At 64.9% G+C, this 57,671-nt stretch carries 51 protein-coding genes and 1 pseudogene (1 of these 52 running past the window's edge); 22 read left to right on the top strand and 30 right to left on the bottom strand.

What is annotated here, in order from left to right; translation table 11 throughout:
- The 3 genes in view from ACZY1I_RS30840 to ACZY1I_RS30830 are tightly spaced (at most 35 nt apart) and all read left to right on the top strand, a layout consistent with a single transcriptional unit that may run on beyond the window.
- On the top strand, positions 1–233 hold the 3' end of the coding sequence (locus tag ACZY1I_RS30840) for a DUF5666 domain-containing protein (protein WP_463761323.1). Its footprint begins 508 nt before the window's first position; only the last 233 of its 741 coding nucleotides appear in the window; its start codon lies beyond the left edge, outside the window; the stop codon is at positions 231–233.
- Between the two features lie 35 nt (positions 234–268).
- Positions 269–1,072 carry an alpha/beta fold hydrolase gene (locus tag ACZY1I_RS30835; RefSeq protein WP_463761322.1) on the top strand — a complete coding sequence of 268 codons (804 nt, stop codon included), beginning with the start codon at positions 269–271 and terminating at the stop codon, positions 1,070–1,072.
- Positions 1,069–2,220, top strand: a complete 1,152-nt coding sequence (locus ACZY1I_RS30830) for a PP2C family protein-serine/threonine phosphatase (protein ID WP_463761320.1) — start codon at positions 1,069–1,071, stop codon at positions 2,218–2,220. Before ACZY1I_RS30835 ends, ACZY1I_RS30830 begins: the two co-directional genes overlap by 4 nt.
- Here ACZY1I_RS30830 and ACZY1I_RS30825 read toward each other — a convergent pair.
- From ACZY1I_RS30825 to ACZY1I_RS30795, 7 genes are read right to left on the bottom strand one after another with little or no spacing between them, the layout of a single operon-like run.
- Positions 2,217–2,588, bottom strand: a complete 372-nt coding sequence (locus tag ACZY1I_RS30825) for a metal-sulfur cluster assembly factor (protein WP_463761318.1) — start codon at positions 2,586–2,588, stop codon at positions 2,217–2,219. The two genes, ACZY1I_RS30830 and ACZY1I_RS30825, sit on opposite strands and share 4 nt — an antisense overlap.
- On the bottom strand, positions 2,585–3,031 hold the full coding sequence (gene sufU / locus ACZY1I_RS30820; protein WP_463761412.1) for a Fe-S cluster assembly sulfur transfer protein SufU: 447 nt from the start codon (positions 3,029–3,031) through the stop codon (positions 2,585–2,587). Before sufU ends, ACZY1I_RS30825 begins: the two co-directional genes overlap by 4 nt.
- Positions 3,032–3,047: 16 nt before the next feature.
- Positions 3,048–4,313, bottom strand: coding sequence for a cysteine desulfurase (locus tag ACZY1I_RS30815; protein ID WP_463761316.1), 1,266 nt, complete (start codon positions 4,311–4,313; stop codon positions 3,048–3,050).
- A 2-nt stretch (positions 4,314–4,315) separates the two neighbouring features.
- A complete protein-coding gene (gene sufC, locus ACZY1I_RS30810) occupies positions 4,316–5,095 on the bottom strand; it encodes a Fe-S cluster assembly ATPase SufC (RefSeq protein WP_463761314.1) in 780 nt (259 codons plus the stop codon).
- Positions 5,092–6,276, bottom strand: a complete 1,185-nt coding sequence (gene sufD, locus ACZY1I_RS30805; protein WP_463761312.1) for a Fe-S cluster assembly protein SufD — start codon at positions 6,274–6,276, stop codon at positions 5,092–5,094. Before sufD ends, sufC begins: the two co-directional genes overlap by 4 nt.
- Positions 6,273–7,712 (bottom strand): Fe-S cluster assembly protein SufB, encoded by a 1,440-nt coding sequence (gene sufB, locus ACZY1I_RS30800; protein ID WP_463761311.1) that lies wholly within the window; start codon positions 7,710–7,712, stop codon positions 6,273–6,275. Before sufB ends, sufD begins: the two co-directional genes overlap by 4 nt.
- Entirely contained in the window at positions 7,709–8,488 is a 780-nt protein-coding gene (locus tag ACZY1I_RS30795; RefSeq protein WP_463761411.1) for a helix-turn-helix transcriptional regulator, read from the bottom strand. Before ACZY1I_RS30795 ends, sufB begins: the two co-directional genes overlap by 4 nt.
- 72 nt (positions 8,489–8,560) lie before the next feature.
- Between ACZY1I_RS30795 and mptB the strand changes: the two genes are divergently transcribed.
- From mptB to ACZY1I_RS30770, 5 genes are all read left to right on the top strand, one after another.
- On the top strand, positions 8,561–10,285 hold the full coding sequence (gene mptB / locus ACZY1I_RS30790; RefSeq protein WP_463761309.1) for a polyprenol phosphomannose-dependent alpha 1,6 mannosyltransferase MptB: 1,725 nt from the start codon (positions 8,561–8,563) through the stop codon (positions 10,283–10,285).
- Positions 10,282–11,223 carry an ABC transporter ATP-binding protein gene (locus ACZY1I_RS30785; RefSeq protein WP_463761307.1) on the top strand — a complete coding sequence of 314 codons (942 nt, stop codon included), beginning with the start codon at positions 10,282–10,284 and terminating at the stop codon, positions 11,221–11,223. The genes mptB and ACZY1I_RS30785 overlap by 4 nt, the downstream gene beginning before the upstream one ends.
- Positions 11,223–12,005, top strand: coding sequence for an ABC transporter permease (locus ACZY1I_RS30780; RefSeq protein WP_463761306.1), 783 nt, complete (start codon positions 11,223–11,225; stop codon positions 12,003–12,005). The genes ACZY1I_RS30785 and ACZY1I_RS30780 overlap by 1 nt, the downstream gene beginning before the upstream one ends.
- A 138-nt stretch (positions 12,006–12,143) precedes the next feature.
- Complete coding sequence (locus ACZY1I_RS30775; RefSeq protein WP_463761410.1) at positions 12,144–13,112, top strand: COX15/CtaA family protein; 969 nt, start codon at positions 12,144–12,146, stop codon at positions 13,110–13,112.
- A 15-nt stretch (positions 13,113–13,127) separates the two neighbouring features.
- The gene (locus ACZY1I_RS30770; protein WP_463761305.1) at positions 13,128–13,343 is read left to right on the top strand and encodes an MbtH family NRPS accessory protein; all 216 of its coding nucleotides are present in this window, start codon (positions 13,128–13,130) and stop codon (positions 13,341–13,343) included.
- Here the strand turns inward: ACZY1I_RS30770 and ACZY1I_RS30765 are convergent, their stop codons facing one another.
- The 4 genes from ACZY1I_RS30765 to ACZY1I_RS30750 all read right to left on the bottom strand — a co-directional run bounded on the left by ACZY1I_RS30765 (position 13,344) and on the right by ACZY1I_RS30750 (position 16,213).
- Positions 13,344–13,625, bottom strand: coding sequence for a thiocyanate hydrolase (locus ACZY1I_RS30765; RefSeq protein WP_463761409.1), 282 nt, complete (start codon positions 13,623–13,625; stop codon positions 13,344–13,346).
- Positions 13,626–13,725: 100 nt separating this feature from the next.
- On the bottom strand, positions 13,726–14,436 hold the full coding sequence (gene scnC, locus ACZY1I_RS30760) for a thiocyanate hydrolase subunit gamma (RefSeq protein ID WP_463761303.1): 711 nt from the start codon (positions 14,434–14,436) through the stop codon (positions 13,726–13,728).
- Between the two features lie 15 nt (positions 14,437–14,451).
- Positions 14,452–15,291 carry a nitrile hydratase subunit beta gene (locus ACZY1I_RS30755; RefSeq protein ID WP_463761302.1) on the bottom strand — a complete coding sequence of 280 codons (840 nt, stop codon included), beginning with the start codon at positions 15,289–15,291 and terminating at the stop codon, positions 14,452–14,454.
- Positions 15,292–15,379: 88 nt separating this feature from the next.
- The gene (locus tag ACZY1I_RS30750) at positions 15,380–16,213 is read right to left on the bottom strand and encodes an ATP-grasp domain-containing protein (protein ID WP_463761300.1); all 834 of its coding nucleotides are present in this window, start codon (positions 16,211–16,213) and stop codon (positions 15,380–15,382) included.
- Between the two features lie 20 nt (positions 16,214–16,233).
- On the opposite strand from ACZY1I_RS30750, the gene ACZY1I_RS30745 reads away from it, so the two are divergent.
- On the top strand, positions 16,234–17,214 hold the full coding sequence (locus tag ACZY1I_RS30745) for a quinone oxidoreductase family protein (protein ID WP_463761406.1): 981 nt from the start codon (positions 16,234–16,236) through the stop codon (positions 17,212–17,214).
- On the opposite strand, the gene ACZY1I_RS30740 is transcribed toward ACZY1I_RS30745, so the two are convergent.
- On the bottom strand, positions 17,211–18,809 hold the full coding sequence (locus ACZY1I_RS30740; RefSeq protein WP_463761299.1) for a PPE domain-containing protein: 1,599 nt from the start codon (positions 18,807–18,809) through the stop codon (positions 17,211–17,213). The two genes, ACZY1I_RS30745 and ACZY1I_RS30740, sit on opposite strands and share 4 nt — an antisense overlap.
- 401 nt (positions 18,810–19,210) lie before the next feature.
- Positions 19,211–20,149, bottom strand: coding sequence for a heme o synthase (locus ACZY1I_RS30735; protein ID WP_463761297.1), 939 nt, complete (start codon positions 20,147–20,149; stop codon positions 19,211–19,213).
- Positions 20,150–20,424: 275 nt separating this feature from the next.
- Between ACZY1I_RS30735 and tkt the strand changes: the two genes are divergently transcribed.
- From tkt to ACZY1I_RS30705, 6 genes are read left to right on the top strand one after another with little or no spacing between them, the layout of a single operon-like run.
- Positions 20,425–22,518, top strand: coding sequence for a transketolase (gene tkt / locus ACZY1I_RS30730; protein WP_463761296.1), 2,094 nt, complete (start codon positions 20,425–20,427; stop codon positions 22,516–22,518).
- Positions 22,519–22,533: 15 nt separating this feature from the next.
- Entirely contained in the window at positions 22,534–23,652 is a 1,119-nt protein-coding gene (tal, locus tag ACZY1I_RS30725) for a transaldolase (protein WP_463761295.1), read from the top strand.
- Positions 23,649–25,220 carry a glucose-6-phosphate dehydrogenase gene (zwf, locus tag ACZY1I_RS30720; RefSeq protein WP_463761293.1) on the top strand — a complete coding sequence of 524 codons (1,572 nt, stop codon included), beginning with the start codon at positions 23,649–23,651 and terminating at the stop codon, positions 25,218–25,220. The genes tal and zwf overlap by 4 nt, the downstream gene beginning before the upstream one ends.
- Positions 25,217–26,128: a glucose-6-phosphate dehydrogenase assembly protein OpcA gene (opcA, locus tag ACZY1I_RS30715; RefSeq protein ID WP_463761291.1), complete on the top strand. Its 912-nt coding sequence runs from the start codon at positions 25,217–25,219 to the stop codon at positions 26,126–26,128. Before zwf ends, opcA begins: the two co-directional genes overlap by 4 nt.
- Positions 26,125–26,871 carry a 6-phosphogluconolactonase gene (gene pgl, locus ACZY1I_RS30710; protein ID WP_463761290.1) on the top strand — a complete coding sequence of 249 codons (747 nt, stop codon included), beginning with the start codon at positions 26,125–26,127 and terminating at the stop codon, positions 26,869–26,871. The genes opcA and pgl overlap by 4 nt, the downstream gene beginning before the upstream one ends.
- 12 nt (positions 26,872–26,883) lie before the next feature.
- Positions 26,884–28,197 (top strand): cytochrome P450, encoded by a 1,314-nt coding sequence (locus ACZY1I_RS30705; RefSeq protein ID WP_463761289.1) that lies wholly within the window; start codon positions 26,884–26,886, stop codon positions 28,195–28,197.
- A gap of 9 nt (positions 28,198–28,206) precedes the next feature.
- On the opposite strand, the gene ACZY1I_RS30700 is transcribed toward ACZY1I_RS30705, so the two are convergent.
- A complete protein-coding gene (locus ACZY1I_RS30700; protein WP_463761288.1) occupies positions 28,207–28,992 on the bottom strand; it encodes a DUF1206 domain-containing protein in 786 nt (261 codons plus the stop codon).
- A gap of 16 nt (positions 28,993–29,008) precedes the next feature.
- Positions 29,009–31,828, bottom strand: coding sequence for a phosphoenolpyruvate carboxylase (ppc, locus tag ACZY1I_RS30695; RefSeq protein ID WP_463761287.1), 2,820 nt, complete (start codon positions 31,826–31,828; stop codon positions 29,009–29,011).
- Between the two features lie 87 nt (positions 31,829–31,915).
- On the opposite strand from ppc, the gene secG reads away from it, so the two are divergent.
- A complete protein-coding gene (gene secG, locus ACZY1I_RS30690; RefSeq protein ID WP_463761286.1) occupies positions 31,916–32,149 on the top strand; it encodes a preprotein translocase subunit SecG in 234 nt (77 codons plus the stop codon).
- Positions 32,150–32,156: 7 nt separating this feature from the next.
- Here secG and ACZY1I_RS30685 read toward each other — a convergent pair whose 3' ends face one another.
- Entirely contained in the window at positions 32,157–33,458 is a 1,302-nt protein-coding gene (locus tag ACZY1I_RS30685; RefSeq protein ID WP_463761405.1) for a putative bifunctional diguanylate cyclase/phosphodiesterase, read from the bottom strand.
- Positions 33,438–33,866 (bottom strand): annotated as a pseudogene (locus ACZY1I_RS30680) (PAS domain-containing protein); the annotation flags it as partial. The pseudogene ACZY1I_RS30680 and the gene ACZY1I_RS30685, both read right to left, overlap by 21 nt.
- Positions 33,867–34,286: 420 nt before the next feature.
- Between ACZY1I_RS30680 and ACZY1I_RS30675 the strand changes: the two are divergent.
- Positions 34,287–35,642 carry a hypothetical protein gene (locus tag ACZY1I_RS30675; RefSeq protein ID WP_463761284.1) on the top strand — a complete coding sequence of 452 codons (1,356 nt, stop codon included), beginning with the start codon at positions 34,287–34,289 and terminating at the stop codon, positions 35,640–35,642.
- A gap of 19 nt (positions 35,643–35,661) precedes the next feature.
- Here ACZY1I_RS30675 and ACZY1I_RS30670 read toward each other — a convergent pair whose 3' ends face one another.
- From ACZY1I_RS30670 to gap, 4 genes are all read right to left on the bottom strand, one after another.
- On the bottom strand, positions 35,662–36,387 hold the full coding sequence (locus ACZY1I_RS30670) for an alpha/beta hydrolase family protein (RefSeq protein ID WP_463761282.1): 726 nt from the start codon (positions 36,385–36,387) through the stop codon (positions 35,662–35,664).
- A 143-nt stretch (positions 36,388–36,530) separates the two neighbouring features.
- Positions 36,531–37,316 carry a triose-phosphate isomerase gene (tpiA, locus tag ACZY1I_RS30665; RefSeq protein WP_463761281.1) on the bottom strand — a complete coding sequence of 262 codons (786 nt, stop codon included), beginning with the start codon at positions 37,314–37,316 and terminating at the stop codon, positions 36,531–36,533.
- A 14-nt stretch (positions 37,317–37,330) separates the two neighbouring features.
- Entirely contained in the window at positions 37,331–38,563 is a 1,233-nt protein-coding gene (locus ACZY1I_RS30660) for a phosphoglycerate kinase (protein ID WP_463761280.1), read from the bottom strand.
- Between the two features lie 2 nt (positions 38,564–38,565).
- Positions 38,566–39,585: a type I glyceraldehyde-3-phosphate dehydrogenase gene (gene gap, locus ACZY1I_RS30655; RefSeq protein WP_463761279.1), complete on the bottom strand. Its 1,020-nt coding sequence runs from the start codon at positions 39,583–39,585 to the stop codon at positions 38,566–38,568.
- A gap of 943 nt (positions 39,586–40,528) precedes the next feature.
- Between gap and ACZY1I_RS30650 the strand changes: the two genes are divergently transcribed.
- Positions 40,529–41,053 (top strand): hypothetical protein, encoded by a 525-nt coding sequence (locus ACZY1I_RS30650; protein ID WP_463761404.1) that lies wholly within the window; start codon positions 40,529–40,531, stop codon positions 41,051–41,053.
- A 362-nt stretch (positions 41,054–41,415) separates the two neighbouring features.
- Here ACZY1I_RS30650 and ACZY1I_RS30645 read toward each other — a convergent pair whose 3' ends face one another.
- The 4 genes from ACZY1I_RS30645 to ACZY1I_RS30630 form a co-directional block, all read right to left on the bottom strand.
- On the bottom strand, positions 41,416–42,837 hold the full coding sequence (locus ACZY1I_RS30645; protein ID WP_463761277.1) for a phytoene desaturase family protein: 1,422 nt from the start codon (positions 42,835–42,837) through the stop codon (positions 41,416–41,418).
- Positions 42,834–44,591 carry a DUF3556 domain-containing protein gene (locus ACZY1I_RS30640; RefSeq protein ID WP_463761276.1) on the bottom strand — a complete coding sequence of 586 codons (1,758 nt, stop codon included), beginning with the start codon at positions 44,589–44,591 and terminating at the stop codon, positions 42,834–42,836. The genes ACZY1I_RS30645 and ACZY1I_RS30640 overlap by 4 nt, the downstream gene beginning before the upstream one ends.
- A gap of 43 nt (positions 44,592–44,634) precedes the next feature.
- The gene (locus ACZY1I_RS30635; RefSeq protein WP_463761275.1) at positions 44,635–44,985 is read right to left on the bottom strand and encodes a hypothetical protein; all 351 of its coding nucleotides are present in this window, start codon (positions 44,983–44,985) and stop codon (positions 44,635–44,637) included.
- Positions 44,986–45,229: 244 nt separating this feature from the next.
- Complete coding sequence (locus ACZY1I_RS30630; protein ID WP_463761274.1) at positions 45,230–46,492, bottom strand: PucR family transcriptional regulator; 1,263 nt, start codon at positions 46,490–46,492, stop codon at positions 45,230–45,232.
- A gap of 194 nt (positions 46,493–46,686) precedes the next feature.
- On the opposite strand from ACZY1I_RS30630, the gene ACZY1I_RS30625 reads away from it, so the two are divergent.
- From ACZY1I_RS30625 to ACZY1I_RS30615, 3 genes are read left to right on the top strand one after another with little or no spacing between them, the layout of a single operon-like run.
- Positions 46,687–47,430, top strand: a complete 744-nt coding sequence (locus ACZY1I_RS30625) for a lysophospholipid acyltransferase family protein (RefSeq protein WP_463761403.1) — start codon at positions 46,687–46,689, stop codon at positions 47,428–47,430.
- Between the two features lie 3 nt (positions 47,431–47,433).
- Entirely contained in the window at positions 47,434–49,056 is a 1,623-nt protein-coding gene (fadD12, locus tag ACZY1I_RS30620; protein ID WP_463761271.1) for an acyl-CoA ligase FadD12, read from the top strand.
- Positions 49,053–50,348 (top strand): alpha/beta hydrolase fold domain-containing protein, encoded by a 1,296-nt coding sequence (locus tag ACZY1I_RS30615; RefSeq protein ID WP_463761269.1) that lies wholly within the window; start codon positions 49,053–49,055, stop codon positions 50,346–50,348. The genes fadD12 and ACZY1I_RS30615 overlap by 4 nt, the downstream gene beginning before the upstream one ends.
- Here the strand turns inward: ACZY1I_RS30615 and ACZY1I_RS30610 are convergent.
- The 5 genes from ACZY1I_RS30610 to uvrC form a co-directional block, all read right to left on the bottom strand.
- Complete coding sequence (locus ACZY1I_RS30610) at positions 50,314–51,729, bottom strand: WS/DGAT/MGAT family O-acyltransferase (protein WP_463761268.1); 1,416 nt, start codon at positions 51,727–51,729, stop codon at positions 50,314–50,316. The two genes, ACZY1I_RS30615 and ACZY1I_RS30610, sit on opposite strands and share 35 nt — an antisense overlap.
- Before the next feature lie 64 nt (positions 51,730–51,793).
- The gene (whiA, locus tag ACZY1I_RS30605; RefSeq protein ID WP_463761267.1) at positions 51,794–52,771 is read right to left on the bottom strand and encodes a DNA-binding protein WhiA; all 978 of its coding nucleotides are present in this window, start codon (positions 52,769–52,771) and stop codon (positions 51,794–51,796) included.
- Positions 52,768–53,856 (bottom strand): YvcK family protein, encoded by a 1,089-nt coding sequence (locus ACZY1I_RS30600; RefSeq protein ID WP_463761266.1) that lies wholly within the window; start codon positions 53,854–53,856, stop codon positions 52,768–52,770. Before ACZY1I_RS30600 ends, whiA begins: the two co-directional genes overlap by 4 nt.
- Positions 53,853–54,743, bottom strand: a complete 891-nt coding sequence (gene rapZ / locus ACZY1I_RS30595; protein WP_463761264.1) for an RNase adapter RapZ — start codon at positions 54,741–54,743, stop codon at positions 53,853–53,855. Before rapZ ends, ACZY1I_RS30600 begins: the two co-directional genes overlap by 4 nt.
- Positions 54,740–56,695: an excinuclease ABC subunit UvrC gene (gene uvrC, locus ACZY1I_RS30590; RefSeq protein WP_463761262.1), complete on the bottom strand. Its 1,956-nt coding sequence runs from the start codon at positions 56,693–56,695 to the stop codon at positions 54,740–54,742. The genes rapZ and uvrC overlap by 4 nt, the downstream gene beginning before the upstream one ends.
- Positions 56,696–56,780: 85 nt before the next feature.
- Here uvrC and ACZY1I_RS30585 point away from each other — a divergent pair.
- A partial coding sequence (locus tag ACZY1I_RS30585) for a DUF222 domain-containing protein (RefSeq protein ID WP_463761260.1) occupies positions 56,781–57,671 on the top strand: 891 nt, incomplete at its 3' end.

Genomic DNA, 57,671 nt, shown 5'->3' with positions numbered 1-57,671 from the left:
TCGCCGGTAACACCATCACGATCAATACCTCCGGCGCGACGCAGACGGTGACCGTCACCGACAAGACGAAGTACACCAAGGAAACCGCCTCAACCTCGCAGGCGATCGCTCAAGGCAAGTGCGTCGCCGCGCAGGGCAGTCAGAATGGCGGCGCACTGCAGGCAACGACGATCAGCCTGCGAACCGCCACAAACGGCAAGTGCTTCGAAGGCGGCGGCCCGCACCGCCGCTGAGCGCGGCGCGGGCGGCACCCGTGTAAGGATGTGTCATGGATGTCCGCGTCCGCAACAATGTGCATCTCCTCGGGGTCGACGACGCCCCGACCGTGGTGCTAGCCCACGGCTTCGGCTGCGACCAGGAGATGTGGCGACGCGTTACGGCGCCCCTGAGCGAGCGTTTTCGGATCGTGCTGTTCGATCACGTTGGCTCGGGTAGCGCCGACCCGTCAGCGTGGGACCCGGAGCGGTACGCCAGCCTCGACGGCTACGCCGAGGACATCCTGGATCTGGCTGCCGCCTTGGAGCTGAAAGATGCTGTGTTCGTTGGACATTCGGTGGCGGCGATGATGGGAGTGCTGGCCGCCGCCGCTCGTCCCGACGTCTTTGCCAAGTTGGTGCTGGTTACCCCTTCACCGTGCTACATCGACGACGCCGACTACCACGGCGGCTTCTCCCGCGCCGACATCGACGATCTGCTCGATTCGCTGGAAAGCAACTACCTGGGCTGGTCGCGTGCCATCGCCTCAACCATCGCGGGCAACCCGGAACGTCCCGAACTGTCCGCCGAACTCGCCGAGACCTTCTGCCGAACCGACCCGGCCTGCGCAAAAGTTTTCGCGCGCACGACATTTCTAGGCGACAATCGCGCGGACTTATCGAAGGTCTCGGTGCCCACCCTGATCCTCGAGTGCGCTGACGACGTCATCGCCCCGAGTGGGGTCGGCGCCTACGTTGCCCAACAGATCTCCGACAGCAAGCTGGTCACCCTGCCGACGTCCGGCCACTGCCCGCAACTCAGCGCTCCCGAAGCTACCGCGACCGAGATCGCCTCGTTCGTCGCCGGCAGCCCATGACCGGCTACGAGCCGGAGGAATTCTTCGACAACGCTCCGTGCGGGCTGCTGTGCGCGGCGCATGACCGACGCATAATCGCGGTCAACCGGACTCTGGCCGAGTGGCTGGGATCGCCGGCTGAGGACCTCATCGGCCGACGATTCACCGAGTTGTTCAGCGCCGGCGCGCGCATCCATTACGAGACCCACTTCGCGCCGTTACTCGAGGTCAACGGCGCAGTCGCGGAGATGGCGATCGATTTGCTGACGACCGACGCAACTCGACTGCCGGTGCTGATCACCGCAAACATAGAGGGTGCCCCAGCCGGCTCAGACCGGGTCATCCGGATGGCAATCCACGATGCCCGCAAACGCCGCTCCTATGAACGCGAGTTGCTCGACGAACGGCGTCGCGCCGAAGCTGAGCAGGCCCGCGCAGAACTGCTGTCCGCTACCTTGCAGCGGTCGCTACTTCCGCCATTGCTAACCCCGCCCCCGATGCTGGAGGCAGCGGCGCACTATCACGCAGCAACTGACGATGTGGGCGGCGACTTCTACGACCTGTTCCCGTTGTCCACCGACACCTGGGGGTTTTTCCTCGGCGACGTCGCGGGCAAGGGTGCCCCCGCGGCGGTCGTGACCTCCCTGACCCGCTACACGCTGCGGGCGGCCGCGGTTATCAATGCCGATCCCATCTCGGTTCTACATACCCTGAACAGCGTGCTGATGCAGAATCTGCCCGGCGCCGCGACAGCATTCGCCACCGTCATATTCGGCACGTTGACACCAACCCGCGACGGTGTCGACGTCCGCCTCGCCGCCGGTGGGCACCCACCCGCGTTGCTGCTTCGATCAGACGGTGAAGTCAGCGAGATAAGCACCGCCGGCGGCCAAGCAGTGGGAATGCTGCGCAAACCGACTTTCGTCGAGGCCAGGATAACGCTCGGTGCCGGCGACACCTTGGTGTTCTACTCCGACGGACTGACGGAGGCGCGCACCGGAAAAGGACCGCACCGCTACGACGACGAGGGCGCCCTGCTGCTTTTCGCACGCGCGCACGCGCCGTCCACCGCTCCAGGAATCACAGCGGCCTTGCGCGTACTACTCGACGAACTCGGCCCCGGAGTGGAGGATGACGTCGCCTTGCTGGCGCTCGGGGTTCCCAGCTAGACAGTGAACCCGAGTGCGCGCAATTGCTCCCGCCCGTCCTCGGTGATCTTGTCGGGACCCCACGGCGGGTTCCAGACCCAATTGATCTTGATCTCGTCGGCCAGGCCGCTGCCCACCAGCGCCGAGCGCGATTGGTCCTCGATGACGTCGGTCAACGGACACGCCGCCGAGGTCAGAGTCATGTCGATCAAAGCGATGGTTCCCTCGTCGCCTTTTTCCAGATTCAGGCCGTAGACCAGGCCCAAGTCGACGACGTTGATCCCGAGTTCCGGGTCGACGACGTCGCGCATTGCCTCTTCCATGTCGGCGAGCAGCAATTCCTCGTCCTGCCCACCTTTTTCAGCTTCGGGCGCCGTGGTCTCGCTCATCTATTAACCTCCTCGAACGCCGCGTGGGCCTGGGCAAGTGCATCCTTGAACGCCATCCACCCGAGCAGCGCGCATTTCACCCGCGCCGGATATTTGGATACTCCTGCGAACGCTACTCCGTCGCCGATGACGTCCTCGTCGCCCTGCACATTTCCGCGGGAAGAAACCATCTCGGTGAACGCGTCGATTGTCTTGAGTGCCTCGGGGACGCTTTGCCCGATCACCTGGTCGGTCAGCACGGATGTCGATGCCTGGCTGATCGAACAGCCTTGTCCGTCATACGAGATGTCCTCGATGCTCGCACCGTCAGCGGAAAGCGCGACCCGCAGCGTGACCTCGTCCCCGCAGACCGGGTTCACGTGAAAAACCTCGGCACCGAACGGTTCTCGCAACCCGCGGTGATGCGGGTGCTTGTAATGGTCCAGGATCACGTCCTGATACATCTGCTCGAGACGCAACTCAGTCGCTCCCAAAGAATTCCAGGGCCCGACGCACACCGGCTACCAGGCGGTCGACCTCTTCAGCCGTGTTGTATGCCGCAAAGGACGCGCGCGCGGTGGCAGCCAACCCGAACCGCCGGTGCAGTGGCAATGCGCAGTGGTGTCCGACGCGAACTGCGACGCCTTCGTCGTCGAGCACCTGCCCGACGTCGTGGGCATGGACTCCGTCCACGATGAACGACACCGGCGATCCGCGATCCACCATCGAGGTGGGCCCAACGATGCGCACGCCCTCGATGCCGGATAAGCCATCAATCGCTTTGGCCACCAAATCACGCTCGTGGGCCTCGACGGATTCCATCCCGATCGCACCCAGGTACCTTGCGGCGGCGGCAAGTCCGACCACCTGAGAGGTCATCGGCGTGCCGGCTTCAAAGCGTTGCGGGGCGGTCGCGTAGGTAGAGCTCTGCATCGTGACCGTCTCGATCATCGATCCGCCGGTGAGAAATGGCGGCATCGCGTTGAGCAGGTCGCGACGGCCGTAAAGTACGCCGATTCCGTTGGGGCCCAACATCTTGTGTCCGGAGAACGCGGCGAAATCGACGTCGAGCGCATGAAAATCAACCGGCTGGTGCGGCACCGACTGGCAGGCGTCCAGTACCGTCAGCGCGCCAACGGCTTTCGCGCGGGACACCAGCTCAGCGACCGGCGCCAGCGCACCGGTCACATTGGAATGGTGAGTGAAGGCAACGACTTTGACATTCTCGTCGAGTTGCAGGGAGTCCAGGTCGATGCGGCCATCATCCCCGTCTCCGGAGGTCACGCCGTACCAGCGCAGGGTGGCCCCGGTACGCCGGGCCAACTCCTGCCAGGGGATCAGGTTGGCGTGGTGTTCCAGCTCCGTCGTGACAATCACGTCACCGGGTCCGACGGCATGCTCGAAGCGACTGTCGCCCAGCACATATGACACCAGGTTGAGCGATTCGGTCGCGTTCTTGGTGAAGACAAGTTCGTCGGAGTCGGCTCCGACGAAAGCCGCGATGTCGGCACGCCCCTGCTCGTAGGCGTCGGTGGCCTCCTCCATCAGCTGGTGCGCACCACGATGCACCCCGCCATTGGAGGTGAGGAGAAACTCGCGCTCGGCATCCAGAACCTGCAGTGGTCGCTGGGATGTCGCCCCGGAATCCAAGTACGCCAACTGGTTTCCGCCGCGCATGATGCGCTTCAGAATTGGGAAGTCAGCACGAATCGCCGCCAGGTCCAGCGGAGTCACGGGGGCAACCACTGCTACGCCCCCGCGGCCGCTTGAGTGAAGCGTTCGTAGCCGTTCTGCTCGAGTTCGTCGGCCAGTTCCGGCCCACCCGATTGGGCGATCCGACCACCGACGAACACATGCACGTATTCCGGGCGGATGTAGCGCAGGATGCGGGTGTAGTGGGTGATCAGCAGGACGCCGGCATTCTCGGCCTTGGCAAAGCGGTTCACGCCGTCGCTGACCACCCGCAACGCGTCGACGTCCAGCCCGGAGTCGGTTTCGTCGAGAATGGCGATCTTGGGCTTGAGCAGCTCGAGTTGCAGGATCTCGTGCCGCTTCTTCTCGCCACCGGAGAAGCCCTCATTGACGTTGCGCTCGGCGAAGGCCGGGTCGACATCGAGCGCGGCCATCGCGGCCTTGACCTCTTTGACCCAGTGCCGCAGTTTGGGCGCCTCGCCTCGGATGGCAGTGGCGGCCGTGCGCAGGAAATTCGACACCGACACGCCGGGCACCTCGACCGGGTACTGCATGGCCAGGAACAGTCCGGCCCTGGCCCGCTCGTCGACGCTCATCGCGAGCACGTCTTCGCCGTCCAACGTGATGGATCCCGATGTCACCACATACTTGGGGTGCCCAGCAATCGCGTAGGACAGCGTGGACTTGCCGGAGCCGTTGGGCCCCATCAGAGCGTGTGTCTCGCCGGATTTCACCGTCAGGTCGACGCCCTTGAGGATGGGAATCTCGCGCTCTCCATCGGTGGCGTTCGGGTTGTTGACGCTGACGTGCAGGTCTTTGACTTCCAGAGTCGTCATGAGGCTGTAGATCTCGATTCCGTGATTTCCAGTTCGTGTTCGATTGCTGCGGTGAGTCGCTCCCGTATGTCGGGCACCGCGATCTTGGAGATGATCTCGCCGAAGAAGCCGCGGATCACCAACCGTCGGGCCTGCTCTTCGGGAATCCCGCGAGAGCGTAGGTAGAACAGTTGCTCGTCGTCGAAACGCCCGGTGGCACTGGCGTGTCCGGCGCCTGCGATCTCGCCGGTTTCGATCTCCAGGTTGGGCACCGAGTCTGCTCGTGCACCGTCGGTCAAAACCAGGTTGCGGTTCATCTCGAAGGTGTCGGTGCCGGTAGCTTCGGCGCGAATCAGTACGTCGCCAATCCAGACCGTGTGCGCATCGGGCAGTTTGGAGGACGGATCCCCTTGCAGCGCACCCTTGTACAGCACGTTGGACTTGCAATGGGGCTGGGCGTGGTCGACCAGCAGTCGCGATTCGAGGTGCTGACCGTCGTCGGCGAAGTACAGACCCAGCAACTCCGCATCGCCGCCGGGTCCGTCAAAGCGCGCGGTGGCGGTTATCCGCACCACCTCGCCGCCGAGCGTGACGGTGACGTGGCGTAACACCGCGTCTTTGCCGAGTCGGGCATGCTGCGCGCTGAGGTGCACAGTGTCGTCCGCCCAGTCGGCGATCCAGATCACGGTGAGCCGGGCGGCATCGCCGACCACGAATTCCACGTTGTCCGCGTACGTTCCGCTGCCCCGGTGGTCGATGACGACGACCGCCTCGCTGAGTTCCTCGGCCCGGATCTGCAGATGGCCGTAAGCCACCGCGCCTTCGCCCGGTCCGGTGACGGTGATGTTGATCGGGTCGGGGACCCGCGTATCGCGCCCCACCGTGACCAGTGTCGCGGCGTTGAACGCCGAGAATGCCTGTGCGGCAACACGATCAGCGGGAACGCCGGCCTGCCCCAGCCGCTCGTCGCCGCGGCGAACCGTCTCGATTCGGACCCCGTCCTGCTCGGCAACGGTGACTTTGGCGCTACCGGTTGCAACCGCGGAGCCGTCGTGCAAGCCACGCAACCGCTTCAGCGGGGTGAACCGCCAGAGTTCGTCGCGACCGTGCGGCACCTCGAATGCGTCGACATCGAACGACGCAAACAATTCCCCTTTATTCAGCGCAGCGCCGGTGGATGTCGGATTGTCAGCGCGGGTCATCCGACCGCGCCCTCCATCTGCAACTCGATCAGCCGGTTGAGCTCCAGTGCGTACTCCATCGGCAGTTCCTTGGCGATCGGCTCGACGAATCCGCGCACCACCATCGCCATGGCCTCGTCCTCGGTCATCCCGCGGCTCATCAGGTAGAACAACTGGTTCTCGCTGACCTTCGAAACCGTGGCCTCGTGACCCATCGTGACGTCGTCCTCACGGATGTCGACGTAAGGGTAGGTGTCGCTGCGGCTGATCGTATCGACCAGCAGCGCATCACATTTGACAGAGGAGCGCGACCCATGTGCTCCTTTGTTCACCTGAACCAGACCGCGGTAAGAGGTGCGGCCACCGCCGCGCGCCACCGACTTGGACACGATGTTGCTCGACGTGTTGGGCGCCAGGTGCAGCATCTTGGCACCGGTGTCCTGGTGCTGGTCCTCGCCGGCGAACGCGATCGACAGCACCTCACCTTTTGCGTGCTCGCCGGTCATCCAGACCGCCGGGTACTTCATGGTGACCTTCGAGCCGATGTTGCCGTCGACCCACTCCATCGTCGCGCCCGCTTCAGCGCGAGCCCGCTTGGTGACCAGGTTGTAGACGTTGTTCGACCAGTTCTGGATGGTCGTGTAACGGCAACGGCCACCGGGCTTCACGATGATCTCGACCACCGCCGAGTGCAGCGAGTCCGACTTGTAGATGGGCGCGGTACACCCTTCGATGTAGTGCACATAGGCGTTCTCATCGACGATGATCAGCGTGCGCTCGAACTGGCCCATGTTCTCGGTGTTGATCCGGAAGTAGGCCTGCAACGGAATGTCGACGTGCACGCCCGGCGGCACGTAGATGAAGCTGCCGCCCGACCATACGGCCGTGTTCAGCGCGGAGAACTTGTTGTCGCCGGCCGGGATGACGGTGCCGAAGTACTTCTTGAAGACGTCCGGGTGCTCGCGCAGCGCCGTGTCGGTGTCCAGGAAGATGACGCCCAGCTTCTCCAGGTCCTCACGGATGGAGTGGTAGACGACCTCGGACTCGTACTGGGCAGCGACACCGGAGACCAACCGCTGCTTCTCGGCTTCCGGGATGCCCAGCCTGTCGTAGGTGTTCTTGATGTCCGCGGGCAGATCGTCCCAGGTCGCGGCCTGCTTCTCGCTGGAACGCACGAAGTACTTGATGTTGTCGAAGTGAATACCTTCGAGGTCGGAACCCCAGTTCGGCATCGGCTTCTTGTCGAAGATGCCCAGCGCCTTGAGTCGGATGTTGAGCATCCACTCCGGCTCGCTCTTCTTTGCGGAGATGTCACGCACCACCGCCTCGGACAACCCGCGCTGCGCGCTGGCGCCCGCGACATCGGAGTCAGACCAGCCGTAGCCGTACCTACCCAGGGAATCAATGGTCTGTTCCTGGGTGAGCGGCTCAGCGGTCCGTGCAGCCTCGAGTGTCATTGGGACGCTCCTTCGGTTTTTGTATTGGCTGGGCGCGGGCTGGGCGCCTGAGTAAGCGGTACATGGGTGGTACAGGCACAGTCGCCGTTGACGATGGTCGCCAACAACTGCACGTGGGTGCCGAGCACGTCGGACATGGCCTGCTGCTCGGCTTCGCACAACTCCGGGAATTCCTCGGCTACGTGGGACACCGGGCAGTGATGCTGGCAGATTTGCACACCTTTGATCGGCCCGCCCACCCGGGTAGTGGTGGCGACATAGCCGGCCTTGCTGAAAGCTCCGGCGATTCGCTCGGCGGCGGCCTCGAGCGCGGAGTCGTCGGGGCCCTCCACGCCAGCGACATCGGCGAGGATCGCGTCGATACGGCGCCGGGCGAAAGTCTTCACCGCATCGTTGCCGCCGATTTCACGCAGTTGCCGGATCGCGGCAGCAGCCAAGTCGTCGTATGAGTGGTCGAGTTTTGCCCGGCCCGCCGCCGTCAGCCGGTAGCGCTTCGCCGGTCGTCCACGTCCCACCTGCTGCCATGCTGCGGCGGCCACGGATTCGGCGTCACCGGCCTCGATCAGTGCGTCGAGGTGACGTCGCACCCCGGCGGCCGTGAGGCTCAGTCGGTCGCCGATCTCGCTGGCCGTGATGCTTCCGGACTCGAGCAGCAGGCGCACGATGGCCCGTCGGGTGTGTCCATCCGAGCCTGCACCAGCGGCCGGAACGGCAGCATCAAGCTCGGTTCGGATTTTCACAACACCAGTGTGACGCAATTCCAGCAGGACTTCCAGGAAGGGTGCCCTACATAGGGGGTTGGGTTGGTCACAGCACAAGCCGCTGGCGATCGCCGTTAGGCTCCACTGATGGCAGCCCGCCACCACACATTGAGCTCGTCGATCGCCAGTCTGCATGGCGACGAGCAGGCGGTGGGCAAGCCACTCAACGCCGCCGAATTCACCGCGATGAAGCGCACCCGGCTTTTCGGTGCCACCGGAACCGTGCTGATGGCAATCGGCGCGCTGGGCGACGGGGCCAGGCCGGTCGTGCAAGACCCCACTTTCGGGGTGCGGTTGCTGAATCTGCCGTCGCGCATCCAGACGGTGTCGTTGACCATGACCACCACCGGTGCGGTGATGATGGCGCTGGCCTGGTTGATGCTAGGCCGATTCGCGTCGGGTAAGCGCCGGATGTCGCGCGGCGAACTGGATCGCACGCTGGTGTTATGGATGCTGCCACTGCTGATCGCCCCGCCGATGTACAGCAAGGACGTCTACTCCTACCTGGCCCAGAGCCAGATATCGCTGGAAGGGCTCGACCCCTACCGGGTCGGCCCGGCCTCCGGCCTGGGCCTGGGGCACGTGTTCACGCTCTCGGTGCCCAGCTTGTGGCGCGAGACGCCGGCGCCCTATGGACCGCTGTTCTTATGGATCGGGCGGGGCATTTCGGCGTTGACCGGGGAGAACATCGTCGCCGCGGTGCTATGCCACCGACTGGTGGTGCTGTTCGGTGTGGCGCTGATCGTGTGGGCGACCCCACGACTGGCGCGGCGCTGCGGTGTCGCCGAGGTCAGCGCGTTGTGGCTGGGCGCCGCCAATCCGCTGCTGTTCATGCACCTGGTCGCCGGCATTCACAACGAGGCGCTGATGCTCGGACTGATGCTCACCGGCGCTGAGTTCGCGCTGCGCGGTCTGGACTCTGACGACCCGCTGAAGCCCAAGTCGTGGCGAATCGGCCCGGACTGGCGGCCGTTGGGGCTGCTGCTGGCGGGCTCGGTCCTGATCGCGCTGTCGTCGCAGGTGAAACTGCCGTCTTTGCTGGCGCTCGGCTTTGTGACGATGGCGCTGGCCTACCGCTGCGGCAGCACCTTCAAAGCCTTCCTGCTGTGCGGATTCAGCATGGCGGGGCTGTCGCTGGCCGTCATGGGCATCGTCGGCTGGGCCAGTGGGCTCGGGTTCGGCTGGATCTACACACTCGGTACCGCCAACGTGGTGCGTAGCTGGATGTCACCGCCGACGCTGCTGGCCCTGGGGACCGGGCAGGTGGGCATATTGCTGGGCCTGGGCGACCACACCACCGCCGTGTTGTCGCTGACCCGTGCCATCGGCGTGCTGATCATCATGGTGATGGTCTGCTGGCTGTTGTTCGCCGTCTTCCGCGGGCGTCTGCACCCGATCGGCGGCCTCGGTGTCGCACTGGGCCTGACGGTGCTGCTGTTCCCCGTCGTGCAGCCCTGGTATCTGCTCTGGGCCATCATCCCGCTGGCGGCCTGGGCGACGCGCACCGGATTCCGGGCCGCAGCTATCGCCGTCACCCTCATCGTCGGAATCTTCGGGCCGACCGCCAACGGTGACCGCTTCGCGTTGTTCCAGATCGTCGATGCCACCCTGGCCAGCGCTTTTATCGTGGTGGTGCTGATCGCGATGACCTACCACCAGCTGCCGTGGCGACCGCTGCCGGAAGAGGACGTCACGCCCGCGCCCAAGCCGGAAGCCCCCGCGATACCCGCCGGCGCGGCGACAGTGCCAGAGCCCGCAAAGGCCACCCCGTCTCCTGAAGCCACACCCGACGCCTACGCTGATTCCACGTGAGCTCACTCCCCCAAGACCGCGAGATCGTGGTGCGGCTACGCGGAGTATGCAAAAAGTACGGGGCGACGACGGCCGTGGCCGGCCTCGATCTCGATGTGCATGCCGCGGAGGTATTCGCCCTACTCGGCCCGAACGGGGCAGGTAAGACGACCACCGTCGAGATGTGCGAAGGCTTCGTCCGGCCCGACGCCGGCACCATCGAGGTGCTGGGGCTCGACCCCACCGCCGACAACGCGAAGCTGCGCCCCCGCATCGGCGTGATGCTGCAAGGCGGCGGCGGCTACCCGGCGGCCCGCGCCGGCGAAATGCTCAATTTGGTCGCGTCGTACGCCGCCGACCCGCTGGACCCGAAATGGCTGCTCGACACTCTGGGCCTGACCGAGGCCGCCCGCACCACCTACCGGCGGCTCTCCGGCGGGCAGCAGCAGCGACTGGCACTCGCGTGCGCCCTGGTTGGGCGGCCCGAACTGGTGTTCCTCGACGAACCCACCGCCGGCATGGACGCCCACGCCCGGCTGCTGGTGTGGGAATTGATCGATGCGCTGCGCCGCGACGGCGTCACCGTGGTGCTGACCACCCATCAGCTCAAGGAAGCCGAGGAACTGGCCGATCGGCTGGTGATCATCGATGACGGGGTGACCGTCGCCGCGGGCACGCCGGCAGAGCTGATGCGCAGCGGCGCCCAGGATCAATTGCGGTTCAGCGCCCCGCCACGCCTCGACCTGACGTTGTTGGAGTCCGCGCTGCCGGAGGACTACACCGCCACCGAAGTGACTGCGGGCGAATATCTGGTTGAAGGTGCGGTGGGCCCGCAGGTGCTGGCGACGGTGACGGCGTGGTGTGCGCAGATCGACGTGCTGGCTACCGACATGCGCGTCGAGCAACGCAGCCTCGAGGATGTGTTCCTCGAACTCACCGGCAGGAAGTTGCGGCAGTGATGTCTGAGACCACCGATTCGTTTCCGGCAGGCACTTTCACCCCGGACCCGCGGCCCAGTGCGGTGTCCCGGATGCTCGCCGCCCAGTTCTCCCTGGAGTCGAAGCTGCTGCTCCGCAACGGCGAGCAGTTGCTGTTGACGATGTTCATACCGATCACGCTGCTGATCGGTATGACGCTGCTGCCGCTGGGTTCGTTCGGCCCGCATCGCGCGGCCGTGTTCGTGCCCGCCATCATGGCGTTGGCGGTCATCTCCACCGCGTTCACCGGGCAGGCCATCGCGGTCGCGTTCGATCGCCGCTATGGGGCGTTGAAGCGACTCGGCGCAACTCCCCTGCCCGTCTGGGGAATCATCGCCGGCAAGGCGCTCGCGGTTGTCTTCACGGTGTTCTTGCAGTCAATCATCCTGGGCGCCATCGGTTTTGCGCTGGGCTGGCGACCGGCGCCGGCTGCGCTGGCGTTGGGTGCCGTGGTCATCGCGTTGGGCACCGCGGCCTTCGCGGCGCTCGGACTGCTGCTCGGCGGCACCTTGAAGGCTGAGATCGTGTTGGCGCTGGCCAACCTGTTGTGGTTCGCCTTCGCCGGGTTCGGTGCGCTGACCCTCGAGACGAACATGATCCCGACCGGGATCAAGTGGGCGTCGCGCGTGACACCGTCGGGAGCGCTGACCGAGGCGCTGTCACAGGCCATGAGTTTGTCGGTGGACTGGTTCGGGTTGGGCGTGCTGGCGGTGTGGGGCGTCGTCGCGGCGTTGGCCGCGCGGCGCTGGTTCCGCTTCACCTGATCTCCGCCGCTGACTCTGCGTCCAGGGCGCAATAGTTCGAGTGAGATGCGACCCCAGCGCAGAGTCAACCCGGATGCCGTTTCTACTACGCCTCGTAGTTGTCGCTACGATCGGGCGGTGGCCGTCGGACGAGTGCTCATGCGGGTGGTGGACCTGCTCCCCGACCCCAGCCTGCGTGTCCAGCGGCTGATCGCCGCGGCCGTCATCCTCACCCAGGGCGGCATCGCGGTCACCGGCGCTATCGTCCGCGTCACTGCGTCGGGACTGGGCTGCCCAACCTGGCCGCAGTGCTTTCCGGGCAGCTTCACCCCGGTGGCGGTTGCCGAGGTCCCGCGCATCCACCAGGCCGTCGAGTTCGGCAACCGGATGATCACCTTCGGCGTGGTTCTCACCGCAGCGCTGGCCGTGCTGGCAGTCACCCGGGCACGACGGCGACCCGAGGTGCTGTTCTATGCCTGGCTGATGCCCGCCTCGACGGTGGTGCAGGCCGTCATCGGCGGAATCACCGTGCGTACCGGCCTGCTGTGGTGGACGGTGGCCATCCACCTGCTGGCATCGATGACCATGGTGTGGCTGTCGGTGCTGCTGTACGTCAAGATCGGCGAACCCGATACCGGCCAAATCGAGCAGCGCGTCGCCACGCCGCTGCGCATCCTGACGGTGCTCAGCGCGCTGAACCTGGCCGCAGTGCTGGTGGCAGGCACTCTGGTGACCGCGGCGGGACCACACGCGGGCGACAAGAGCCCGAGCCGGATAGTGCCGCGCCTCAAGATCGAGGTCACCACCCTGGTGCACCTGCACTCGTCGCTACTGGTCTCCTACCTCGCCCTGCTGGTTGGGCTGGGTTTCGGGCTACTGGCGGTGCACGCGGAGCGGGCCACCATGCAACGACTCGGCGTGCTGATCGCCCTGGTGCTCGCGCAGGCCGGCGTCGGCACGGCGCAGTTCTACACAGGGGTGCCCGCGTTCCTGGTCGCTATTCACGTGGCGGGCGCCGCCGCGTGCACGGCAGCCACCGCGGCGCTATGGGCGTCGATGGTCACCCAAAAATCCGAAGTTATTGACAAGATGTCAGTTACAGTGAATGCGGCAACCAGCGGGGGCTAGGAGGTCGGGATTTTGATGGGCTCCAACGAGCGCAACGTCCACGATGTCAGCTTCTTCGTCATAGAGAATCACCTGCGACAACACCGGATCTGGCCGGCTTTCGCCGTGGCGCCAGCGGGGTGGCGGGTGGTGTTCGGCGAAGCGGCGTGCGCTGCTTGTCTCGAACACATGCAGCAGCTGCGAGGGACTTCATTGCGAGAACGAGCCGAACTCGCGCCCGCCAGTTCGTAATCAGGCTTCGAGCCGTGCCCTGATACTCACAATTCGTTCGGCCAATTCGGCCTCGGTGATGATGCCCCGCGCCACCAAAGAGTGCGCCAGGGAAATCAACTGGCTCTCCGGATAGGGCAGGTCCGCGTAGACGGTCGCCGAGAGAACGTCTTCTTCGTCCCGACGCCGTTTGAAGTCCGAAACATCCGGGCCGCAGGCGGTCTGGTCCAGGGCGTCACAGAGCCCGTCCAGACTCGTCTTCCAAGGCGGCACCGGATTTTCGACGCCGTACTTCTCGGCCATTCGGGACCAGATCTGGTTGCGCTCGGCGATGTCGTGCAACGAGTCGATAGCCACCTGCTCGATCGGGACCGAGCTGTCTGTCTTGCTCAAGGATTCGGTCTCACTCACCGGCAGGATGAACGGCGGGACGGGTGTCGGTGATGACATTGGTGGTAACGCCGACCTTCGGCAACGCGACGCCGATCAAGGAGTCGCGGGTAATGATTTCGGCAAGTTGGTCCTCGGTCCAGCCGTCGGTGCCTTCGGGACGCAGCGGCAGCACCATGAACCGGTGCTTCTGATTGGAGTCTTCGACGCGGACCTGTATGTCGTCGCCGAGATAAAGCCCGAACTCCGCCAGCACCTGCCGCGGCCATCGGACCAAGCGTCGCCGGTAGTTGGGTGTGCGGTACCACTCGGGCGAGTTGCCCAGAATCGGCCGCGGGTAGCACGAACACAGCGCGCACACGATGACGTTGTGCAGAGTGGGTGTGTCTTCCAGGATCTGGAACGCGGTGAAGTCGCTGGGAGTGCCGAAGCCGGTGGGGTCCAGCCAGTCGACGCCCACCGCTTTGCTGGCGGCCATCGAATCGTTCACCGCGAGTTCTTTGAAATCCGGGTCCAGCCAGGCCCGCGCTACTAGTCGGGCCGCCGGGGTCGGGCCGATCTGCTCAGCGAACTCGGTGAATCGTCTGTGCTCCTCTGCGGTGAAAAGTCCTTTCTCGATACACAATTCACGCAGCGCGATCTCCAGCACCTCGAAGTCGGTGATCTCGTCCACCATGGGTGCGACGGTTCGCTCATGATCGTGCTCGTGCTCGTGGTCAGTCATGTCAGCCCTTCTGAGTTAACTGGCGGCTTCGAGCCAGCGCTCGGGAATCTCGGTCTGCAGCGTGTCGGTTGCCGTGCCGGTATAGCCGTGCCACAGCTCGGATTGATTGAACCGGACGATGTAGAACCACTCCGCCGCGGCGTCGGGACGGTCCCAGGTCTCGTCTTCGGCCGCCGGGCTTTCGTATGCGACAGAGGCGATCTCGCCGGTGGCTCCCTTGCAATACTCCGGGGTGCGGGTATACAGCAGCGCCGGTAGATCGCGGACCGCTACCGCGTCGCCGACCTGAAACCTCGGTTCGCCGGCCTGTCCGGCGTAGATCTGCGGATCACCCTTGCCAACCGCGTGCTTGTGGTGCGCGTTGCGCTTGACCTGCGATCCGTCACCTTCGAACTTGGGGCTGGCCTCGAGCGTCTTACCGTCGAGGCCGCCGCTATAGCGGGCCTTGACCTCTGCCATTCGCTCGCTGAGTTCGCCCAGGCTGATGTGATGCTTTTCCACCAGGACACGAGCTACTGCCCAGAGCCAACGACCGTAATACGGGAACCCCAAGTAGACCGCCCGCCCGACGTCGACGTTGCCGATCCGCCGCCGCTCCTCCGACAACCAGATTCCGCGCCAGCCGAGCACCTCGCAGATGACGTAAGTCATGTGCTCCCACACCTCATACTGCTTGTTCTCGTACTTCATCGGTGCGTCTGGTTCGCCACCCACGTCGTGGTTGGTCTTCATATAGGCCCAGAACCGATCGTGATCGATGAGGTCCGGAGTCGGAGCATCGGGAAGCTCGGGAAAGGCGGACTTGAGACGAGCGACCAGATCCAGCTGGATTGCCCGTTCCTCGGCAGTACTCATGAACGCACCTCGCTGCTGGCGGGATAGTTCTTGCACGCTCGACTATACGGTGCCACAGCGATTTTGGAGTTTGTGCGCCACCGCGACGCTAGGGATGTCGATGCGAGAACGGGCCTAGCCCGAGCCGCTGCACAGCCGACTCGACGCCCAGCGCAAACTCGCGCTGGGCGAGACTGCGGGTGGCGCCGTCCAATCGCCGCCAGCCCAGCGACGGAGCTACCAGTTGCAACTCCAACACGCGCGCACCGACGAGATGCACCCGCGCGTAGAGCAACTCGCCAGGAGCAACGTCCAGCGCTGCGGCGCCGACGTCCCACAGTTCGAAGTCGGCGTCGCCCTGATGCAGACCACGATCCTGCGTGACGAACGCATGCGACGGTTTTCCACCGAGGAAGACCAGCACCGTTTCGGGTTCCGACCCGCCGGACTGCACCACGACACCCTGGCCTGCCCCTTGGCGGGCCGCGACGTGTTCGGCCGCCGCCGATTGGTCACTGAACCGCCGCGTGCCGGCGCCGACGCTGGGGCCGACGAAGACGTGTCCAGACCCCGGCAGCACGACCCGCTCGCCGGGTCCGTATGTCTCACCGGGCACGGTCGGCACGCCCCGATCTGCCAGGTCATCGAGGTAACCGCGATCGGCGTTCCACGCGACGACGGCGGATGGGTTGAGCAGGTTCGGCACGCCTGCGGCCCACGTCAGGAAGTCGTCGATGCGCTCGGCGAAGTCGCCGGCGTCGCGCAGAATCACCAGGTGCGCACCCGCGACTTCCGGGTCATCCCAGGACAACCACCGGGCATGCAGGCCGCGGTGTCGCAGCGCGGCCACCAAGTCGGCGTCGTCGCCGCCACCCGCAACGTGTTGCGGATTACCGGCCAGCACGATGCGCGGGTGGAAGACGTCCGGACGGGCGAGTTTCATGCTCGTGCATGATATCCACCGTGCGCGCGATCGAAGTCAGCGAAACCGGCGGTCCTGAAGTCCTTGGCTACAACGACCTGCCGCAACCCAGCCCGGACCACGGCGAGCTACTGATCAAGTCGGACGCAATCGGCGTCAACTTCATCGACACCTATTACCGCTCGGGGCAATACCCCCGTGCGCTCCCCTTCGTCCTCGGCTCCGAGGTGTGTGGGACCGTTGCGGCGATCGGACCCGGGACCGACGCAGCCGGCATCAGCGTCGGCGACCGTGTGGTGAGCGCTTCGGCAATTGGCGCGTACGCCGAATTCTGCGTTGCGCCAGCATCTTTGACCGCGAAGGTACCTGACGACGTCACCTCCGAGGTCGCCGCTTCCGCCCTGCTGAAAGGGCTGACCGCGCACTATCTGCTCAAGTCGGTCTACTCCGTGCAAAGCGGAGACAGCCTGCTGGTGCACGCCGGGGCCGGCGGTGTTGGACTGCTCCTGACGCAGTGGGCGACCCACCTCGGCGCCCGCGTCATCACCACCGTCTCGAACGAGGCGAAAGAGCGCCTGTCCAGGCAGGCCGGGGCCGCCGAAGTGCTCGCCTATCCCACTGATGCCGACGGGTTCGGCCGACAGGTCCGCGAACTCACCGGGGGCGCCGGAGTGGCTGCGGTGTACGACGGTGTGGGTGCGACCACGTTCGACGCCAGTCTCGCCAGCTTGGCCAAGCGCGGAACGCTGGCGTTGTTCGGCGCCGCCAGCGGACCCGTTCCCCCGCTGGACCCGCAACGCCTGAATCGAGCCGGTTCGGTGTACCTCACTCGACCGACGCTGGCCGACTTCATCCGCACCGCACAGGAATTCAACTGGCGGGCCGGCGAATTGTTAGACGCGATCGGCAGCGGCGCCGTGCGGGTCGAGGTCGGCGGAACTTATCCGCTGGCCGAAGCCGTACGAGCCCACACCGACCTGGAGGGCCGTAAGACCACCGGGTCCGTCGTGCTGCTCCCCTAGCGCTCCTGGTTGGTGCCCCACTTACCGGGCAGCAGCGGCACCGTCGGACCGCCGCCGATGTCATCGGCCAATTGGGTCAACCCGGCGGCGGCTTGTGCGCGGCGGCGTTCAAATGCAGTCCCCGCGAACCCGAACTTCCCCGCGCCCGATTCCGAAGCCAGCACTTGGGGCACCGCATCCGCGTCGCCATCAGGTTCCACGTCGATGTACTCATCGGCATAGGCCCGCAGCGGCTCGTCCTGCTTACGCCGCCGCCGTGACCGCCGCCGCGCGGCCGCCGCGGCTGCTGCCGCGGCACTGTCCTGAGCGGGCGCCTTGGCCTGGGCGCTCGCGCTGCTCCTCGTCTTCGACCCCGAATCGAAGCCTATAGCGGGACCGCCACCAGCGATGGCAAACGGGAAGAACCCCGGACCCGCCGGCGCGGACGGTGGCGCCGGCGAACTGGGAGCCGTACCCGCCGCAGACGCCGGAGCCGCCGTGCTCGTCGCACTGACCGTCGTGGCGACAGTCGGGGCGACCGCCACCGCAGGCGCCGCGTGCGCCAGCGCCGCAACCGGAGCCAGGGCCGGCACAGCGGCGGCGGCCGGAATCTCGGCAATCGGCACTGGCAGCACCAGCAGTGCAGCCGCCGAAGCAGCCGCCGCGGCCGGAAGGGACGAGAGCACCGAGTACAGCGGCGACGTCGCGATAGCTACACCCAGCACCGGGTGCAACGACAGGTAGGTCACGATCTGCAGTGGCGTCAGGGTGGCGAGCCCCTGCAGGACCGACAGCGGATTGGTCAGCAGCGCGTACTGAAACGCCTGGAACTCCTGGCCGTAGAGGAATCCTCGAGTGACCCAGTAGACCAGTGAACCCGGGGTGGTGTAGCCCTCGTATGGGATTCCGTTGATGGTTCCCGCCGCGGGATCCCAATTCATCCCACCGAGCCTCAGCAGCTGCTGGTAAGCATCCTGCGGGAGGCGCTGGATCTGCTGAAAGATCTGCTGCACCAACTGCGCTACCTGCTGCAGCGGATCGGCGGCAGCACTGGCGCCGGTTTGAGGTTGCCCTTCGGACTTCACGATCTGCGGAGCCGCCGCGGCCGGCGGAGCCGAAGCCAGGGCGGCGTCCGAAACCGCCTGATACGTCGTCATTGTGGCGGCCGCCTGAACCCACATCCGCACGTAGTCGGCCTCATTGAGGGCGATCGGAATGGTGTTGATCCCAAAGAAATTCGTCGCCACCAGCGCTCCGTGCGTGACGTGATTGACGGCCAACTCCGGCAGTGTCGGCATCGCCGCCACCGCCACGGTATAGGCCGCAGCCGCCGTCTCGTGCTGGGCGGCGACAATCGCGCTATCCGCGCCGGCCTGCGTCAACCAGGCGACGTAGGGCGCGTGCGCCGCCACATACGACTCCGCGCTCGGACCGTCCCAGGATCCGGACTGCACCGAGGCCAACACATCAATGAGTTCTTCCACTATGGAGGCGTATTCGGCGCTCAACGAGTTCCATGCCGAAGCCGCGGCCAACAATGACCCCGGTCCCGGACCGCTACTCAGCAATGCCGAATGCACCTCTGGAGGCGAAGCCATCCAGATGGGTGCGCTCATGGATCAGCCGGTGGTAAACCGATACCGAACCGTCAGTGCCCCCCGGCACGCACAGGATGTGTCCAGACCTTTCGATACGACAATTGACGCCATGCCAGACACTCCTCCCTGAAAAGGGCGACCTTCGAACGCGCTTCAAAAATGGGCTGTTACACACAGATCCGATAACGCGACGGGGCGTCTCGCAAATCGAGATAGGACCGCGGCCTGCCACCTGGCGGCCTGAAAGGAAGCGGACGCGGCGCTGAGCGCACGGCGAAATGCGTTGCGCTAGTTAATCATTCGAAGTGCATTCAAATCGGGCACGGCAACCGGTCGCCTGCGGCGGGGGTTGGAATCGCCTTGGTTCTGACGAAGGCGAGCCGTGGAGTCGCCCGGCCTCGACGCCGCGCCCGACGGCCTCAGAGCAGGGTCGGCAGTGCGATGACCGAGTCCACCGCAAGCGCGCAGAACACCAGCGCCAGGTAGTTGTTCGACTGCAGGAACAGCCGGAGCGGCTTGACCGGTTCGCCCGCCCGAACTCCGGAGTACAGCTGGTGGGCCATGGCCAGGAACCACACCCCGGCCAGAACGGCAACCGCCGCGTACAGCCAGCCCGTCGCCAAGCCCAGCACCAGGGTCGCCAGCACCGTGAGCCAGGTGTAGATCAGGATCTGCTTGGTGACCTGACGTTCAGTCGCCACGGCGGGCAGCATCGGTACGCCTGCGGCTTTGTAGTCTTCCTTGTACCGCATCGCCAGTGCCCAGGTGTGCGGCGGCGTCCAGAAGAAGATGATCGCGAACATGGCCAACGCCTGCCAGCCGATAGTGCCGGTGACCGAGGACCAGCCGATCATCACGGGCATGCAGCCCGCCGCGCCGCCCCACACCACGTTCTGCGAGGTGCGCCGCTTGAGCAACAGCGTGTAGACGAAGACGTAGAACGCGATGGTGACAACGGCCAACAGACCCGAGAGCAGATTGGTGGTCCACCACAACCAGAAAAACGAGCCCACGCTGAGCAACAGTCCGAAGACCAGGGCGTTGCGAGTCGGTACCGCCGCTCGCGCCAGCGGTCGCCGGGCGGTCCGCTTCATCACCTTGTCGATGTCGGCGTCGGCCACGCAGTTGAGCGTGTTGGCACCGCCGGCGGCCATCATGCCGCCGATCAACGTGTTGAGGATCAGCAGCGGGTCGACCGACCCCCGGTGCGCCAGCAGCATCGCCGGTATCGCTGTGACCAGCAACAACTCGATGACCCGAGGCTTGGTCAAGGCGACGTAGGCCAGTATCTTGCCGGTGACCTTGCCGCTCGTCCCGCCCCCCGGGGCCTTACTCTCCAAGCGCCCGCGAACGCTCACGCAATTAACTCCTCGGTGAAATCGCAGCCGCGCGCAGCTTCTACTACGCACGATGGTAGACCGCGCAGGGGCGGTCTCAGCGCCGCAGGGTCGATTCGCCCGACTTTGTCCACCGCTCGACCCAAATCAAAGACGCACAGAGGGTAGAGCTGTGACCCGCGACACGATATTTTCACACGGGCTTCATCGGGTAACCGTTATCTAGCCCTGCTGCCGCGAGCAATCCCGCACTAGGGTGGGATTGGTCAGTTGATGACCCCAGGACTGAGGACTGAATGACAACTGCCGAAGAGATCTCTGCACTCACCCAACCGCGCCTCCCCGACGACTGGACCGAGATCGATACGGCTTCGGTCGACACGGTCCGAGTACTGGCGGCGGACGCCGTCCAAAAGGTCGGTAACGGGCACCCCGGAACGGCGATGAGCCTTGCGCCATTGGCCTACACACTGTTTCAGCGGGCAATGCGCCACGATCCCAGCGACGTCCACTGGTTGGGCCGCGACCGGTTCGTGCTGTCTTGTGGGCACAGCAGCCTGACCCTCTACCTGCAGCTCTATATCGGCGGCTTCGGGCTCGAACTGTCCGATATCGAGTCGCTGCGCACCTGGGGTTCCAAGACGCCCGGTCACCCCGAGTTCCGCCACACCAAGGGTGTCGAGATCACCACCGGCCCGCTGGGACAGGGTCTGGCATCTGCGGTCGGGATGGCGATGGCGGCGCGCTACGAGCGTGGACTGTTCGACCCGGACGCCGAGCCGGGCACCAGCCCGTTCGACCACTTCATCTACTCGATTGCCTCCGATGGCGACATCGAAGAGGGAGTGACGTCGGAAGCGTCGTCGCTGGCCGCGGTGCAGCAACTGGGCAATCTCATCGTGTTCTACGACCACAACCAGATCTCGATCGAGGACGACACCAACATCGCCCTGTGCGAGGACACCGCGGCCCGTTATCGTGCCTACGGCTGGCACGTGCAGGAAGTGGCGGGCGGCGAGAACGTGGTCGGAATCGAAGAGGCCATTGCCAACGCGAAGGCCGAAACCGGCAGGCCGTCGTTCATTTCGCTGCGCACCATCATTGGCTACCCTGCCCCGAACCTGATGAATACGGGCAAGGCGCATGGAGCGGCACTCGGCGACGACGAGATAGCGGCCACCAAGAAGATCCTCGGCTTCGACCCCGACAAGACGTTCGAGGTTCGCGACGAGGTGATCAAACACACCCGCAGCCTGGTGGATCGCGGCAAGGACGCGCACGAAGCCTGGCAGGTCGAGTTCGACGCCTGGGCCGAGCGCGAACCCGAACGCAAGGCACTGTTGGACCGGCTTACGGCCGAAGAGTTGCCCGAGGGCTGGGACGCTGACATTCCGAAGTGGGAGCCAGGGTCGAAGGCGCTGGCCACCCGCGCGGCCTCCGGCGAGGTGCTGGCGGCCATCGGGCCGAAGTTGCCGGAGTTGTGGGGCGGTTCGGCCGACCTGGCGGGCAGCAACAACACGACCATCAAGGGCGTGAAATCCTTTGGCCCCCCGTCGATTTCGACCGACGACTACACCGCCGACTGGTACGGCCGCACGCTGCACTTCGGTATTCGCGAGCACGCGATGGGGTCGATTCTGTCCGGCATCGTGCTGCATGGACCCACCCGGGCCTACGGTGGGACATTCCTGCAGTTCTCCGACTACATGCGGCCCGCGGTGCGGTTGGCGTCGTTGATGGACATCGACACCATCTACGTTTGGACCCACGACTCGGTGGGTCTCGGCGAGGACGGGCCTACCCACCAGCCGATCGAGCACCTTGCGGCGCTGCGGGCAATACCCAACCTGTCGGTGGTCCGCCCGGCCGACGCCAACGAAACGGCCTACGCCTGGCACACGGTTATAGCCCGTGGCAACGGCAGCGGTCCGGTCGGGTTGATTCTGACTCGGCAGGGGGTTCCGGTGCTGGAAGGCACCAACGCCGAGGGTGTCGCCCGCGGCGGCTACGTGTTGGGCGACTCAGAAGGCGACGAGGACCCCGACGTCGTACTGATCGCCACTGGTTCGGAGGTACAGCTCGCGGTCGAGGCACAGAAGTTGTTGGCGGAGAAGGACATTCTCGCCCGAGTGGTGTCGATGCCGTGTGTGGAGTGGTTCGAATCCCAGCCGGACGACTACCGCGACAGCGTGCTGCCCCCGACGGTTTCGGCGCGGGTGGCTGTCGAGGCCGGCATCGCCCAGTCCTGGCACAAGCTGGTGGGCGACACCGGAAAGATCGTTTCGATCGAGCACTACGGCGAATCCGCCGACTACAAGACATTGTTCCGCGAGTACGGCTTCACCGCGGAGGCCGTCGCTGCCGCCGCGGAAGAAGCACTCGATAACTGAGAAAAGGTGATTTGAATGACCCAGAATTCCAACCTTGCCGCGCTCAGCGCCGCAGGCGTGTCGGTCTGGCTCGACGACTTGTCGCGGGACCGGATCAAGTCCGGCAATTTGCAGGAGCTGATCGACACCAAGAGCATCGTCGGCGTCACCACCAACCCGTCGATCTTCCAGAAGGCATTGTCGGAAGGCAGCGCCTACGACGATCAGGTCGCCGAGTTGGCCGAGCGAGGCGCCGATGTGGACGCCACTATCCGCACCGTCACAACCGACGACGTTCGTAACGCCTGCGACGTGCTACGACCGCAGTGGGAGAGTTCCGACGGCATCGACGGCCGGGTGTCGATCGAGGTCGACCCGCGACTGGCCCACGAGACCGACAAGACGATCCAACAGGCCATCGAGCTGTGGAAGATCGTCGACCGGCCCAACGTGCTGATCAAGATCCCGGCCACCAAGGCGGGCCTGCCGGCCATCACCGCCGTCCTGGCCGAAGGGATTTCGGTCAATGTCACGCTGATCTTCTCCGTGGAGCGGCACCGCGAGGTGATCGATGCCTACCTTGCCGGATTGGAGAAGGCCAAAGAAGCCGGCCACGACCTGGCCAAGATCCATTCGGTAGCATCGTTTTTCGTCTCCCGGGTGGACAGCGAAATCGACAAGCGGCTGGAGAGCAACGGGTCTGAGGAAGCGCTCGCGCTGCGCGGTCAGGCCGGCGTCGCCAACGCCCGACTGGCTTACGCCGCCTACCAAGAGGTCTTCGAGGGTGGCGAGCGCTTCGAGGCACTGAAGGCAGACGGCGCGCGCGTGCAACGGCCGTTGTGGGCGTCCACCGGCGTCAAGAACCCGGACTACTCCGACACCCTCTACGTCACCGAACTGGTCGCCGCGAACACGGTGAACACCATGCCGGAGAAGACGATTGACGCTGTCGCCGACCACGGTACGGTCACCGGAGACACGATCACCGGCACCGCGGACGAGGCCCAGGGCGTGTTCGACCAGCTCGAGGCGAACGGGGTTGACCTGACCGACGTGTTCATCGTGCTGGAGGACGAGGGCGTGGAGAAGTTTGAAGCATCCTGGAACGAGTTACTTGAGGCGACTCAGGAACAACTCGACTCCGCCAACAAATGACCCCACCCCAATCCGATAGTCGCGGTCGCGCCGCGGGAGACGCCGAGCATTGGCAGAACCCGTTGCGCGACAAGCGCGACAAGCGGCTGCCCAGGATTGCCGGCCCCTGCGGGATGGTAATTTTCGGGGTCACCGGCGACCTGGCCCGCAAGAAGGTCATGCCGGCGATCTACGACCTGGCCAACCGTGGCCTGCTACCCCCGACCTTCTCACTGGTGGGGTTCGCGCGCCGCGACTGGAGCACCCAGGACTTCGGCGACGTGGTCTACAACGCCGTCAAGCAACATTGCCGGACACCTTTTCGGCAGGAGAACTGGGACCGCTTGGCCGAGGGATTCCGTTTCGTACCAGGCGCTTTCGACGATGACGACGCCTTCGCCCGGCTCGCTGAGACGCTGGAGAAGCTCGATGCCGAACGCGGCACCGGCGGCAATCACGCCTTCTACCTGGCGATCCCGCCAAAGTCGTTCCCGCAGGTGTGCGAGCAGCTGCACAAGTCCGGCCTGGCCCGCCCGCAGGGCGACAGGTGGAGCCGGGTGGTCATCGAAAAGCCCTTCGGCCACGACCTGGCGAGCGCGCAAGACCTGAACAAGACTGTCAACTCCGTCTTTCCGGAGGAATCGGTCTTCCGTATCGACCATTACCTGGGCAAAGAGACCGTCCAGAACATCCTGGCGCTGCGCTTCGCCAACCAGTTGTTCGACCCTATCTGGAACGCGCACTACGTCGACCACGTGCAGATCACCATGGCCGAAGACATTGGACTCGGCGGCCGGGGCGGCTACTACGACGGCATCGGGGCGGCCCGCGACGTCATCCAGAACCACCTGATGCAGTTGCTGGCGCTGACCGCGATGGAAGAACCGGTCAGCTTCAAGCCGAAGGCGTTGCAAACGGAGAAGATCAAGGTCTTGTCGGCGACGAAGCTCGCCGAGCCACTCGACGAGAACACCAGCCGGGGCCAGTACTCGGCCGGCTGGCAGGGCGGCGAGAAGGTCGTCGGGCTGCTCGACGAAGAGGGATTCGCCAAGGACTCCACCACCGAGACGTTCGCAGCCATCGCTCTCGAGGTCGACACCCGGCGCTGGGCCGGCGTGCCGTTCTACTTACGGACCGGAAAACGGTTGGGACGCAGGGTCACCGAGATCGCGCTGGTCTTCAAGCGTGCGCCGCACCTCCCGTTCGACGCCACCATGACCGACGAGCTCGGCACTAACGCCATGGTGATCCGGGTACAGCCCGACGAGGGCATCACCTTGCGGTTCGGGTCGAAGGTGCCGGGGTCAGCCATGGAAGTCCGCGACGTCAACATGGACTTCTCCTACGGTTCGGCCTTTTCTGAGGACTCCCCGGAGGCCTACGAGCGGCTGATCCTCGACGTGCTGCTCGGCGAGCCGTCCCTGTTCCCGGTCAACTCGGAGGTCGAATTGGCTTGGGAGATATTGGATCCCGCTCTTGAGAACTGGGCGTCGCACGGTAAGCCCGATCCCTACGAGGCAGGCACCTGGGGCCCGGACTCGGCATTCGAGATGCTGCGCCGCACCGGCCGGGAATGGCGGCGGCCATGATTGTCGATTTGCCTGACACCACCACCAACGCGGTCAACAAGAAGCTCGACGAACTGCGCGAAGACGTCGGTGCCGTCACCATGGGCCGGGTACTGACGCTGATCATCGCGCCGGACAGCGAGACTGTGCTCGAGGAGTCGATAGAGGCGGCCTTGGGCGCCAGCCACGAGCATCCCAGCCGGATCATCGTCACGATGCGCGGCGATCCATACGCCGACAAGGCCCGCCTGGACGCGCAACTGCGCGCCGGCGGCGACGCCGGTGGTGCGGAAGTTGTGGTGCTGCGGCTTTCGGGTCCGTTGGCAGGCCACGCCAACAGCGTGGTGATCCCGTTCCTATTGCCCGACATCCCGGTGGTGGCGTGGTGGCCCGATATCGCCCCGGACGTCCCCGCGCAGGACCCGTTGGGCGAGTTGGCCGTTCGTCGCATCACCGACGCCACCAACGGTGTCGAACCGTTGGCCGCGATCAAGGGCAGGCTGGCCGGATACACCCCGGGTGACACCGACCTGGCGTGGAGCCGCATCACGTACTGGCGGGCACTGCTCACCTCGGCGATCGACCTGCCGCCGCACGAGCCGATCGAGTCGGCACTGGTCTCGGGCTTGGTCGACGAACCGGCGCTCGACATTCTGGCGGGCTGGCTGGCCAGCCGAATCGACGGCCCGGTACGTCGGGAAGTCGGCGAACTCCGAGTGGAACTGGTCCGCAAGAGCGAGACCATCGTGCTGAGCCGGCCGCAGGATGGAACGACCGCAACGCTGAGCCGGGACGCCCGACCGGACGCGCTGGTCCCGTTGCCACGCCGGGTGACCGGTGAGTGCCTGGCCGAAGACCTGCGCCGGTTCGACGCCGACGAGATCTACCACGCCGCACTCGAAGGCATCGAGAAAGTGGAGTACGCGTGAGCACCGACGTCCAGGTCTTCGAAGACAGCGATGCCCTGGTGCAGGCCGCCGGTGCGCGATTGGTCGACACCATCAATGCCGCGGTGGCGGCGCGCGGACAAGCGCTGATCGTGTTGACCGGCGGCGGTAACGGCATCGCGCTGCTGCGCTATCTCGCCGACCCCGAAGCCGGGCAGATCGACTGGTCCAAGGTGCACCTGTTCTGGGGCGACGACCGTTACGTCCCCGACGACGACGACGAGCGCAACGAAAAGCAGGCCCGCGAGGCGTTGCTCGACCACGTCGCCATCCCGGCGAGTCAGGTACACCCGATGGCGCCCAGCAACGGCGAATTCGGCACCGACATCGACGCCGCCGCACTGGCGTACGAGCAGATCCTGGCCGCGAACGCCGCACCAGGCGACCCGGCACCGAGCTTCGACGTGCACCTGCTCGGTATGGGACCCGAAGGCCACATCAATTCGCTGTTCCCGGATACCCCGGCGGTGCGCGAGACCACTCGCATGGTGGTTGCGGTCGAAGACTCCCCGAAGCCGCCCCCACAGCGAATCACCTTGACGCTGCCGGCAATTCAGCGGTCCCGCGAGGTCTGGCTGATAGTGGCCGGAGGCGGCAAAGCCGATGCGGTGGCAGCCGCCGTCGGCGGCGCTGACCCGGTCGCGTGGCCGGCCGCCGGAGCTGTCGGGCGCGAGAGCACACTCTGGCTGCTCGACAAGGACGCCGCGAGCAAACTGCCGGCTTGACGGCGGGCGCCGATGACGACCAAATATCCGGTTCCCGCTCCGCCACTCGCGGAGGGAACCGCTCTGCCCTGGGATGTGGCAGTCGTTGACGCCGTCGCCACGATCGGCACGGCCCGCGAACGCTATGGCGACACGTTCGTGGTGGAGAGCGGCGCCGACCGCTACCTGTTCACCTTCTCCCCCACCGGCGTGGAATCTTTCTATGCACTCACCGAGGACAAGGCGAGCAAGGGCGTCGCCGACTATCTGATGCTGCGGCGCAAACTTCCCGACGAGATCTTCGCCGGACGACGCACCTTGCCGACCACCCTGTTCCGGCGCGACGACGTGGCCGGCTACCTGGCTAACCTGGACCGAGCACTGCGGCAGACCTCTTCCGAGCTGGGCCGGTCCGGTTCGGTCGACGTTTTCGACCTGACCCGCCGACTCGGTCATCGAATGGGGTTGGCGTCGTGGGCCGGCCCTGGGTCGGCCGACGGCGAAGCCTTCGAACGCCTGGTGGCTGCCCTGGACACGCTGGACGGCTCCGATGCTTTCGTGCACCCCGATCGGATGGCAGCGGTCGCCGCGACGGACAAGCGCGCCGAGCGGGCCGCGCTCGACGAGGTCGCCGAAATCGTTGCCGCCGCGGTCGATCGTTACAGCAGTGGTGATTTCGGCGGCGATACCGCCGACCAGGACCTGTTCGGCCGCATCGTCGAAGCCTGGTCCGCCGAGCCGGACGACGTCCGAATCCGCGGCATCGCCTTCGACGTCGCCCTGATTCACGTGGCATCCATGTCGAATCTGGCGGCGGCGCTCGGTTGGGCGTTGGTCGACCTGATCGAGCACCCGGTTCATCTCGAGCGAATCCGTGACGACAGCAGCGACATCGGCGACTTCGCCCAGCGCTGCGCGCTGGAATCGACCCGGCTGGCACAGCGCTCGATCATGACCCGCGCCGTCTTGGCTCCGGTCGAGCTCGACACCGGCGCAATCCGCTACCAGGTGCCGCCCGGTTGGACGATCGCGACGCTGCTGCCGCTGCTCAACACATCGGCGGCACCCGGCCTGCAACAGTGGGATCCAGATCGGTGGACTCGTTATCGGCTCACCGACCAACAGGCGCTGCCCTCACCCATGTTGGTGACGGCATTCGGGCACGGACGGCATACCTGTCCGGCCCAACCGTTTTCGCTAGCGGCAATGACGGCGGCGACGACGCATCTGCTGCGCGAATACCGGATGACACCCGGATGGACGTCGCATCCGCTGCCGGTTCCCGCTCAGATCGGCGGCGTGGCCCGCGCGGATGGTCCCTGTCCGGTCGACTACGTCCGCAGCTGAGAGACAGCGCTACATCTTGGTGAAACGGGCCATGGCAAAGCTGTAGAAGCCGTAGGTGATGATCCCCAAGCCTGCGGCGATCAGCAGCGCGACGCCGTAAGGTTGGGCGCCAAGCGTTTTCAGGGCGCCATCGAGTCCGGTGGCCTTCGCCGGATCCGAACGCAACGCGGCCACGATCACCAGCAGGCCGGCCGCGACGATGATCAGGCCTTTGGCGACATATCCCACTGTGCCGAGTCGCCGCACCAGCTTGCCGGATCTGCCCTTCAGGTCATCGACAAAACTCTGGCTGGCGCCCTTGTAGACGTGGTAGCCGCCCACCGCCACGACAATCAACCCGGCGACGACGAGAGCGACAGTGCCTGCGGTCGTCTGCATCAGGCGCGCGCTCATCCCGGCGTTCTGGTCGCCGTTGGATTTCCCTGTCCCCATCGCGAATCCGAAGGCTGACCAGGCAAACCCGAGGTAGACCAGCGCCAGACCGAAGGCCTTGGCGCGATCCAGCGCTTCCGATGATCCGTCCTGCTGTTTCGGTTCGGTGGAACGACCGAGGGCGGTCTCGACGAGGCGCCACAGGCCCATCGCCAGCAGCGCAACCGCCGCCACCCAAAGTGCCGCCTTGCCACCGGGTTTGGTTGCCAGTTCGGCCAGGGCTCCGGACTGGTCGGCGGTACCCCTTTCGCCGAAGGCGATCCGGATAGCGAGGTAGCCGATGATCAGGTGCAAGAGACCGCTGACGATATACCCGCCCCGGGCGAGCCGTTCGAAGTGCGTGTTCTGGGCCAAATCGGTCATCTGGCCGGGATGCCCGTTATCCGCTGTTGCGTAACGCGCTCGCCAATCCGTTCATCGTCAGCAGGATGCCCCGCTGCACCAGTTCGTCGTCCTCGCCCGAGCGATACCGGCGCAGCAGTTCCACCTGCAGATGGTTCAGCGGCTCCAGGTAAGGAAAGCGATTGAACACCGAGCGCGCGAGGGCCGGGTTGTCCGCCAGCAGGTCCTCCTCGCCGGTGATCCGCTTATAGATGGCGATCGTGCGGTGGTGCTCGTCGACGATCTTGTCGAAGACTCTGCTCCGCAGGTCTTCATCGTCGACCAACTCGGCGTAACGAGCGGCCAGCCCCAGATCGCTCTTGGCGAGCACCTGGGCCATGTTCGACAGCACACTGCGGAAGAACGGCCACCGCTTGTACAGATCGGTCAGGATGGCCAGCCGGTCTTCTTCGCTTTCCGGACCCGCGGCGATCCACTGCTCGAACGCCGAGCCGGTGCCGTACCAGCCGGGAAGCATCACCCGCGACTGGCTCCACGCCAGCACCCACGGAATGGCGCGAAGATCCGAGATGGACTGAGTGGGCTTGCGCGAGGTCGGACGACTGCCGATGTTCAATGATCCGATCTCGCTGACCGGCGTTGATGCCTTGAAATACTCGACGAAACCCGGCGTGTCATGTACCAATTCGGCGTACGCCCGCTTGGCCAGGGTGGCCACTTCCTCGAGCACCGCATAGGCCGGCTCCGCCGAGTCACCCAGGCCCTCGACATCGAGCAGCGTCGACTCCAGGGTCGCGGCCAACAGACTTTCCAAATTGCGCCGGGCGCTTTGTGGTTCGGCGTACTTCGCTGCGATCACCTCGCCCTGCTCGGTGAGGCGCAACGAACCGTTCACCGCGCCCGGCGGCTGCGCCAGGATCGCCTGATAGCTGGGACCGCCGCCGCGACCGACTGTTCCGCCGCGACCGTGGAAGAGCCGCAGCCGAATTCCGTTCTTGCGAGCGGTCTCCACCAGCGCGAGTTCGGCGCGGTAGACCGCCCAGTTGGCGGCCAGATATCCGCCGTCCTTATTGGAGTCGGAGTAGCCGAGCATCACCTCCTGCATGTCACCCCGCGCCGCGACCATTCCCCGATACAGCGGAAGTTCAAGTGTCGCTTGCAGAATGGACGCACCGTTGTGCAGATCGTCGATCGTTTCGAACAGCGGGGAAATGCCGACCGGACAGTACGGCTCGTCCCCCGACGCGTCCAGCAGGCCGGCTTCTTTCAGCAGGATCGCCACTTCCAGCATGTCGGACACTGACTGGCACATTGAGATGACGTAGTTGGGAACCGCTGCGGGACCGTAGGTTTCGACGGCGTGTGTGGCCGCGCCGATGATGTTCAATTCCTTGTGCGCCAGTTCGGAAAGTCGCGCCCGGTCTCCGAGGAGCGGACGGCTGGTGCTGAGTTCGGATACCAACAGCTCCACCCGCTCGTCTTCAGGAAGCGAGGCGTAGTCCGGGTGCACCCCGGCCCAGGCCAAGAGTTCGCCCACCACTTCCTCGTGCACGTCGGAGTTCTGCCGAAGATCCAGACCGCTCAGGTGAAATCCGAAGACGTGCACGCCTTCTCGCAGTAAAGCCAGCCGGTCGTCGGCCAGCACCGCGCTGCCGTGGTTACGCAGCGAGGCATCGATCGTGTCGAGGTCGGCGCGCAGCTCGGCCGGGGTGACGTACTCGGACAGGCCCAGGTCGAGCAGGTGCGGCGGCTGTTGATCCAGGATCGCGGCGGCGGTGGCGCTCAGCCGAGCCCTGATCACCCGCAGTGCCCGCCGGTACGGCTCGTCGGCGCGCGCTTTGTCACCGCAGCCTTCGGCCAGTTCGGCCAACTCGGGGCTGACTTTGAGCAGCCGCGATGACATCGACAGCTCCTGCTCGAGGTGGTCGAGTTCGCTGAGATAGTGCGCCAGCGCGGTGTAGGCGGCACTGCCGGTGGCCAGTCGCACCACGTCGGCGGTGACGTTCGGGTTGCCGTCGCGGTCACCACCGATCCAGGATCCCGGCTGCAACATCGGTCCCGTCAGCAGGTCACCGTCGGGCCAGCGGGCTCGCAGCGCCTCCCTGACCTCGGCATTGACCTTCGGTAGCACCTCAAAGAACGCCGACCGGTAGTACTGCAGGCCCACCGCGATCTCGTCGCTGATCTGAAGCCGCGACAAGCGGATGATCGCTGTCTGCCACAACGTCAGGATCTGGCGGCGCAACTCGAGTTCGATGCTGCGCCCACCGTCGGTTTCGGTGTGGCCCTCGGCATGCAGCCGCATCAGCTCGGTGATCCGGTGCTGGGTGACGAAGACGGTCCGCCGCCGGGTCTCGGTGGGATGCGCAGTGATGACCGGAGCGACCAGCGCACCCTTAAGCGCTTCGGCGACGGTGGCCGAATCCAGTTCGCCGAGCTCATTTTTCAGGTCGAGCTTTTCGAAAGTGGCGGCCAGACTGCTGTCCTGCGGGGGCTCACCGGCCGCGACGTGGATACGACGGCGACGTTCACGGTGAATGTCTTCGGCAACGTTGGCCAACAACGCAAAATGGGTGAACGCGCGGATGACCGGGATGGCCTGGTGGATGTCGATGCCGTCGAACATGCGCGACACCTCGGCCCGGTCGATCTCGGAGCGACGCACCCGAAAGGACTCCACCCGAGCCCGCTCGACGAGATCGAAAACCTCCTCGCCGTTCTGTTCTCGCACCGTGTCACCGAGGATTGCCCCCAACATCCTGATGTCGGCGCGCATCGGCTCGGTCGCCTCACGCCCCAGTGCGGTTCGATGGACGTCACCGATCGGATCGAGCGCGGTATCCAGACCCTCAGCCATGCGTCCTAGTATCAGCGACCCGACCTGTTTCGGCATTCGCTGGCCCAGGAAGGAAACCTGCCACACAGGTTCGGTAAGCTGCGGGTCATGGAATTGGGTCTGCGGATCACCCTGGTGGTCACCAGCGTGCTGGTGGTGTTGCTGGTGCTGCTGCACCGCGCCAAGGGTGGCGGCCTGTCTACGCTGTTCGGCGGGGGTGTGCAGTCGAGCCTGTCCGGGTCGACGGTCGTGGAGAAGAACCTTGACCGGTTGACGCTGTTCATCACCGGTATCTGGCTCGTGTCGGTCATCGGCATGGCTCTGCTGATCAAGTACCGCTAGCGAGACCTTAAGCTCGCGAGTTCCTCAATTTTTCGGCCGACATTGGTCTGGCGAAATGCCAGCCTTGGGCGGCGTCGCAATCCATGGCGTGCAACCGGGCAGCTTGGCTGGGAGTCTCAACCTGCTCGGCGGTAACGCTGAGCCCGAGTGTGTGGGCCAGGTCGATCATCGCTCGGGTGATCTGTTCGTCGGCCAGTCGGCCATGAATGTTGCCACCGAGATTCTTGATGAACTCACCTGCGAGTTTGACGACGTCGATAGGCAGATTGCGCAGGTAGGCCAAGCTGGAGAAGCCGGTGCCGAAATCATCGATGGCGATGTGAACGCCCATGGCTGACAGTTGCTGCAGCCTGGTCACCGACGTCTCGTCTTTGCCGAGAATCGCGTTCTCGGTGAGCTCCAGCTGCAGCGCGTGCGGGGGAAGTCCGGCGTTGGACAGGGCGTTCCTGAGCACGGAGATGAATCCGGCATCGCAGATGTTGCGGACCGAGACGTTCACGCTGACGAACGGCAGTGGGTCGGCGGTCTCGTTCTCGCGCCAGCCTTGCAGATCGCGGCATGCTTGCTCGATCACGAATGTAGTGAGCGGCACGATCATCCCGTTTCGCTCGGCAAGGTTGATGAAACGGTCGGGAAGCAGCGTGCCCAGCGTGGGGTGCGCCCACCGCAGCAGAGCCTCGGCTCCGATAATGCAGTTGTCACTGAGCCGCACGATCGGCTGGTAGAGCACGAAGAACTCACCTCGATCGAGGGCTCTGGATATCGGGGTGTTGTCCTGGTCGCGGTCGTAGAGCGCCCACCTGTTACGGCCGGCTTGCTTGGCGCGCGCCAGCGTTATGTCGGCGCCTTTCATCAGGTCGACCTGGGACATCTCGCCGACCTCTTGTTCCATGACGCCCACGCTGGCGGAGATGGAAATCGAATGTCCATCGACATCGAAAGGCGATTCGAGAACACGCAACACCGAGTCAGCCAGCTCTGTTACCTCGTTGGTACTGCCCGGTCCCCGTACGAAGAACACGAACTCATCGCCACCGAGGCGCGCAACCATTTGATCGGATCGCTGCAGACACAACGCCAATCGGTCGGCGACCATAACCAGAACCTTGTCGCCGATGTCGTGGCCCAGGGTGTCGTTGACGTCCTTGAAGCAGTCGAGGTCGACGTAGCAGATGCCGACGCGGGAATGGGGATGCTCGAATGCGTCGTTGAGGCGCTCGAAGAACTGCGCGCGATTCGGCAACCCCGTCAACGGATCGAACAGGGCTTGATGGCGTAGTTGTTGTTCGAGCCGATGGCGGTCGGTCACGTCCTCGAACAGTGCGAGGGTGTTGATGGGTACGCCGTTGGCGTCCCGAATCAGCGAGACGTTGACACTGTTCCAGATGGTGTGCCCGTCACGGTGCAGGTGGGGTTTCTCCAAACTCACCCGTTCGACGTCGCCCCGCATCAACGCCCCGTACTGCTCCCATACTTCGGCCGTGTCGTCCGGGTGGTTGAGGTCCCTGATATGGAATTTGACGAATTCCTCTGTCTCGTAGCCGAACATTCGCGCGAACGCGTCATTGACCACCAGGATCTGGCCGGCCATATCGGAAAGGCCGACCCCGATGCCCGCCTGCGCGAACACCGAACGCAGCAGTTCTGCGTCACGACCACTCGCGCCACCCGCGAGGATCGATTCGATCGCGCCATCGATGTCCGGCGCCCGTTGCATAGCGCTGGCGAGCCATCCGCCGGCGTCACCTGTGCCGCTCATGTCGTCGCGATCCTCCGTACTAGATGACGACCAAGCCCAACCACCGCCCACACCGTCATGCGCACATCACATGGTTGGCGGCAGCAACACATAACTGTCCCACGCGGAACGCAGAAATTCGTGCAATCGCAGTGAACAAATGTACAGCTGTACAATTAGCCCAGCTTCCAATGGTCTGTTGGGGCAAGCGGCTCAGCAATCGTGGATGAAAGTCAGCGAAGGACGACGTTGAGACATGTGATGCAACTGCGGGACGCAGGGCAGCAGAGGGCCAGAGAACACCCATTCTTCGACTGGCTTCGCAGCGACCGAGTACCCGCGCAGGACCAGCTATCCATAGGACCTGCCGGCGCGCTGTTCATCATGCAGTTCCGGGATATGAACCGATGGGTTCTGCGGTTCCCCGAGCCCCGCTCGGAATACGAATGGGTGATCAATCTCGGCACGCTTGAAGACGAGAAGCATTCCAAGATATTCCTGGAGGACTGGCACAAGCTCGACCTGGACGCCCGACTGGGCTGGCGCACCAGCGACATGCTGTGGTGGTTGTTCCTGTCCCCTGACCAGGAGCCGTTCCGCCGCAGTGGAATTGAGTTCATCCGACTGGTCGTCGATGACGGCGACGACGCGTTGATTCGGTTTGGCCACTCCGAGGCCGGTGAGGCCACGGGCCACGTCATGCTCGCCAACACCGCCCGCGTCGCCACCAATCTTTCTCGCCGAACGGGACTCGAATACCGGTATTTCGGTCCCTACCACCTGGACCTGGAAACCGGACACGTCGGCAATACCCAAGGCGTGTTCGAGACTGTGGTGCTCGACGCCGCACAGCGGGAGCGTGCCGCAGAAGCATGCACGCGGATGTTCGGCATCTTCGACGGCATCTTCGACGGATTCCTGCACTACGCCAACACTTATCTCGAAACCGGAACCGTCCCGCGTCGCCCGCAACTGCCCGCCGAGGATCGGACTGATTGGACCGCTCCCTCGCTGGCGATCGGAGTACGCGACGAGCACGACAACGAGATGCTGCGCCACATCGAAGAACACAAGAAGAGGGTGCGCGCGCATCCGTTCTACGAATGGCTGCGCAACGACGAACGCAGCGCCGCGGACAAGCTACGTCAGTTCATCCCGATGTGGGTGATGGACATCCTGGGCTACCGCGACTTGACCAAGTACGCCTTGACCTTTGCCGAACCCGCAAGCGACGAGGAACGTGCGGTCAACGCGTGGGCGTCGCGACTGTCTGAGCACAGCCAACTCTTCCTGTCGGACTGGGACGCGCTCGGGCTTGACGACATGCTCGGCCACACAGCCAGCGGTGCGCTGGAGTGGCTGTTCTTTGATACGGACATGGATGTGCACCGCGAGAACATGATGGAGTTCGCCAAAATCGCACTGCGACACAGTGATCCGGTGTTGCGTTGGTGGATGCTGGTGGCGCTTGAATCCACCGGTGAGGAATTCTTCACCCAGACAACGCCCCTCGCGCTGGCTGCGGAGACCGAAACCGGGGGGAAGCTGGATTACCTGGCCGGTCGGCACGACCCGCCAACCACCACAAGTGGTGACACCGTCGAAGTCAGCGCACCCGCACCGCTCACCACAGCGCAATTGGAGCTTGCGAAAGGCATTGCGACGCATGTGTTCGACTCGATGGAACGGCAACTGTGGCGGTCCTACGCAATAGTCCGAGCCGGAAAGTACGGTCAGTTGGCGGCGCATAAATAGGGCTCGCGCCCGTTTGCAGTCACGTGCCGGTGAGTCGATGTAAACCGTCGACGCACAGGCTCCACGCACGGGTCCCGACGGTGATGGGATCGAAGTGGCCGCCATCGAAGGTTTGAAGCTGCGTGTTGTCACCCGCCCGTCGCCCTGCATCGACAAAATCCTGCGACTGGCTCATCGGCACCAACGCATCCGCGGTGCCGTGCACGCAAAGTGACGGGACACCCAGCGGCACGAGCGCGAAAGGAGAAGCTTGCGCAAATGCATCGGGCTTCTCGGCCGGGGTACCGCCCAGATAGGTATCGATCGCGCCCCCGCCAAGACCTTCGGCCGAACCGCGGACCAAGTCCAGTACACCGGCCTGCAATACCAGACCCGAGAGTGGCACGGCACCGCCGCGTCGCGAGGCCAGCCATCCCGCGAGCTGGCCTCCCGCCGAATGCCCAAGCGCAACAACCCGGGTCAGGTCCATACCAGAGGAATGTGCGGGCAGAGCTTCGACGGCGGCCGCCACATCCTGTCCGGTCTGCGGCCACCCTCCCCCGCCACCCACCCGGCGGTACTCAATGTTGAGCGCGGCGAAGCCACGGCCCGCCAGGTCTACGGCCAGCGGGCGGCCGAGTTCAGCACCGTAGCGGGCCGACCAGTAGCCCCCATGGATGATCACCACCACCGGCGCCGGATCAGACCGCGTAGGCAGCGTGATCTCGGCGTATTGGCTGGGATGGTCACCGTAGGTGTAGCGCACCGGCCCATTGTCGCCGAAACCATTCGGCATCCCCGAGGTGCAACCAGCGACTAACGCCGCGACACCTCCGACGACGCTCAGCGCGGTCCGTCGGTCGTAGAGCTTGGGCTCTCGGTAGGCAGTCGTGGTCTCGCGGCCGGCCGCTACGGCAGCGGCCCGCCGGCCGCGATGGCCGCCAACGTCGCGAACTGCTCCCCATCCAGCGAAGCCCCACCGACCAAGCCGCCGTCGATGTCGCCCTGGGCGACGAGTTCGCCGACGTTCTTGGCGTTTACCGAGCCGCCGTAAAGCACCCGCACAGTTTCGGCAATCGCCGGCGAGGCCAGTGACGCCAACTCCTCGCGGATCGCCGCGCACACCTCTTGCGCATCGGCGGAGCTTGCCACCCGGCCGGTGCCGATGGCCCACACCGGCTCGTAGGCGATGACGACCTTCGCGATCTGCTCGGCCGAGAGACCTGCCAGCGAGCCGCGAAGCTGCTCGACGTTGTGCGCCACGTGATTTCCGGCCTCGCGTACTTCGAGGTGCTCACCGATGCAAACGATCGGCGTGAGCTCGTGCTTGAGCGCGGCAGTGGCCTTCGCAGCTACCAGCTGGTCACTCTCGTCGTGGTAGGTGCGCCGCTCGGAGTGTCCGACGGTGACGAAGCTGCAGCCCAACTTGGCCAGGAATGCTCCGCTGATCTCGCCGGTGTAGGCGCCGGTGTCGTGCTGCGACAGGTCCTGGGCACCATAGGTCAATCGCAGCTTGTCGCCGTCGACCAGGGTCTGCACGCTGCGCAGGTCGGTGAACGGCGGGATGACAGTGACATCGACCTTGTCGAAGTACTTGTCCGGCAACGCAAATGCGATCTTCTGCACCAACGCGATGGCCTCGAAGTGATTGAGGTTCATCTTCCAGTTGCCGGCGATCAACGGCTTGCGACTCACGAGTCTGCTGCTCCCTAGTTTTGTTCGGGCTGGGGCTCGCCGAGCACCTCGATGCCCGGAAGCGACTTGCCCTCAAGGTATTCCAGCGACGCGCCGCCGCCGGTGGAGATGTGCGAGAAGGCGTCCTCCGGAATTCCCAGCGCCCGGACGGCGGCGGCGGAGTCGCCACCACCGACCACGCTGAACGCTCCCTTACCGGTCGCGGTGACGATCGCCTCGGCGACACCACGGGTACCCGCCGCGTAGGCCGGGAATTCGAAAACGCCCATCGGGCCATTCCAGAAAACGGTCTTGGCGTTCGACAACAACGTGGTGAACCGCTTGACCGAACCCGGTCCGATGTCGAGACCCATCAGGTCGTCGGGAATCTCGTTGGCGGCCACCGTCCGTGGCGCCGAGTCGGCGGAAAACTCCTCGGTCACAACGATATCCACTGGCAGTCGCAGCACATCATGGTAGGTGTCCAGCAGCTTGCGGCAGGTATCGATCATTTCCTTCTCGAGCAGCGACTTGCCTACCGAATATCCTTGCGCGGCAAGGAAGGTGAAGCACATGCCGCCACCGATCACGATGCTGTCGGCTTTCGTTGCCAACGACTCGATGACGCCGAGCTTGTCGGACACCTTCGATCCGCCGAGCACGACTGCGTAGGGCCGCTCGGTGGACTCGCACAACTGCTCGAGCACCGTGATCTCGTCGGCGACCAGAGCGCCCGCGTAATGCGGCAGCAGGGTGGCGATGTCGTATACCGAGGCTTGCTTGCGGTGCACCACCCCGAAGCCGTCCGAGACGAACGCTCCACCCGGCCAGACCAATTCGGCCAGTTGCTTGGCCAGGGCCAGGCGCTCACCGTCGTCCTTGCTGGTCTCGCGCTTGTCGAAGCGGATGTTCTCCAGCAGCAGGATGTCGCCGTCGGTAAGTCCCTCGGCGCGGGCCAGCGCATCGGTCCCGACGACATCTCCGGCCAACTGCACGTGCCGCCCGAGTTGCTCACCGAGTGCCGCCGCTACCGGCGCCAGCGAGTACTTCGGGTCCGGCCCGTCCTTGGGGCGGCCCAGGTGAGCCGCGACCACCACCTTTGCGCCCGCGTCGACCAGTGCCTTCAGGGTCGGCACCGACGCGGTGATCCGGCCTGCGTCGGTGATGTTGCCTTCATCGTCGAGTGGCACGTTCAAGTCTGAACGCACCAACACGCCCCGACCTGACACACCTTCGGCGAGTAGGTCTTTCAGAGTTGGAACGGCCACGATTAGAGCGACCTGCCAACCAGGGCGACGAGGTCGACGAGACGGTTGGAGTAGCCCCACTCGTTGTCGTACCAGGACACGACTTTGGCCTGGTTGTCGATGGCCTTGGTCAGACCGGAGTCGAAGATCGAACTGTGTGGGTCGGTAACGATGTCGCTGGAGACGATCGGGGCGTCGTAGTACTTGAGAATCCCCTTCATCGGACCGTCCGCGGCGGCCTTCATCGCGGCGTTGATCTCTGCCGCGGTCGCCGACTTGGACAATTCGGCGGTCAGGTCGGTCACCGAGCCGGTTGGGATCGGCACCCGCAGCGCGTAGCCGTCGAGCTTGCCCTTGAGTTCGGGCAAAACCAGTCCGATGGCCTTGGCGGCGCCGGTGGAGGTCGGCACGATGTTCAGGGCCGCCGCGCGGGCCCGGCGCAGATCCTTGTGCGGGCCGTCTTGCAGGTTCTGGTCCTGGGTGTAGGCGTGGATCGTTGTCATCAGCCCCTTGACGATGCCGAACTCGTCGTTGAGGACCTTGGCGATAGGCCCAAGGCAGTTCGTGGTGCACGAGGCGTTGGAGATGATGTTCTGGCTGCCGTCGTACTTGTCGTCGTTGACACCCAGCACGATGGTGATGTCTTCGTCGGTGGCCGGAGCGGAGATGATCACCTTCTTGGCGCCGGCATCAAGGTGACCCTTGGCCTTGGCCGCGTTGGTGAAGATGCCGGTGGACTCGACCACTACATCCACCCCGAGGTCCCCCCAGGGCAGCGCCGCCGGGCCTTCCTTCACCTCGAGAGCCTTGATCTTTTTGCTGCCGATGACGATCGTGTCGTCGCCTTCAAGGCTGACGTCGTCGGCCAACCGGCCCAGGATCGAGTCGAATTTCAGCAGATGCGCCAGGGTGGCGTTGTCCGTGAGGTCGTTGACCGCCACGATCTCGATGTCTACGCCGGCTTGCTCCTGCTGGGCCAATAGCGCCCGGTAGAAGTTGCGTCCGATTCGACCGAAGCCATTGATGCCTACTCGGACCGTCACGGTGTCTCTCCTCGTCTCTGCGTGGCTGATAAACGCTCGTCGTCAGCCTAGATGGTTACAGGCACCGTTGCTGGGGCCGGTAAGACCGCTGGGCTGCGGACGATTCTGGCTCTGAACTTAATCTGCGCCGACGCTGACGGGTCGCCCGGCTGGGATGTTGTGGCGCCGCTCACTCCCCTATCGCCGAGACACCGCAAGTCATGCGCCCTGGTTGCGCCATTCTTGTTCGGTGATTTCCGCCTTTCTTGAAGCGGACAGACCTGTCCCAACGTCACCATTTGGACACGGCGCGGTGCGGCGTGTCGTGCGGCGCGCATCGGCATCTAACAATTGGGCCGGTCGTCCAGCGAAGGACTTCGGCAATGCCATGCGGTTCAAGGCACCAGGTGATTGCGTAAATATGCGAGCACGAAAAAAGGAGTTGACGTTGATGAAGGTCTTTGATCGATTCAACATCAAGGTAATTGCCGCCACTGCCGGGTTGTGCGGGGCTGCCCTGTCGTTGAGCCCAGTCGCGGCGGCCATGCCGTTCAAGACGGGCGGCGCCTGCATCCAGGGGATGGCGGGCGAAGGCGCAGCCGGGGCACCCGCAGCCGGGGGTGGATTGGCAGGCGCTGCCGGTGCGGCGGGCGCAGGTGGGCCGGCAGCATGCTGCGCATATAGCGCCATGACTGGGGCCGGCGGCGGTGCCGCACCAGCGGGCGGAGCAGGCGGAGCTGGTGGAGCTGGTGGACCGGCACCCGCCGGCGGAGGGACCGCGGCCGCATCGACCGTCTGCTGCGCATACGGAGGAGCAGGAGCTGCGGGCGGACCGGCAGCAGCGGGCGGCGCCGGGGGTGGACCGGGCGCCGCGGGCGGAACGACACCCGCAGGCGGCATGACGCCCGCCGGCGGACCGGCAGCCGCGGCGGGCTGCGGCCCGGCCAGCGCTCCCATCACCGGCATGGCCGGTGTGCCCGCCGTTGTGCCAGGTCCGGCCGGCGCAGCGGTGCCGGTAGGCGCCCCGCTCATCGCCCTTGGTCCTGAGGCGGCAGCCGTACCCATCGGTGCCCCGGTGCCCATCGGCGCACCCGTACCCATCGGTGCGCCCATCCCCATCGGCGCCCCGGTCCCGATCGGCGCACCTATCCCCATCGGTGCCCCCATCCCGATCGGAGCCCCGGTTCCGATCGGCGCACCGGTGCCGATCGGTGCCCCGGTTCCTATCGGCGCCCCGGTCCCGGTAGGTGCTCCCGTGCCGGTGGGCGCTCCCGTGCCGGTGGGCGCTCCCGTACCGGTGGGCGCTCCCGTGCCGGTCGGCACTCCGTTGATCGCACTTGGGCCAGAAGGTGCGGGGCTGCCGGCCGGCGCTCCCATCACCGACATGTCGAGAACTGGAAAAGGTGCCCCGGTTCCCCCGCCGGCGGCAGCCGGACCCGCAGCCGGGCCCGCGGCCGGTCAGCCTGTTCTCCCGGGACCACGTGGCTGAGGCTGATTCTCACACCCTCGAATTCGCCGTACGAATAACAATCGACAGCCATAAAACGGCCAGTTATCCGATTATTATGTTCGAGTGACCGAAAAGAATCGGAGCGTATACATTGCCGAGACTCTTAGACGTGTAAGAATCCGGTTAGTTGGCGGAGGCCGGGCCGGCGATGCGATTCTGCAATTCGATGCGGATTCAGATCTTCAACCATTGTTGCGGTCGAAATCCCGCTGTATTGCGAATCACGCAACGGCTGGCTGAAGTCGCCGAATGGACAAAGTCGGTGAAGTAGCTCGAACGCCGGAGCCAGGCGTGAAAGCGCAGTCACGCGTGGGTAATTCGGCTAAGCCGTGCGCCGCGACTCAGCGCCGGTGTAACCAACGCAACGCTGACTGCGCAGCGTGGTAACCGCAGAGCCCGTGGATTCCGGCACCCGGCGGCGCGGACTGTGAGCACAGATACACCCCGGGAATGCCGATCGTGTAGGGGTCGACGGCAATCCGCGGGCGGAACAGGATCTGCAGTCGGTCGTTGGCGCCGCCGATGATGTCGCCACCGATCATGCTGGGGTTGCGGGCCTGCAACTCGGCGGTGCCGGTGCTGACAGTCGAGATGATGCGGTCACGGAAGCCCGGGGCGAACCGCTCGATCTGGTCGGTAATCGCGGCGGTCGCGTCACCGGTATAGCCGAATGGCACGTGCGCGTAGGCGTAGATCGGGTTGACGTTGCCCGCGGACCGGGAGGGGTCGGCCAGATACTGCTGTCCGAGCAGCACGAACGGCCGCTGCACCATCCGGCCTTGCGCCCGGTCGCGTTCGGTGCCGGCGATCTCGTCGAAGCTGCCACCCAGGTGGACGGTGCCCGCGCGCCCGCAGTCGGGGTTCGTCCATGGGATGTCGCCTTCGATGGCGTAGTCGACCTTGAACGCGGACGACCCTTCGCGGTAGCGCCGATACGATCCCTTGATCCGGGTAGGCATCGCATCGCCGTAGAGCTCGAGCACCTGGGCGGGGCTGAGATCAAGCATGACGATGTCCGCGTTCGGGATGTCCCGGCGCCTGGTGACGGTGATGCCGGTGCTGACGCGCCCGCGGTGCGCCTCCAGGGCCGCACCCATCGCCCGCGCAATGGAACCTGACCCACCCTCGGCAACCGGCCAACCGTACCGGTGGCCGCTGGCCAGAACCATCAGTCCGAGCGACGCGGTCAGTGGCCGGTCCAACCGGGTGAAGGCGTGCGCAGCCGCGCCGCCGTACAGGCCGCGCGCCTGTTCTGTGCGAAACCAGCGTGCTACCGCGGTGGCAGGCAGTACGGCGCGCGGACCGAACAGTGCGAGCCGAATCGGATGCTTCGGGATGTTGATCACCGGACGGAGCAAATCCTCGGCCAGATCGTCGAATCCGCTGGCCAATCCGCCCACCGCAGCCCGCCAACGTCGGCTGTCGGCACCCAGACCCTTGGCGGTCTCGACCACCGACTGATACAGCAGGCCGGCGGAACCGTCGTCGAGGGGATGGGCGCAGTCGATTTCCGGCCACTTCCAGCTGAGTCCGTAGCTCGGCAGGTCGACTTCTTTCCAGAATGGTGACCCGACGCCGAGCGGATGAAACGCCGAGCAGTGGTCGTGGATGACCCCCGGCACTTCCAACTCGCCCGAGCGCGTACCCCCACCGATGGTGTCCTGGGCTTCGAGCACCTGTACATCGAGGCCGTGGCGGGCAAGGTGGATCGCGGCGGCAAGGCCGTTGGGTCCGGCGCCGACGACAACCGCCTTGCCGGTCATGACGTCCCGTGCACGACCGGGTCGGTCGTGACATGCACCGGGAACTCGTCACCCGGTTCCGGCCATGGCTGGCGGGTCAGCATGTCGGCGACGTCGACGTAGCCCGATTCGATCAGGCCGGTCTTGGCATCGACGATGCGGTACCACTGCTTCTGAATGTGAATCGGCTGCCCCTCGAGGACGATGACGCGGACATCGCCGTCCTCGAAATTGCACCGGCGCTGTACCGCTTCGAGTAGTTGCTCGTTATGCAGATGGCCCTCGCCGAAGTTCCAACCGACCAGCGGGCCCGCGACGATCTCGCCTTCGCGGATCTTGTAGGCGGCCTCGTCATCGATCGCGCGCGGAAGCAGGCCGTTGAGCGCGCGACCGTGGGTGTGCATCGCACGGAAGGCGGCGGTCTTGTCGGCCATGATTTCGGCGGTAGCCACGTCATAGAGCTTGGCCAACTGGTTGACAACGAGCGCAGAGCTTTTGATGACGTTGGCTTCGATCTTGTCCTCGGCGCCCTCGCGGAAGCACCAGATGCTGGTCGCCCAGTTGCCCGCGTAGTACCGCATGGCAGGCAGGAACGAAACCTTCTCGGGGAACATGTTTCCCGCGATCACCACGAGCACGGCGGCGATCAGGATGGCCAGCAGCAGCGGCGATCGGAGGTCTACCGCTTCGATCGAGCCGTAGTGCCCGAACAGGTAGAACAGCGAGAAGATGAAGAACACGTTCCACTCCAACGGAACTCCCATCGGGAGGTTGGACAGGATGTTGAGGTGGAAGATCACCATGAACCCGATCAGGAACCAACGCCACGGTTGATCACCGGCGACGAACACCAGAATCGTCGGCACGATGAATTCCGCGGTGGTGCCGCCACCGTGGGCCATCAGCTTCGGCAACCAGGTGGGCCGCAGGTCGTCGACGTGGTCTCGGTACATCAGGTGCTTGATCGGCATGAACAGCCTGCTGCGTAGCAATGCGTTGTTGCTCGTCATCACCGCTACGACGTAGGGAAAGTGGTGGTTGAGCTTGGAGGTCGCCGCTCCCCACCACAGGAACAACATGATGATCTTGAAGGCCGCGATCTGGTCGACGAACGGAAAGAAGAACACGAAGAGCGACAGCCAAAACTGCTCACCGCGGGCGGCCAGGAAGATGGTCTTGTCGCGTAAACCCAGCAGCGCCAACGCAACGATCGTCGGGATCACGACGACGGCGTCGATCAGGCCGACATCACCGGCGGCGGTGACCGACCCTCCGTGCCCGGGTGCCACCAGCGCCCACCCCGCGCCCGCCAAGACGATGGCGTAGAGCGCAACGTCGACGACGGAACGGGAGTCGCCGCGGGTCAACGGAACCTTGTCCGGCCAGGCGGGAAGCCGAATTGTCTTGGGCCGCAACCAGTAAAGGATGCCGCCGATCGGCGGCATGAAGCGCCCGGTCAGCGGTCCGGACCCGCAACCCAGACCGATGACTTCGAACAGCAGGGTGAAGACGATGACCTTCTGGTACACGATCGGCTGCGTCCACCAGTCGGCGATGTGAGTCAGCCCGCCCAGACCGGGCGTCAGCGAGATGATCGCGGCGGGAGCGGCGACATACAACCCGATCTTCAGCAGATACAGCAGGTAGACCGCGTACGGAGTGCCGAAGCCGTTCTCCGCCCAGTGCCGGGTCACGACCTGCAGTCGAGTTGCTCGCGGCAACGTCGGCCAGGTTTCGTGATCAACGTCGGGAAGGTCGGGTGACATGAATCCCATAGCGGCCTCGCTCTGCGTCTGCAACCTGTCGACGAGTCCAAACCTAGCGGTTCTGGCCGGAACTCGGCAGATCAAATCGCCGCAGCAAGTTCGCGATCAACTGCTCGACGGCTCGCCGCTCGTCTTGTTCTCTGCTCATCAGATCGCGAAAGCCGATGATGTTTTCGATGTCGCCGGCGGATTGGGAGAATGCGATCGCCCGTCGGCACTTCTCGATTCGCTGGTCGATCCGGCGCAGACTCTGCGTGAGTAGCCGGACAAAGTACTGGGCCTGACGATGATCCCCGGTCGGAGGCACTCTGGTGGGCGGGTGGCTGCAGCCCGCCGGTCCTCGGTAACCAGGCGCGAACCGATCGTGCGGCCGTTGGTGGCTGATCAGGACGGCAGCGTCCATGGCTTCTCCTCGGAATACGCTTGCGTCCGCAGAACTTTCGTCGCTTCAACGAGAAACATTCTCGGCTACAACAACTTTGAATCGGCAATTGGTTGCCGAATGCCGATTTGCCACCCCCCTACCGGGGTTGACCTCCGACGTACCTCAACGATAGAGCGCACGAAGTCGCTTGCACCATATGCGGCGACGACGAACGTCAGGATGGGTTTTGTGCGCGCAGCACGAAAGAAATCAATCCCCTGGTTCAGCCACCGCGCAGCACCGCCGGTGCCATCCACCGGCAGACTTCCAGGGCGATGTGCACATTGAACACGGTATCGGCGTCATCGAAATTCTGTCCGCAACGCTCCATCGCCTGTGTCACGCGATACTGAATAGTGTTGCGGTGCAGAATCATAGCTTCCGCTGTTGCGACAAAGCTACGGTTGCGAGTCAGAAACTCGCGCAACGTCTCGCGCAACCACTGGTTGCGCTCGTCGTCAACACTGAGGTCACCCAGCATGTCGGCAACGAAACGCCTCAGTTCGTCCATATCGCTGGCCATCAAAGCGAGCGGGGCCACATCGGCGTAAAAGACGACCCGGCCGTGCGGATGAGCTCCCCCGGCCAGGGACACCGCCTTGGCCCGTTCAGCTTGTTTCAGCGAGGCCCGGAAGCCGTTCAGCCCGTGCTCGACTCGACCGAACGCCAGATAGGCATCGATTCCCGCTGCCTCGAACACCGCACGCACCTGCGTCGGGTCCACCGTCTGCGCTCCCCGGATCGGCACCGGCGAAAACCACAGCCGGGCCTCACGCTCGTCGGTGGGAACCATCAATGAGCGGCCCGCTGCTCGCAACTCGCCCGCGATCAGCGAGGCCGCCTTGTCGAACAGCGCCGCCACGTCGCGGCTGGCCGTCATGTCATCCGTCCACAGCACCGCGGCCATGTGCACACCATCCAACTGATAGCCCAGAACCATCTCGGCGCGCTGGACGTCGATATGAACACCGGCGAGCAAGTCGCTGACCCACTGCTGCTGCAACCCGCTACGGCGGCTCACCCAGCGATCGTGTTCCTGTTCGTAGGCCACGGTTAGCTGGTCGCCGACCACGTCGACAAAGCAGGCGCAGCGATTGACCATCTCGACGATCGCCGGCACCCGATCCGCAGGCGGCAACACCGCGACGAACTTCATCGCTTCCTGCAGGAACCGGGCATGTCCGATCCGATGCGCCCGCACCAGCGCCGACAGCGGAGTGTCACGTTGTGCAGCGGCGCGCGCGTACGCCAGCGCCGCGGCGGGAGCCTCCAAGAAGGGCTCCGGTGGATCCCGCTCCAGGTAGTGAATGCCCGCCACCACGTTTTCGGTGAGGCTCGCCCGCCACAAGGTCAGCATCCGGGAGTCGTAGTTGAGCACCGGAATTTCTTTTTTCATCGTCGCGAACAAGTCGGTGATGAAGTCGTCGCGAATCGCGTTCAACTCGCGTGCGATTGCCGACAGCAGACCGCCACTAACCTCGGCCACCTTCGGTCCCTTCTGCAACCCGGTCTCAGCGGGGATGCCGGCGGACGAAACGCCCTCATCATGATCGCACCGCTGGTCGCTACCATCTAGAGACTCGGCGGCAAAGTAGCCGCGAGGGTAAGGGAGCCTCAGTGAGCAACGAGAGCCTGGATACCGGAGACCTCGACAAGTTCGATCCAGGGACAACCCAGCGCATGATCGGCGTGATGCGTCCAGTACTGAAGACGTACTTCCGCGCCGAGGTCCGAGGCCTGGATTCCTTTCCGCCCGGCGGCGCGCTGGTGGTGGCAAATCACTCCGGCGGTCAGTTTCCGATGGATGTCCCGATCTTCAGCGTGGATTTCTACGAGAAGTTCGGCTACGAACGACCCGTCCTGACGCTGAGCCATGACATCTTGTTCATGGGACCGACGGCAGACTTCTTCCGCAAGACCGGCTACATCCGGGCGAACCCGGAGAATGCCGCAGCGGCGCTGCGCGCCGGCGGCGTGGTGGTCGTCTTCCCCGGCGGCGACTACGACGCATACCGACCGACCACCGCAGAGAACACCATCGATTTCAACGGCCGCAAGGGTTACGTCCGGACCGCGATCGAAGCGGGCGTGCCCATCGTGCCCCTCGTCGGCATCGGCGGCCAGGAGACGCAGCTTTACCTGTCGCGCGGCACTTGGCTGGCCAAGCGGCTGGGGCTGAAGCGCTTCATCCGCAGTGACATCCTGCCGCTGTCCTTCGGATTTCCGTTCGGGTTCAGCGCCGCGATCCCGCCCAACCTGCCGTTGCCGGCCAAGATCGTGATGCAGGTGCTGGACCCGATCGACATCGCCGGACAGTTCGGGGACGATCCGAACGTCGAGGAAGTCGACGAGCACGTGCGCTCGGCAATGCAGCAGGGTCTCAACGAGCTTGCCGCCCAGCGTCGATTCCCGATTCTGGGCTGAGCCATGGCATCTCGCATCGAAGAGGCGCTGGGTGTCATCACCACGCTGACACGTGCCCGCATGATCGCGCCGATGCGGCCGGACCGCTATCTGCGGATCGCCGCCGCCATGGGTCGCGAAGGCATGAACATGACGGTGGGGTTCGCCGGTGCCGTGCAACGCTGCCCGGACCGTCCGGCCCTGATCGACGAATTGGGCACGCTGACCTGGAAGCAACTCGACGACCGGATCAACGCACTGGGCGCTGCGCTGCAGAAGTGGCCGTCCGGCCAGCCCAAGGTGGTCGGCATCATGTGCCGCAACCATCGTGGTTTCGTCGAATCCGTAGTCGCGTCCAGCCGTATCGGTTCCGACATCCTTTTGCTCAATACATCTTTCGCGGGTCCAGCACTCGCCGAAGTAGTTGCCCGCGAAGGCGTCGACGCGGTGATCTACGACGAGGAGTTCACCGCAACCGTCGACAGCGCACTGGCCGACCGACCGGATGCGGTCCGGATCCTGGCCTGGACCGACGAACCCCACGACATGACCGTCGAGAAGCTCATTGCCGACCACTCCGGGCAGCGGCCCGAACGCACCGGCGGCAAAGGCAAGATCATCATGCTGACCTCGGGTACCACCGGAACACCCAAGGGCGCCAAGCAATCTGGTGGTGGAGCCGGAATCGGCACCCTGAAGGCGATCCTCGACCGCACGCCATGGCGAGCCGAAGAGACCATCGTCATCGTGGCGCCGATGTTCCATGCATGGGGTTTCTCGCAATTGATCTTCGCCGCTTCGATGGCGTGCACGATCGTCACCAGGCGAAAGTTCGACCCGGAGGCGACGCTGGACCTCATCGACCGCCATCGGGCGACCGGCCTTGCGGTGGTGCCGGTGATGTTCGACCGCATCATGGAATTGCCGGACGACGTCCGAAATCGGTACAGCGGCAAGTCATTGCGATTCGCTGCGGCTTCGGGTTCGCGGATGCGGCCCGACGTCGTCGTATCGTTCATGGATCAATTCGGCGACGTGATCTACAACAACTACAACGCCACCGAGGCCGGCATGATCGCCACCGCGACACCGGAAGATCTGCGCGCGGCACCCGACACCGCCGGCAAGCCGGCGGGCGGAACCGAAATCCGGATCCTGGACTCGGAATTCAACGAGCAGCCCACCGGCGAGGTCGGCACCATCTACGTGCGCAACGACACGCAGTTCGACGGGTACACCTCCGGCAATACGAAAGATTTCCACGCCGGCTTCATGTCTTCCGGGGACGTCGGATATCTCGACGAAAACGGTCGACTGTTCGTGGTGGGCCGCGACGACGAGATGATCGTCTCCGGCGGTGAGAACGTCTATCCCATCGAGGTGGAGAAGACGCTGGCCGCCCACCCGGAGGTGGCGGAGGCGTCGGTGCTGGGCGTGGACGACGAGCAGTACGGTCAGCGGCTGACGGCATTCGTGGTGTTGGAGCCCGGGTCCGAGGCGACCGTCGAGCATCTCAAGCAACACGTGCGCGACAACCTGGCCAACTACAAGGTGCCCCGCGAAATCACTGTGCTCGAGGAGCTTCCGCGCGGCAGCACCGGCAAGATCCTGCGAAACGAACTGAAAGCCAAGGTGACTGGCACATGAGAGTCCGCCGGTTGGTGCAACTGCTCCGCCATCCCAGACCGCTGACGCGCGGCACAGTCGAATTCATCAACGCCGCCAACGGTTTACGCCCGCTGAGCCGCAATCCCTATCTTGCCCCCACGGTGTTCTGGTTCGGCTGGCCGGCCTCTGAGGTCCCGGCGATTTACGCCGGCGCGTCCGTCCTCGACGCCGTACGTCGCGGCCGGCGTGGTGATTTCGCGGGACCGAAGGGCAAGCTGGCGCTGGCGTTGACGGCAGCCTCCTGGGCGATGCTCGGCGTGATCAGCTATCGGGGCACCGTGTCTCCGGGTCCGGTTTTGGAAGCCGGGCTGATTGAACAGTTGGGCCCCGACTACGCCGAGGAACTGAAAGATCTTCCGACGCAGCCCTCGGGCAAGCACCGCTTCGGACGCCGCAATCCGCCACTGCGGACCACCTGGGCGCGACGGCGCTTCGTATCCAGAGAGAACATCGTGCGTTACGGCCCGAACGGTCGCGCCAACCTGGCCGACGTGTGGCGCCGACGCGATCTGCCCCGCGACGGCAAAGCGCCAGTGCTGCTAGAAGTGCCAGGCGGTGCCTGGATGATCGGTTGGCGCCGCCCACAGGCGTATCCCCTGATGAGTCACCTGGTTTCGCAAGGCTGGGTGTGCGTGGCGATGAACTACCGAGTCTCCCCGCTGCACACCTGGCCCGACCACATCGTCGACGTCAAGCGCGCACTCGCCTGGATCAAGGAGAACATCGCCGATTACGGCGGTGACCCGAATTTCGTTGCGATCAGCGGTGGTTCGGCCGGCGGCCACTTGACCGCGCTTGCCGCGCTGACCCAGAACGACCCGAAGTTTCAGCCAGGGTTTGAAGACGGGGATACCTCGGTGGTGGCGGCTGTTCCGTTCTATGGTCGCTACGACTGGTATTCGACCGAGGCACCGGGCCGACGCGAGTTCGTCGAGCTACTGGAACGTCTGGTGGTCAAGAAGAAACTGCGCACCCACCGCGACATCTACCTCGACGCATCACCGATTCAGTACGTAAAGGCCGACGCCCCACCATTTTTCGTTTTGCACGGCACGGATGACTCGCTCATCCCGGTCGAGGAGGCGCGGGAGTTCGTCGAAGAACTCCGGGAAGTGTCGAAGTCGCCGGTGGCCTATGCCGAGTTGCCCAACGCCCAGCACGCGTTCGACATCTTCGGTTCGCCGCGCGCCCACAAGGCAGCCGACGCGGTGGCCAAGTTCTTGTCGTGGGTTTACGTCACGAACCCGCCCGGTCAGCAGACACCTGGCTGAATTCCTCCGCCGCGAGCTCCAGTTCCTTCAGTGCGGGCTCAATCGCCTTCGCCATGACGTCGATGTCGCTGGCGACCTCGGGTGTCGTCACGAATCCGAAGTCCAGGTGGTCCAGGTATGAGAAGCAGGTGATGTTCAGCGCGACGTCCATCACCGGTGGCCCGAGCGGAACCAGCGACTCCAGCTTGGCGCCGGCCATGTACAGCTGAACCGGCGGGCCGGGCACATTGGAAACGACCAAGTTGATCGGCGCGAAATTGGACGACAGTCCGGTCGCCGTGTACGCCCGAGCGGCCAACTGCAGCAGCCCGGGCGGCGTGGTTTCGGTGAGCCCCATGATCTGGTGCGCCGACAGCGCCTTGGCCATCTCCTTGGCGCTGCGCGTGCTCTCATGAATGGCCATGAGCCGCTCGCTCGGGTCCTCCAGGTCGGTGGCCAGCGATGCCGTCATCGAGCTGATCTGGTTGCCGACATTCTCTTTCGTTTCGTCGGTGCGAGTGGACACCGGGATTTGAGCGATCAGCGGCTTGTAGGGCAGCTCGTCGTGCTTCAGTAGGTATTCGCGTGCCGCCCCGGCAACCAGCGCGAGCACCACGTCGTTGAGCTTGACGCCGAACGCGTCTTTGACGGCCTTGACCCGCGCCAGCTCGACGCGGGTGCCGGTGATCCGGCGGTGTGGCGACACCGAGGCGTTGAAGCGGGTTTTCGGTGCGTCGAAATAGCTGGGCGGCTTGGCCGCAACACCCAGCGCCGCAATCTGCTGACGGATTGTCTGTTCCACCAGCCTGGTGATACGAAATGGCGTCTTGATTGCCAGGTTGATCAGAGCACCGAGCGCGCGCCGCTCCAGTCCCGGGATCTGGAAGCCCACGAATCCCACCGTCTCCTTTTGCGGTGGCCGCGGCACGGGTGTGACGTCCAACAGGATCTCGCCGAGTCCGGCACCGGAGACGCCGTCGACGATGGCGTGGTGCATTTTCGTCAGGGTGGCGATGCGGTTGCCTTTGACGCCCTCGATGACCCACAACTCCCACAGCGGTCGCGACCGGTCCAGCTTGTAGGACATCAACCGGCCGACGAGCTCGTCGACCTCTTTCCGCCCGCCAGGAGCGGGAACGGCGATGCGCCGCACATGAAAGTCGATGTCGAGTTCTTCGTCCTCGACGAACCAAGGCCGGTCCAGGCCGAGCGGCGCGCCGGTCACCTTCCACCGCAACTGGGGGATCTCCGGCAGTCGCTCGATCAGAAGTTCGCGGACTCGTTGAAAGCTGAAGTCAGGCGCGTCGGTGATGTCGTTGATCGCCAACGCACCGACGTGCATGTGCCAGCCTGCAGTTTCGGCAGACCAGAACGCCGCATCAACACTTGAGAGCCGTTTCATGCCATGACCGTAGCCCGCGTCCATCCGGCGAAGCCAGCAGCCCGGACAATCTCACACGGCGCGATTAAGCGTCTTCCAGCAAGTCAGGGGTAACCGCCGATTCGGTGTCGGGAATGCCGTCCACCTTCGCCTTGCGGTCGGCCATCGACAGCAGCCGTCGAATTCGTCCGGCCACCGCATCTTTCGTCATCGGCGGGTCGGCGAGGCGACCCAGCTCCTCCAGCGACGCCTGCCGGTGCTCGACGCGCAGTCGGCCCGCGGTGGCCAGATGGTCCGGCACGGTATCGCCGAGAATGTGCAACGCTCGTTCCACCCGGGCGGCCGCGGCGACTGCGGCTCGCGCCGAGCGGCGCAGATTGGCGTCGTCGAAATTGGCAAGCCGATTGGCTGTGGCCCGAACCTCACGACGGAGCCGACGCTCTTCCCAGATCAGCCGGGTGTCCTGGGCGCCCATCCGGGTCAGCAGGGCACCGATCGCTTCGCCGTCGCGGACCACCACCCGGTCCGCGCCGCGGACCTCGCGGGCTTTGGCGCTCACCCCGAGTCGACGCGCTGCACCGACGAGCGCCAGTGCGGCCTCCGGGCCGGGGCAGCTCACCTCCAGAGCCGACGAGCGTCCCGGCTCGGTCAAGGATCCGTGCGCCAAAAAGGCGCCCCGCCAAGCGGCTTCAGCGTCAGCCATGCTTCCGCCGACCACCTGCGCCGGCAGACCGCGCACCGGACGCCCGCGCATATCGAGCAGGCCGGTCTGACGGGCCAGCGCTTCGCCATCGCTGGCCACCCGAAGCACGTATCGGGTCTGCTTGCGTATTCCGCTGGCTGACAGCACATGCACCACGGCGCTATAGCCGTACAGATCAAAGATGTCCTTGCGCAGCCGGCGGGCAATGCTGCCCAGGTCCACCTCGGCCTCGACGACGACTCGTCCGGCCACGATGTGCAGGCCGCCGGCGAACCTCAAAAGGGACGTGACCTCCGCGCGCCGTGCGCTGACCGACTTGATCACCAGACGGCTCAGCTCGTCCTTGACTTCGGTCGTCATCGCCACGCGTCGTCACCCCTCGGTCCGTTGCCGCCCGATCCAGGCACGCCGGTTTGTTGACGTTGGCCGTCGATCGGTGTCTCTTCGGTGGCCGTCGCCGGAGGCTTGCCCGGACCTCCGTCACGCACGCGCACCCCATCCAGGACTGCAGCCAGCTTGCCTGGGTCATGTAAAGGTGTACCAGGTCGAGCCACGTCAGCGAAGTGGACCTCGGACTGTAGCTGTGTCGCGGTACGGCGAAGTTGGTCGCGCTCCCGGTCACTCGGTACGCGTTCGCCGTCGATGATGATGTCGTCCACGGTGAACCCCGGCGCGTGCTGGGCAAGCACGTGCAAATGACGCTCCACCGAGAAACCTGCGGTTTCGCCGGGTTCCGCGACCAGATTCAGCACCAATGCCTTGCGGGCGGAGGTGTCTCTCAACGCATTGGCCAGTCCGGGTACCAGCACATGTGGGATCACGCTGGTGAACCACGAGCCGGGTCCCAGCACGACCAGTTCGGCGGACATGATGGCGTCGACGGCCTGTCTGGTGGCCGGCGGATCGGCGGGCAACAACCGCACCCGGCGGACCTTGCCCGGGGTTGTCGCGATCGCCACCTGGCCCCTGATCGCCCGGAACATCCGTGGGTCGGACTCCAGGCCGGACACGTCAGCCTCGATCTGCAACGCGATCGGGCACATCGGCAGCACCCGGCCTTTGACGCCCAGGATGCGTCCGATTTCGTCGAGTGCGGCGACCGGATCAGCCAGCATCTCGGACAGGCCGGCCAGCAGCAGATTGCCGATCGGGTGTCCGGCGAGGGCGCCGCTGCCCCCGAATCGGTGCTGCAGGATGGTCGCCCACAAGCGCCCGTACGGGCTGTCGGATGCCAACGCCGCCAATGCCATTCGCAGATCACCCGGTGGGACGACGTCCAGTTCGCTACGCAGCCGGCCTGACGAGCCGCCGTCGTCGGCGACCGTCACTATTGCCGTGACATACGGCGTCAACCGACGGGCCGCCGAAAGTGTCGCGTAGAGGCCGTGACCGCCGCCGAGCGCGACGATGCTCTGGCTGGCGGGCGCGCTGATCCAGGAACTCATTCGCGGCCCAGATCCCGGTGCAGCACCCGTACGGTCAATTGCGGATCGGAACGGAGCAGTCCCATCAGCGCCTCGGCGATCGCAACACTGCGGTGCTTGCCGCCGGTGCAGCCGATCGCGACCGTCATGTATCGCTTTCCCTCGCGCCGGTAGCCGCCCACCACCAGCGACAGCAATTGGTGGTAAGTCGTCAGGAACTCGCCGGCCCCGGACTGCTTGAGCACGTAGTCCCGCACCGCCGCGTGTTGGCCGGTCAGCGGGCGCAACTCGTCGACCCAGTGCGGGTTGGGCAGGAATCGAACGTCCATCACCATGTCGGCGTCCATCGGCAGGCCGTACTTGAAGCCGAAGGACTCGACGGTGACGCTGGTGATCGCGCTGGCCGTGCTGCCGAACGCACGCTCGATGCTTTCGCGCAGGCTGCGCACCGCCAACGTCGAGGTATCGATGATCAGGTCTGCCGTTGCGCGCACCGGAGCCAGCATCCGGCGCTCCGCGGCTATCCCCTCGGCCAACGTCTGCTCACCTTGAAGCGGATGACTGCGGCGATTCTGTTCGTAGCGGCGCACCAACATGTCGTCGGATGCCTCCATGAACACCACCCGGGGGGTGATGTTGCGGGTGGCCAGTTCGGTCCGCACCTCGTCCAGGTCGCCGGTGAATCCGCGTGACCGCACATCCATGACGACCGCAAGCTGGGTGATCCGCGATCCAGCGGCCAGCCCGAAATCCACCATGCGAGTGATCAACTGAGGTGGCAGGTTATCCGCGACGTACCAGCCGAGATCTTCGAGCACTTTGGCCGCGGTACCGCGCCCGGCTCCCGACAATCCGGTCACCAGCACGACGTCGATACCGCCGGGGGCGTCGGCAACGTGGTCTGTCATTCAGCAGCTCCGGGCAAGTCGGGTCGCAGCGCCTCGAGCACGGCGGTGGCGGTAGCCACGCCGATCCCGGGGACGGCGGTGATCTGGTCGACGGTGGCCTCCTTGAGGCGGGCTATCGATCCGAAATGAGTGACCAGCGCTTTGCGCCGGTGCTCACCTAATCCTGGCACGGAGTCCAGCGCAGACGCCGTCATCCGTTTGGATCGCTTGCTGCGATGGTAAGTGATGGCGAAACGGTGTGCCTCGTCGCGCACCCGCTGCAACAGATACAGCCCCTCGCTGTTGCGCGGCATGATGATCGGGTCCGGCTCCGATGGCACCCAGATCTCCTCGAGCCGCTTGGCCAAGCCGATCACCGCGACGTCGCGGATGCCGAGCTCGTCGAGCACGGCGCTGGCCGCGTTGACTTGCGGCGCGCCGCCGTCGACCACGTACAGGTTGGGCGGATAGGCAAAGCGTCGCGATTTTCCCTCCGCAGTAAGCACATTCGGGTCACTCCGGTCACTGAGATGCCGCACGAACCGGCGCCGGGTCACCTCGGCGATCGAGGCGACATCGTCGGAGCGCCCCTCCCCCGCTGCCTCGCGGATCCCGAAGTGCCGATAGTCCGATTTCCGCGGCAGGCCGTCCTCGAAAACCACCAGGGAGCCGACCACGTCGGTGCCCTGCACATGGCTGATGTCAACACACTCGATGCGCAGCGGAGCGTCGCCCAGGCCGAGAGTCTCCTGAATGTTCTGCAAGGCAGCGGATCTGGCATTGAAATCGCCGGCCCGCTTCAGTTTGTGTTGCTGCAGCGCCTCTTTCGCATTGCGCTGTACCGTTTCGGCGAGCACCCGCTTGTCCCCGCGACGCGCTACTTTCAGAGCAACCTTGGTGCCGCGCAGGCCGGACAGCCAACTCTCCAACTCGTCGTGGTTCGACGGTAGGCAGGGCACCAGCACCTCACGCGGCACTGGATTGACGGATTCGTCGGCCGGCTGGTCGGCCTGCAAGCCCAATTCCGCCTGATCCCCATAAAACTGCGTCAGGAATTGTTCGACCAATTGCTCCGCGCCGGTGTCACCAGGGTCCGCGGACTTCTCGACGATCCAGCCCCGCTGACCGCGAACCCGACCGCCGCGGACGTGGAAGACCTGCACTGCCGCTTCCAGATCGTCGTCGGCGAACGCCACCACGTCCGCGTCGGTACCGTCGCCGAACACCACGGCCTGCTTCTCCATAGCGCGCTTCAGCGCGCCCAGGTCGTCACGCAGCCGCGCCGCTCGCTCGAAGTCCAGCCGGTCGGATGCGGCGTGCATCTGCTGTTCCAGCTCGCGGGCGTATCTGTCGGTCTTGCCGGACAGGAAATCACAGAAGTCCAGCACGATCTGGCGATGCTGCTCCGCGCTCACTCTGCCGACGCACGGCGCCGAGCACTTATCAATATAGCCGAGCAGACAAGGACGATCGATCTGGTTGTGCCGCTTGAAAACTCCCGCCGAGCAGGTTCGGGCCGGGAACACCCGGGTGAGCAGGTCCAGGGTTTCGCGGATGGCCCACGCATGCGAATACGGTCCGAAATAGCGCACGCCTTTGCGCCGCGGTCCGCGATAGACCATCAGCCTGGGGTACTCGTCGCTGAGGGTGACGGCCAGCACCGGATACGACTTGTCGTCGCGGTAGCGGACATTGAACCGTGGATCGAACTCCTTGATCCAGTTGTATTCCAGCTGGAGGGCCTCGACCTCGGTGTTGACCACCGTCCACTCGACCTTGGCTGCGGTCGTCACCATCTGCCGAGTCCGCGGATGCAGGCTCGCGATGTCGGCGAAGTACGACGTCAACCGGCTACGCAGGCTTTTCGCCTTGCCGACATAGATGACGCGCTCGTGCGTATCCCGGAATCGGTAGACGCCTGGCTCGACCGGGATGGACCCGGGAGCGGGGCGGTAGGTGGCGGGATCTGGCACGGTTCCAGGCTAGAGCGTGACGCAGACACGGCGGTTCGTCGGGAGGGCGAGATTCCTGTCAGTGGGTGGTGGCACAATCGTACGTATGTTCGAATCATCGACGAGCCGGAAGCAGACCGGGGCGCGTGCTCGCTTCGATGCCCAGTTCGATCAGGTGTTGGCGGTACGGGACGAGCTGATGGCCGAGGCCGCGGAGTCGGCGGCCTGGCGGGGTCGGATCTGTGCGGGCGCGCGGGTGGAGAATCAGGCGGCGGCCGCCGTGTTGGTGGCGATCGGGGAGTTATTCGCTCTGCGGTTATCGCGCAGTTCAGAGACCGAAGACTGGGCAGTAGACATCATGGACGCGGTAGCTGCCGAAGTGGCCGCCGAGCTACGGATCAGCCAGCGGCTGGCCTGGTCTCGGTTGCGCTTTGCCCGCGCGATGCGTGAGCGCCTCCCCGAGGTCGCGGCGATCTTCATCGCCGGCGTGATCACCGCGGATGCCTTTGCGACCATCGTCTATCGCACCGATCTGATCGAGGATCGCGACGTTTTAGCGCACGTCGATGAATTAATCGCGCTCAACGTGGGGCGCTGGCCCTCGCTGACCAAGGGCCGCCTGGCCGGCAAAGTCGACAAAATCGTGCACGACGTCGATGCCGATGCGGTGCGCCGCCGCAAAGAACAGGCCAAGAGCCGTGAGGTGTATGTCGGCGACGATTGCGACGGCACCGCCGAGATCCACGCCACGGTGAACACCATGGACGCCATCGCGATCGATCAAGCGTTGAACAATCTCGCCGCCACCGTCTGCCCACACGATCCGCGGACCAAAGCCCAGCGCCGCGCCGATGCGTTCGGTCCGCTGGCCGTCTACTCCCAGCAGATGGCGTGTCAATGCGGGCGCCCCGACTGCGTGACGACCGGATCCACGAAGCCGGCGTCGCCGGTAGTGATTCATGTGATCGCCGAGCAGGCCACCCTCGACGGCACCAGC

The organism is Mycobacterium sp. IDUB_37 (assembly GCF_055419245.1).
This window is presented reverse-complemented; position numbering and strand designations above follow the sequence as displayed.

Excerpts from the sequence above, each read along its gene's own strand:
- sufB (WP_463761311.1), bottom strand. The coding sequence starts at position 7,712 with ATGACACTCGAGGCTGCACGGACCGCTGAGCCGCTCACCCAGGAACAG.
- secG (WP_463761286.1), top strand. The coding sequence starts at position 31,916 with ATGGAATTGGGTCTGCGGATCACCCTGGTGGTCACCAGCGTGCTGGTG.
- fadD12 (WP_463761271.1), top strand. The coding sequence starts at position 47,434 with ATGGCATCTCGCATCGAAGAGGCGCTGGGTGTCATCACCACGCTGACA.
- ACZY1I_RS30675 (WP_463761284.1), top strand. The coding sequence starts at position 34,287 with ATGAACCGATGGGTTCTGCGGTTCCCCGAGCCCCGCTCGGAATACGAA.
- sufC (WP_463761314.1), bottom strand. The coding sequence starts at position 5,095 with ATGACGACTCTGGAAGTCAAAGACCTGCACGTCAGCGTCAACAACCCG.
- ACZY1I_RS30765 (WP_463761409.1), bottom strand. The coding sequence starts at position 13,625 with ATGGCCGAGAAGTACGGCGTCGAAAATCCGGTGCCGCCTTGGAAGACG.
- ACZY1I_RS30750 (WP_463761300.1), bottom strand. The coding sequence starts at position 16,213 with ATGAAACTCGCCCGTCCGGACGTCTTCCACCCGCGCATCGTGCTGGCC.
- ACZY1I_RS30610 (WP_463761268.1), bottom strand. The coding sequence starts at position 51,729 with ATGAAACGGCTCTCAAGTGTTGATGCGGCGTTCTGGTCTGCCGAAACT.
- scnC (WP_463761303.1), bottom strand. The coding sequence starts at position 14,436 with ATGACTGACCACGAGCACGAGCACGATCATGAGCGAACCGTCGCACCC.
- sufU (WP_463761412.1), bottom strand. The coding sequence starts at position 3,031 with ATGTATCAGGACGTGATCCTGGACCATTACAAGCACCCGCATCACCGC.
- ACZY1I_RS30775 (WP_463761410.1), top strand. The coding sequence starts at position 12,144 with ATGCGGGTGGTGGACCTGCTCCCCGACCCCAGCCTGCGTGTCCAGCGG.
- ACZY1I_RS30780 (WP_463761306.1), top strand. The coding sequence starts at position 11,223 with ATGTCTGAGACCACCGATTCGTTTCCGGCAGGCACTTTCACCCCGGAC.
- ACZY1I_RS30700 (WP_463761288.1), bottom strand. The coding sequence starts at position 28,992 with ATGACCGATTTGGCCCAGAACACGCACTTCGAACGGCTCGCCCGGGGC.
- ppc (WP_463761287.1), bottom strand. The coding sequence starts at position 31,828 with ATGGCTGAGGGTCTGGATACCGCGCTCGATCCGATCGGTGACGTCCAT.
- ACZY1I_RS30770 (WP_463761305.1), top strand. The coding sequence starts at position 13,128 with ATGGGCTCCAACGAGCGCAACGTCCACGATGTCAGCTTCTTCGTCATA.
- sufD (WP_463761312.1), bottom strand. The coding sequence starts at position 6,276 with ATGACCCGCGCTGACAATCCGACATCCACCGGCGCTGCGCTGAATAAA.
- opcA (WP_463761291.1), top strand. The coding sequence starts at position 25,217 with ATGATTGTCGATTTGCCTGACACCACCACCAACGCGGTCAACAAGAAG.
- ACZY1I_RS30740 (WP_463761299.1), bottom strand. The coding sequence starts at position 18,809 with ATGAGCGCACCCATCTGGATGGCTTCGCCTCCAGAGGTGCATTCGGCA.
- ACZY1I_RS30635 (WP_463761275.1), bottom strand. The coding sequence starts at position 44,985 with ATGGACGCTGCCGTCCTGATCAGCCACCAACGGCCGCACGATCGGTTC.
- ACZY1I_RS30640 (WP_463761276.1), bottom strand. The coding sequence starts at position 44,591 with ATGGGATTCATGTCACCCGACCTTCCCGACGTTGATCACGAAACCTGG.
- mptB (WP_463761309.1), top strand. The coding sequence starts at position 8,561 with ATGGCAGCCCGCCACCACACATTGAGCTCGTCGATCGCCAGTCTGCAT.
- tkt (WP_463761296.1), top strand. The coding sequence starts at position 20,425 with ATGACAACTGCCGAAGAGATCTCTGCACTCACCCAACCGCGCCTCCCC.
- ACZY1I_RS30645 (WP_463761277.1), bottom strand. The coding sequence starts at position 42,837 with ATGACCGGCAAGGCGGTTGTCGTCGGCGCCGGACCCAACGGCCTTGCC.
- ACZY1I_RS30830 (WP_463761320.1), top strand. The coding sequence starts at position 1,069 with ATGACCGGCTACGAGCCGGAGGAATTCTTCGACAACGCTCCGTGCGGG.
- rapZ (WP_463761264.1), bottom strand. The coding sequence starts at position 54,743 with ATGACAGACCACGTTGCCGACGCCCCCGGCGGTATCGACGTCGTGCTG.
- zwf (WP_463761293.1), top strand. The coding sequence starts at position 23,649 with ATGACCCCACCCCAATCCGATAGTCGCGGTCGCGCCGCGGGAGACGCC.
- ACZY1I_RS30625 (WP_463761403.1), top strand. The coding sequence starts at position 46,687 with ATGATCGGCGTGATGCGTCCAGTACTGAAGACGTACTTCCGCGCCGAG.
- tal (WP_463761295.1), top strand. The coding sequence starts at position 22,534 with ATGACCCAGAATTCCAACCTTGCCGCGCTCAGCGCCGCAGGCGTGTCG.
- whiA (WP_463761267.1), bottom strand. The coding sequence starts at position 52,771 with ATGACGACCGAAGTCAAGGACGAGCTGAGCCGTCTGGTGATCAAGTCG.
- ACZY1I_RS30755 (WP_463761302.1), bottom strand. The coding sequence starts at position 15,291 with ATGAGTACTGCCGAGGAACGGGCAATCCAGCTGGATCTGGTCGCTCGT.
- ACZY1I_RS30615 (WP_463761269.1), top strand. The coding sequence starts at position 49,053 with ATGAGAGTCCGCCGGTTGGTGCAACTGCTCCGCCATCCCAGACCGCTG.
- ACZY1I_RS30600 (WP_463761266.1), bottom strand. The coding sequence starts at position 53,856 with ATGAGTTCCTGGATCAGCGCGCCCGCCAGCCAGAGCATCGTCGCGCTC.
- ACZY1I_RS30705 (WP_463761289.1), top strand. The coding sequence starts at position 26,884 with ATGACGACCAAATATCCGGTTCCCGCTCCGCCACTCGCGGAGGGAACC.
- ACZY1I_RS30825 (WP_463761318.1), bottom strand. The coding sequence starts at position 2,588 with ATGAGCGAGACCACGGCGCCCGAAGCTGAAAAAGGTGGGCAGGACGAG.
- ACZY1I_RS30835 (WP_463761322.1), top strand. The coding sequence starts at position 269 with ATGGATGTCCGCGTCCGCAACAATGTGCATCTCCTCGGGGTCGACGAC.
- ACZY1I_RS30650 (WP_463761404.1), top strand. The coding sequence starts at position 40,529 with ATGGCCGGTGTGCCCGCCGTTGTGCCAGGTCCGGCCGGCGCAGCGGTG.